At 63.1% G+C, this 55,057-nt stretch carries 60 protein-coding genes (2 of these 60 only partly in view); 22 read left to right on the top strand and 38 right to left on the bottom strand.

What is annotated here, in order from left to right; translation table 11 throughout:
- From fabI to ACZ89F_RS19895, 3 genes are all read right to left on the bottom strand, one after another.
- Positions 1-110 carry the 5' portion of an enoyl-ACP reductase FabI gene (gene fabI / locus ACZ89F_RS19885; RefSeq protein ID WP_128288839.1) on the bottom strand. It extends 709 nt beyond the left edge of the window, so the window shows 110 of its 819 coding nt (coding positions 1-110); it begins with the start codon at positions 108-110; the stop codon falls past the left edge of the window.
- Positions 111-216: 106 nt separating this feature from the next.
- Entirely contained in the window at positions 217-1,146 is a 930-nt protein-coding gene (locus ACZ89F_RS19890) for a DnaJ C-terminal domain-containing protein (protein ID WP_476093715.1), read from the bottom strand.
- A 193-nt stretch (positions 1,147-1,339) separates the two neighbouring features.
- Positions 1,340-1,801 (bottom strand): RT0821/Lpp0805 family surface protein, encoded by a 462-nt coding sequence (locus ACZ89F_RS19895; protein ID WP_476093716.1) that lies wholly within the window; start codon positions 1,799-1,801, stop codon positions 1,340-1,342.
- Positions 1,802-1,859: 58 nt separating this feature from the next.
- Between ACZ89F_RS19895 and pdxH the strand changes: the two genes are divergently transcribed.
- Positions 1,860-2,477 carry a pyridoxamine 5'-phosphate oxidase gene (gene pdxH, locus ACZ89F_RS19900; RefSeq protein WP_476093717.1) on the top strand — a complete coding sequence of 206 codons (618 nt, stop codon included), beginning with the start codon at positions 1,860-1,862 and terminating at the stop codon, positions 2,475-2,477.
- Between the two features lie 9 nt (positions 2,478-2,486).
- Here the strand turns inward: pdxH and ACZ89F_RS19905 are convergent, their stop codons facing one another.
- Together ACZ89F_RS19905 and ACZ89F_RS19910 are read right to left on the bottom strand one after the other, a co-directional pair.
- The gene (locus tag ACZ89F_RS19905; RefSeq protein ID WP_476093718.1) at positions 2,487-3,239 is read right to left on the bottom strand and encodes a crotonase/enoyl-CoA hydratase family protein; all 753 of its coding nucleotides are present in this window, start codon (positions 3,237-3,239) and stop codon (positions 2,487-2,489) included.
- 19 nt (positions 3,240-3,258) lie between these two features.
- Positions 3,259-5,028 carry an acyl-CoA dehydrogenase gene (locus ACZ89F_RS19910; RefSeq protein ID WP_476093719.1) on the bottom strand — a complete coding sequence of 590 codons (1,770 nt, stop codon included), beginning with the start codon at positions 5,026-5,028 and terminating at the stop codon, positions 3,259-3,261.
- 216 nt (positions 5,029-5,244) lie between these two features.
- Between ACZ89F_RS19910 and ACZ89F_RS19915 the strand changes: the two genes are divergently transcribed.
- Positions 5,245-5,463, top strand: coding sequence for a hypothetical protein (locus ACZ89F_RS19915; protein WP_476093720.1), 219 nt, complete (start codon positions 5,245-5,247; stop codon positions 5,461-5,463).
- A gap of 108 nt (positions 5,464-5,571) precedes the next feature.
- Complete coding sequence (locus ACZ89F_RS19920) at positions 5,572-6,729, top strand: glycoside hydrolase family 25 protein (protein ID WP_476093721.1); 1,158 nt, start codon at positions 5,572-5,574, stop codon at positions 6,727-6,729.
- Positions 6,730-6,753: 24 nt separating this feature from the next.
- Here the strand turns inward: ACZ89F_RS19920 and purD are convergent, their stop codons facing one another.
- Positions 6,754-8,031: a phosphoribosylamine--glycine ligase gene (gene purD / locus ACZ89F_RS19925; protein ID WP_476093722.1), complete on the bottom strand. Its 1,278-nt coding sequence runs from the start codon at positions 8,029-8,031 to the stop codon at positions 6,754-6,756.
- A gap of 154 nt (positions 8,032-8,185) precedes the next feature.
- On the bottom strand, positions 8,186-9,007 hold the full coding sequence (locus ACZ89F_RS19930) for a phytanoyl-CoA dioxygenase family protein (RefSeq protein ID WP_476093723.1): 822 nt from the start codon (positions 9,005-9,007) through the stop codon (positions 8,186-8,188).
- A gap of 89 nt (positions 9,008-9,096) precedes the next feature.
- Between ACZ89F_RS19930 and ACZ89F_RS19935 the strand changes: the two genes are divergently transcribed.
- Together ACZ89F_RS19935 and ubiA are read left to right on the top strand one after the other, a co-directional pair.
- A complete protein-coding gene (locus tag ACZ89F_RS19935; RefSeq protein WP_476093724.1) occupies positions 9,097-10,008 on the top strand; it encodes a LysR family transcriptional regulator in 912 nt (303 codons plus the stop codon).
- Between the two features lie 68 nt (positions 10,009-10,076).
- Positions 10,077-11,060, top strand: a complete 984-nt coding sequence (gene ubiA, locus ACZ89F_RS19940) for a 4-hydroxybenzoate octaprenyltransferase (RefSeq protein ID WP_476097317.1) — start codon at positions 10,077-10,079, stop codon at positions 11,058-11,060.
- Positions 11,061-11,081: 21 nt separating this feature from the next.
- Here ubiA and ACZ89F_RS19945 read toward each other — a convergent pair whose 3' ends face one another.
- The 3 genes from ACZ89F_RS19945 to ACZ89F_RS19955 form a co-directional block, all read right to left on the bottom strand.
- Positions 11,082-11,648, bottom strand: coding sequence for a DUF6101 family protein (locus ACZ89F_RS19945; protein ID WP_476093725.1), 567 nt, complete (start codon positions 11,646-11,648; stop codon positions 11,082-11,084).
- 186 nt (positions 11,649-11,834) lie between these two features.
- Positions 11,835-13,265: an FAD-binding oxidoreductase gene (locus tag ACZ89F_RS19950; protein WP_476093726.1), complete on the bottom strand. Its 1,431-nt coding sequence runs from the start codon at positions 13,263-13,265 to the stop codon at positions 11,835-11,837.
- 24 nt (positions 13,266-13,289) lie between these two features.
- On the bottom strand, positions 13,290-14,249 hold the full coding sequence (locus ACZ89F_RS19955) for an L-threonylcarbamoyladenylate synthase (protein WP_476093727.1): 960 nt from the start codon (positions 14,247-14,249) through the stop codon (positions 13,290-13,292).
- Between the two features lie 933 nt (positions 14,250-15,182).
- Here ACZ89F_RS19955 and ACZ89F_RS19960 point away from each other — a divergent pair.
- Positions 15,183-15,572, top strand: a complete 390-nt coding sequence (locus tag ACZ89F_RS19960) for a hypothetical protein (protein ID WP_476093728.1) — start codon at positions 15,183-15,185, stop codon at positions 15,570-15,572.
- A gap of 84 nt (positions 15,573-15,656) precedes the next feature.
- Here the strand turns inward: ACZ89F_RS19960 and ACZ89F_RS19965 are convergent, their stop codons facing one another.
- Positions 15,657-15,995: an ATPase gene (locus ACZ89F_RS19965; protein WP_476093729.1), complete on the bottom strand. Its 339-nt coding sequence runs from the start codon at positions 15,993-15,995 to the stop codon at positions 15,657-15,659.
- 218 nt (positions 15,996-16,213) lie between these two features.
- Positions 16,214-18,592 carry a glycine--tRNA ligase subunit beta gene (gene glyS, locus ACZ89F_RS19970; RefSeq protein ID WP_476093730.1) on the bottom strand — a complete coding sequence of 793 codons (2,379 nt, stop codon included), beginning with the start codon at positions 18,590-18,592 and terminating at the stop codon, positions 16,214-16,216.
- 344 nt (positions 18,593-18,936) lie between these two features.
- Here glyS and ACZ89F_RS19975 point away from each other — a divergent pair, with 344 nt between their 5' ends.
- Positions 18,937-19,113, top strand: a complete 177-nt coding sequence (locus tag ACZ89F_RS19975) for a hypothetical protein (RefSeq protein WP_476093731.1) — start codon at positions 18,937-18,939, stop codon at positions 19,111-19,113.
- Positions 19,114-19,116: 3 nt separating this feature from the next.
- Here the strand turns inward: ACZ89F_RS19975 and ACZ89F_RS19980 are convergent, their stop codons facing one another.
- Positions 19,117-20,037, bottom strand: coding sequence for a glycine--tRNA ligase subunit alpha (locus tag ACZ89F_RS19980; protein WP_056581147.1), 921 nt, complete (start codon positions 20,035-20,037; stop codon positions 19,117-19,119).
- Between the two features lie 223 nt (positions 20,038-20,260).
- Between ACZ89F_RS19980 and ACZ89F_RS19985 the strand changes: the two genes are divergently transcribed.
- On the top strand, positions 20,261-20,722 hold the full coding sequence (locus tag ACZ89F_RS19985) for an N-acetyltransferase family protein (RefSeq protein WP_476093732.1): 462 nt from the start codon (positions 20,261-20,263) through the stop codon (positions 20,720-20,722).
- Positions 20,723-20,797: 75 nt separating this feature from the next.
- Here ACZ89F_RS19985 and ACZ89F_RS19990 read toward each other — a convergent pair whose 3' ends face one another.
- The 5 genes from ACZ89F_RS19990 to ACZ89F_RS20010 form a co-directional block, all read right to left on the bottom strand.
- Positions 20,798-22,573 (bottom strand): tetratricopeptide repeat protein, encoded by a 1,776-nt coding sequence (locus tag ACZ89F_RS19990; protein ID WP_476093733.1) that lies wholly within the window; start codon positions 22,571-22,573, stop codon positions 20,798-20,800.
- 238 nt (positions 22,574-22,811) lie between these two features.
- Positions 22,812-23,255, bottom strand: a complete 444-nt coding sequence (locus ACZ89F_RS19995) for a DUF1284 domain-containing protein (RefSeq protein WP_476093734.1) — start codon at positions 23,253-23,255, stop codon at positions 22,812-22,814.
- Positions 23,256-23,265: 10 nt separating this feature from the next.
- Entirely contained in the window at positions 23,266-23,859 is a 594-nt protein-coding gene (locus tag ACZ89F_RS20000; protein WP_476093735.1) for a biotin transporter BioY, read from the bottom strand.
- Positions 23,860-23,967: 108 nt separating this feature from the next.
- Entirely contained in the window at positions 23,968-24,636 is a 669-nt protein-coding gene (locus tag ACZ89F_RS20005; RefSeq protein ID WP_476093736.1) for a GntR family transcriptional regulator, read from the bottom strand.
- 104 nt (positions 24,637-24,740) lie between these two features.
- The gene (locus tag ACZ89F_RS20010; protein ID WP_476093737.1) at positions 24,741-25,757 is read right to left on the bottom strand and encodes a polyprenyl synthetase family protein; all 1,017 of its coding nucleotides are present in this window, start codon (positions 25,755-25,757) and stop codon (positions 24,741-24,743) included.
- A gap of 206 nt (positions 25,758-25,963) precedes the next feature.
- Between ACZ89F_RS20010 and ACZ89F_RS20015 the strand changes: the two genes are divergently transcribed.
- The 6 genes from ACZ89F_RS20015 (at position 25,964) to moaB (ending at position 29,719) form a co-directional block, all read left to right on the top strand.
- Positions 25,964-26,188 (top strand): putative signal transducing protein, encoded by a 225-nt coding sequence (locus ACZ89F_RS20015; RefSeq protein ID WP_015318845.1) that lies wholly within the window; start codon positions 25,964-25,966, stop codon positions 26,186-26,188.
- The gene (locus ACZ89F_RS20020) at positions 26,188-26,988 is read left to right on the top strand and encodes a tRNA1(Val) (adenine(37)-N6)-methyltransferase (protein WP_476093738.1); all 801 of its coding nucleotides are present in this window, start codon (positions 26,188-26,190) and stop codon (positions 26,986-26,988) included. The genes ACZ89F_RS20015 and ACZ89F_RS20020 overlap by 1 nt, the downstream gene beginning before the upstream one ends.
- Positions 26,989-27,067: 79 nt before the next feature.
- On the top strand, positions 27,068-27,931 hold the full coding sequence (locus ACZ89F_RS20025; RefSeq protein ID WP_476093739.1) for a S49 family peptidase: 864 nt from the start codon (positions 27,068-27,070) through the stop codon (positions 27,929-27,931).
- A 141-nt stretch (positions 27,932-28,072) separates the two neighbouring features.
- Positions 28,073-28,258, top strand: a complete 186-nt coding sequence (locus ACZ89F_RS20030) for a hypothetical protein (RefSeq protein WP_056581167.1) — start codon at positions 28,073-28,075, stop codon at positions 28,256-28,258.
- A 20-nt stretch (positions 28,259-28,278) separates the two neighbouring features.
- Entirely contained in the window at positions 28,279-29,178 is a 900-nt protein-coding gene (locus tag ACZ89F_RS20035; RefSeq protein ID WP_476093740.1) for a 4-(cytidine 5'-diphospho)-2-C-methyl-D-erythritol kinase, read from the top strand.
- Positions 29,165-29,719 (top strand): molybdenum cofactor biosynthesis protein B, encoded by a 555-nt coding sequence (gene moaB, locus ACZ89F_RS20040; protein WP_476093741.1) that lies wholly within the window; start codon positions 29,165-29,167, stop codon positions 29,717-29,719. Before ACZ89F_RS20035 ends, moaB begins: the two co-directional genes overlap by 14 nt.
- A gap of 6 nt (positions 29,720-29,725) precedes the next feature.
- Here moaB and ACZ89F_RS20045 read toward each other — a convergent pair whose 3' ends face one another.
- Both ACZ89F_RS20045 and ACZ89F_RS20050 read right to left on the bottom strand, forming a co-directional pair.
- Entirely contained in the window at positions 29,726-30,700 is a 975-nt protein-coding gene (locus ACZ89F_RS20045) for a hypothetical protein (RefSeq protein WP_476093742.1), read from the bottom strand.
- Positions 30,701-30,845: 145 nt separating this feature from the next.
- Positions 30,846-31,370, bottom strand: a complete 525-nt coding sequence (locus tag ACZ89F_RS20050) for a glycosyltransferase (RefSeq protein ID WP_476097318.1) — start codon at positions 31,368-31,370, stop codon at positions 30,846-30,848.
- Positions 31,371-31,520: 150 nt separating this feature from the next.
- Here ACZ89F_RS20050 and ACZ89F_RS20055 point away from each other — a divergent pair, with 150 nt between their 5' ends.
- Together ACZ89F_RS20055 and ACZ89F_RS20060 are read left to right on the top strand one after the other, a co-directional pair.
- Positions 31,521-32,675 carry a PA0069 family radical SAM protein gene (locus tag ACZ89F_RS20055; RefSeq protein WP_136621603.1) on the top strand — a complete coding sequence of 385 codons (1,155 nt, stop codon included), beginning with the start codon at positions 31,521-31,523 and terminating at the stop codon, positions 32,673-32,675.
- Between the two features lie 154 nt (positions 32,676-32,829).
- Complete coding sequence (locus ACZ89F_RS20060; protein ID WP_476093743.1) at positions 32,830-33,525, top strand: ribonuclease HII; 696 nt, start codon at positions 32,830-32,832, stop codon at positions 33,523-33,525.
- Between the two features lie 238 nt (positions 33,526-33,763).
- On the opposite strand, the gene ACZ89F_RS20065 is transcribed toward ACZ89F_RS20060, so the two are convergent.
- From ACZ89F_RS20065 to ACZ89F_RS20095, 7 genes are all read right to left on the bottom strand, one after another.
- On the bottom strand, positions 33,764-34,255 hold the full coding sequence (locus ACZ89F_RS20065) for a F0F1 ATP synthase subunit B (RefSeq protein WP_126068361.1): 492 nt from the start codon (positions 34,253-34,255) through the stop codon (positions 33,764-33,766).
- Positions 34,256-34,265: 10 nt separating this feature from the next.
- Complete coding sequence (locus tag ACZ89F_RS20070; protein ID WP_476093744.1) at positions 34,266-34,865, bottom strand: F0F1 ATP synthase subunit B; 600 nt, start codon at positions 34,863-34,865, stop codon at positions 34,266-34,268.
- Between the two features lie 63 nt (positions 34,866-34,928).
- A complete protein-coding gene (locus ACZ89F_RS20075; RefSeq protein WP_006206606.1) occupies positions 34,929-35,153 on the bottom strand; it encodes a F0F1 ATP synthase subunit C in 225 nt (74 codons plus the stop codon).
- A gap of 84 nt (positions 35,154-35,237) precedes the next feature.
- Entirely contained in the window at positions 35,238-35,996 is a 759-nt protein-coding gene (locus ACZ89F_RS20080) for a F0F1 ATP synthase subunit A (RefSeq protein ID WP_183444605.1), read from the bottom strand.
- A gap of 59 nt (positions 35,997-36,055) precedes the next feature.
- Positions 36,056-36,463 (bottom strand): AtpZ/AtpI family protein, encoded by a 408-nt coding sequence (locus ACZ89F_RS20085; protein WP_476093745.1) that lies wholly within the window; start codon positions 36,461-36,463, stop codon positions 36,056-36,058.
- A gap of 254 nt (positions 36,464-36,717) precedes the next feature.
- A complete protein-coding gene (locus ACZ89F_RS20090; RefSeq protein WP_476093746.1) occupies positions 36,718-37,902 on the bottom strand; it encodes a cell wall hydrolase in 1,185 nt (394 codons plus the stop codon).
- A 149-nt stretch (positions 37,903-38,051) separates the two neighbouring features.
- Positions 38,052-39,344, bottom strand: a complete 1,293-nt coding sequence (locus ACZ89F_RS20095) for an MFS transporter (RefSeq protein WP_476093747.1) — start codon at positions 39,342-39,344, stop codon at positions 38,052-38,054.
- Positions 39,345-39,462: 118 nt separating this feature from the next.
- Here ACZ89F_RS20095 and ACZ89F_RS20100 point away from each other — a divergent pair, with 118 nt between their 5' ends.
- On the top strand, positions 39,463-40,383 hold the full coding sequence (locus tag ACZ89F_RS20100; protein WP_476093748.1) for a LysR substrate-binding domain-containing protein: 921 nt from the start codon (positions 39,463-39,465) through the stop codon (positions 40,381-40,383).
- Between the two features lie 230 nt (positions 40,384-40,613).
- Positions 40,614-41,380, top strand: a protein-coding gene (locus ACZ89F_RS20105; RefSeq protein ID WP_476093749.1) for an IS5 family transposase whose coding sequence is annotated in 2 segments (ribosomal slippage) — positions 40,614-40,938 and positions 40,938-41,380 — 768 coding nt in all. Because the reading frame shifts where the segments join, the coding sequence is not laid out codon by codon here.
- A gap of 75 nt (positions 41,381-41,455) precedes the next feature.
- On the opposite strand, the gene der is transcribed toward ACZ89F_RS20105, so the two are convergent.
- Positions 41,456-42,886, bottom strand: a complete 1,431-nt coding sequence (gene der / locus ACZ89F_RS20110; RefSeq protein ID WP_476093750.1) for a ribosome biogenesis GTPase Der — start codon at positions 42,884-42,886, stop codon at positions 41,456-41,458.
- Entirely contained in the window at positions 42,883-43,548 is a 666-nt protein-coding gene (locus tag ACZ89F_RS20115; protein WP_476093751.1) for a tetratricopeptide repeat protein, read from the bottom strand. Before ACZ89F_RS20115 ends, der begins: the two co-directional genes overlap by 4 nt.
- A gap of 214 nt (positions 43,549-43,762) precedes the next feature.
- Between ACZ89F_RS20115 and ACZ89F_RS20120 the strand changes: the two genes are divergently transcribed.
- Positions 43,763-44,770, top strand: a complete 1,008-nt coding sequence (locus ACZ89F_RS20120; protein WP_476097319.1) for a polysaccharide deacetylase family protein — start codon at positions 43,763-43,765, stop codon at positions 44,768-44,770.
- Between the two features lie 36 nt (positions 44,771-44,806).
- Here ACZ89F_RS20120 and sbmA read toward each other — a convergent pair whose 3' ends face one another.
- The 3 genes from sbmA to ACZ89F_RS20135 form a co-directional block, all read right to left on the bottom strand.
- On the bottom strand, positions 44,807-46,066 hold the full coding sequence (gene sbmA / locus ACZ89F_RS20125) for a peptide antibiotic transporter SbmA (protein WP_476093752.1): 1,260 nt from the start codon (positions 46,064-46,066) through the stop codon (positions 44,807-44,809).
- Between the two features lie 113 nt (positions 46,067-46,179).
- Positions 46,180-47,340: a YbfB/YjiJ family MFS transporter gene (locus ACZ89F_RS20130; protein WP_476093753.1), complete on the bottom strand. Its 1,161-nt coding sequence runs from the start codon at positions 47,338-47,340 to the stop codon at positions 46,180-46,182.
- A gap of 117 nt (positions 47,341-47,457) precedes the next feature.
- A complete protein-coding gene (locus tag ACZ89F_RS20135) occupies positions 47,458-47,682 on the bottom strand; it encodes a hypothetical protein (RefSeq protein ID WP_476093754.1) in 225 nt (74 codons plus the stop codon).
- Between the two features lie 95 nt (positions 47,683-47,777).
- On the opposite strand from ACZ89F_RS20135, the gene ACZ89F_RS20140 reads away from it, so the two are divergent.
- The 3 genes from ACZ89F_RS20140 to ACZ89F_RS20150 are packed head-to-tail and all read left to right on the top strand — an operon-like array spanning position 47,778 to position 50,404.
- Positions 47,778-48,770 carry a LysR substrate-binding domain-containing protein gene (locus ACZ89F_RS20140; protein ID WP_476093755.1) on the top strand — a complete coding sequence of 331 codons (993 nt, stop codon included), beginning with the start codon at positions 47,778-47,780 and terminating at the stop codon, positions 48,768-48,770.
- On the top strand, positions 48,767-50,023 hold the full coding sequence (locus ACZ89F_RS20145; RefSeq protein ID WP_476093756.1) for an aminopeptidase: 1,257 nt from the start codon (positions 48,767-48,769) through the stop codon (positions 50,021-50,023). Before ACZ89F_RS20140 ends, ACZ89F_RS20145 begins: the two co-directional genes overlap by 4 nt.
- An 18-nt stretch (positions 50,024-50,041) precedes the next feature.
- Positions 50,042-50,404 (top strand): DUF488 domain-containing protein, encoded by a 363-nt coding sequence (locus tag ACZ89F_RS20150; protein ID WP_476093757.1) that lies wholly within the window; start codon positions 50,042-50,044, stop codon positions 50,402-50,404.
- Between the two features lie 188 nt (positions 50,405-50,592).
- Here the strand turns inward: ACZ89F_RS20150 and ACZ89F_RS20155 are convergent, their stop codons facing one another.
- From ACZ89F_RS20155 to ACZ89F_RS20180, 6 genes are all read right to left on the bottom strand, one after another.
- Positions 50,593-50,946: an ArsC family reductase gene (locus tag ACZ89F_RS20155; protein ID WP_476093758.1), complete on the bottom strand. Its 354-nt coding sequence runs from the start codon at positions 50,944-50,946 to the stop codon at positions 50,593-50,595.
- A 182-nt stretch (positions 50,947-51,128) separates the two neighbouring features.
- Positions 51,129-51,482, bottom strand: coding sequence for a SnoaL-like domain-containing protein (locus ACZ89F_RS20160; protein ID WP_476093759.1), 354 nt, complete (start codon positions 51,480-51,482; stop codon positions 51,129-51,131).
- 135 nt (positions 51,483-51,617) lie between these two features.
- Positions 51,618-52,220, bottom strand: coding sequence for a 2'-5' RNA ligase family protein (locus ACZ89F_RS20165; protein WP_476093760.1), 603 nt, complete (start codon positions 52,218-52,220; stop codon positions 51,618-51,620).
- A gap of 178 nt (positions 52,221-52,398) precedes the next feature.
- Positions 52,399-53,484, bottom strand: a complete 1,086-nt coding sequence (locus ACZ89F_RS20170) for an ABC transporter ATP-binding protein (protein ID WP_476093761.1) — start codon at positions 53,482-53,484, stop codon at positions 52,399-52,401.
- Entirely contained in the window at positions 53,474-54,082 is a 609-nt protein-coding gene (locus ACZ89F_RS20175) for a cupin domain-containing protein (RefSeq protein ID WP_476093762.1), read from the bottom strand. Before ACZ89F_RS20175 ends, ACZ89F_RS20170 begins: the two co-directional genes overlap by 11 nt.
- A gap of 32 nt (positions 54,083-54,114) precedes the next feature.
- Positions 54,115-55,057, bottom strand: the 3' portion of a protein-coding gene (locus ACZ89F_RS20180; protein ID WP_476093763.1) for an ABC transporter substrate-binding protein. 128 nt of this gene lie beyond the right edge of the window; the window shows 943 of its 1,071 coding nt (coding positions 129-1,071); the start codon falls outside the window, past its right edge — the gene reads right to left on this strand; the stop codon is at positions 54,115-54,117.

The raw sequence follows: 55,057 nt of genomic DNA on the forward strand, positions 1-55,057 counted from the left end.
GCGCCATGGTCGACGCACGACTTGGCAATGCCATAGGCGATCGACCTGTTATTGGCGACGCCAAGAATAAGGCCGCGCTTGCCGGCCATTAGGCCCTGTCCACCCGCCATGTGAGCGCTCTCCGCAAGATTTCTGCTTTGTGGAGTGCCCTATCGCACAGGCACAGAGCCCCTTCAAGCGCTCAAACCGGACAGTTCGGGGGACAAAAGCCGTCGATCAGTCTTTTTGGCCGCGCAACAGCGCTTCGAGCGCGCTATCGCCGCCTTCCGGCAGCATGATCCGCACATGGGCGTAGAGATCGCCGTGGCCGCCGGCCTTTTCGGGCAGGCCCCTGCCCTTCAGCCGCAGGACCTTGTCCGAGCTCGACCAGGCTGGGATGTTGACCGCAAGCCTGCCGGTCGGCGTGTCGACCGGCACCTTGGCGCCGAGCACCGCATCCGCCAGCGTCACCGGCAGGTCGGCGTGCAGGTCGCGGCCCTCGATGCGGTAGCGCGGATGCCGGCGCAGATGGATCTTGACCAGCGCGTCGCCCGGCTGGCCCGGCCCCTGCTCGCCTTGCCCCTTCAGCCGAATGGTCTGGCCATCCTCGACATAGGCCGGCAGCTTCACCGCCACCTTGCGGCCGTCGGGGAACATCGCCGTCACCTTTTCGGCGGTGGCCGCTTCCTCAATGGTGACGTCGAGCGTCACGTTCAGGTCGGCAGCGGTCGCCGGCTGACGGCGATCGCCCGTGCCGGCACCGCGCGCGCCCGAAAAGGCGTCACCGAAAATCTGGCTGAAGATGTCGCTGTTGCCGTCGAACGGATCGCCGCCCGGGCGGCCGGAGCGGAATTCAAATCGGGAACCGCCAGGACCTTGCTGCCGGCGAAAACCGCCGAAGGGGTCGCCGCCACCGGCCGCGCCCTCAAAGCCCTGGAATCGCGGCTTGCCGTCGGCGTCGATCTCGCCGCGATCGAAAGCGGCACGATTCTTTTCGTCGCCGACGATCTCGTAGGCCTGGTTGGCCGCGGCAAAACGGTCCTTCGCCTTGGGATCATTCGGATTCTGATCCGGATGATGCTTCTTGGCGAGTTTCCGATACGCCGATTTTATGTCCTTGGCCGATGCGTTCTTGGCAACGCCCAGCACCTCATAGGGGTCGCGCATGCTTACTGCCCTGGAAAAGAGTTGAGTCTCTGGTTGCCCCCTATATGCGCTCGCATAGGAAGAAATTCCAGTGCTGGAGCCGCATATCAAAAGCGGAAAATCAGAGCCTGATCCGAAAGTCGGTGGCTGAGGATTGGTGAGGGATTTTTGTCGATCCGGAAGGAGCCGATCGCAGCCGACTTTCAAGTCAGGCTCAGAGCGCCTTGAAGTCCTGCATGCGCCAGCCGCCGGCGCTGGCCAAGCACAGCTCGCCTTCGAACATGGCAACGCCATCAAAGCTTTCGCGCGAGGCCTTGAAACGGCGGCATGTCTGGCCGTTGTCCTTCAATTCGGCCAGCCCGGTGATGGAACCGCGTGACCCGGTGCCGGCATTGGCCCACGGCACGGCCTGTCCGCCGAGCTGCTCGATGTCGGCCGAGGACACCGCATTGCCGATCGTCGTCTGGTCGGAGTCGCGATCCGAAACGGCCGAGGCGGCCGAGGTCGATGTGCTGCTGGTCAGGATCGAGCGGTCGACTTCGGCCTTTTCCAGGCTGAAACCACCGGCGCCACAGGCGGCAAGTGGCAAGGCGAATGCCACGATCGCGGCTTTCGTGCTGGCCGAAGCGATAACGCCCCATTGCCTGCTGTCAAAAGCTTGCGCGATACGCGACAATCGGCAACCTCCCCCTGCTTCGCAAGAATCTTGGCTTCGTGACAATTTGAGAAAAACTATGAGTGACACAGAGTTAACAAGCAGTGACTTTACCGAGGCTGCCGAGCCGTTTCGCCTCTTTGCCGCATGGCTGGACGACGCCACGAAAAGCGAGCCGAACGATCCCAATGGCGTGGCGCTGGCAACCGTCGATGCCGACGGCATGCCGGATGTGCGTATGGTGTTGCTCAAGGGGTTCGATGAAGGCGGGTTTGTCTTCTACACGAATTTCGAGAGCGCCAAGGGCCAGGAGATTTTTGGCAGCATGAAGGCGGCGATGTGCTTCCATTGGAAGTCGCTGCGCCGGCAAGTGCGCATTCGCGGACCGGTGGAGATCGTCAGCGACGCTGAAGCCGACGCCTACTATGCGACGCGGCCGCGCGGCAGCCGCATCGGCGCCTGGGCCTCGAAACAGTCGCGGCCGCTGGAAAGCCGATTCGCGCTGGAAAAGGCGGTGGCCGAATACACGGCGCGCCATGCGATCGGCGACATCCCGCGGCCAAAGCACTGGTCGGGCTTCCGCATCGTGCCGCAGACGATCGAATTCTGGCACGACAGGCCGTTCCGGCTGCATGACCGGGTCGTCTTTTCGCGCAACGCCAAAGGCGGTTGGGACAAGACGCGGCTTTATCCTTGAAAGAGCGGCTCAGGCCTTCTTTCTGGTCATGAACGCTGTCAGGGCAGCGCGCGCCTCATCGGATTTCAGCCGCTCGCGAAAATGCTCGCTTTCCTCGCCGATGCGAGCGACTAGGTCGTCGCGCGAGCCGCGCATCAGGTCGCGGGCGATCTTCAGCGCCTGCGGCGGCTTGGCCGCGATCTGTGCGGCGGCAGCCAGTACCGAGGCTTCAAGTGCAGCTTCCTCGACCACCTCGTAGATCAGGCCGGCGGCCTTCGCGCGCTCGGCCGAAAAGCCTTCGCCGAGGCCGAGCAATGCGAACGCAGCTTGCTGCCCCAGTATCCGCGGCGCCAGCAGGCTCGATCCGGCCTCGGGCACCAGGCCGAGATCGACGAACGGCGTCCTGAACACAGTGCGCGGCGTGGCGAAAGTCAGGTCGCAATGCAGATTGAGCGTCGTGCCGATGCCGACCGCGATGCCGTCAACGCCGGAGACGATGGGTTTTTCGACCCTGGCCAGCGCCATTAGGAAATCCCAGACCTCGGTGCCGCCATCGCCACCGGTGGCGACGACCATGAAATCGGCAAGGTCGTTGCCGGAAGAGAAGGCGCCGGGCACACCGAGGAACACGTGGACGCGGATCGCAGGATCGGCGTCACCCTCGGCAAGAGCAGTCGACATTTTCGCATACATGGCGCGCGTCAGCGCGTTCTTCTTGTCCGGCCGGTTCAGGCGGATGATCTGGGTGGCGCCCTGGCGCTCGACGAGGATGTGGTCTGTCACGGTTTTTTCCTTGTGAACGTCAGGCGAAAATCAGCGTTTTACCGGCAACGGCAAGACTCTCGGCGCCATCGACAACGCGCTGCTTCAAGGCACTGACCTCGCCAAGCAGGTTTTCGGCGAAGAAGCGGCAAAGCGCGATGCGGTTGTGATCGGCAAGAGCCCCCTGCGCCAGATAGGTGCCGCCGGCGGCAAGCGAGATCAGCCTGAGATAGGGCGTCGCCCCAGCCAGCGCCTCGTCCGGCCGGTCGTCGGCAGCCAGTTTTTGCAGGAAGCGGGTCGCTTGCGTCAGATCGTCAAGCGCTGTGTCGAGAGCATCGGCGGTGCGGCCGAAACCCTGCAGGTTCGAAGTTCGCACCGCTCCGGCCACCGCCGCCAACTCATCGATGTAGCCATGCACATGGTCGCCGCCGCCGAGTGGCAGCTTGCGTATTACCAGATCAATGGCCTGGATGCCGTTGGTGCCCTCGTAGATCGGGGCGATGCGCGCATCGCGATAGAGTGCGGCCGCACCCGTCTCCTCGATGAAGCCCATGCCGCCATGCACCTGGACGCCGAGCGAGGCAACCTCGACGCCGACATCCGTCGAAAAAGCCTTGGCCAGCGGCGTCAGCAGATTGGCACGGTCGCGCCAGTGCGCCGCCTCGTCGCCGTTAGAGACGCGTGCCAGGTCGATGGCGTGGGCACAGGAATAGCTGATCGCCCGCGCGATCTGTGTCAGCGCCTTCATGGTCAGGAGATTGCGCTGCACGTCGGGGTGATGGACGATCGGCGCCATGCCGGCGCCAGCGTAGCTTGCGGCCTTGCCCTGCCGGCGGTCGTTGGCATAGGCAATCGCCTTCTGCGTTGCGGCCTCGGCGACCGCGACCCCCTGCATGCCGACACAAAGCCGCGCATTGTTCATCATCGTGAACATGCAGGCGAGGCCCTTGTTCTCCTCGCCGATCAGCCAGCCGACGGCGCCCGGCTTGGCGCCCTGGAAACCATCGCCATAGATCATGGTGCAGGTCGGCGAGGCATGGATGCCGAGCTTGTGCTCGAGGCCGGAACAGAAGACGTCGTTGCGGGCGCCCAGCGAGCCATCGTCGCCGACCAGGAATTTCGGCACCAGGAACAGCGATATGCCGCGCGTTCCGGCGGGCGCATCGGGCAACCGCGCCAGAACCAGGTGGATGATGTTGTCGGTAAAATCGTGCTCGCCATAGGTGATGAAGATTTTCTGGCCGAAGATGCGGTAGCTGCCGTCACCGGCGGGCTCGGCGCGGGCGCGTAAGGCTGCGAGGTCCGAACCGGCCTGTGGCTCGGTCAGGTTCATCGTGCCCATCCACTCGCCCGAGACGAGCTTTTCGAGATATTTCGACTTGAGTTCCTGCGAGGCGTGTTTGTCGAGCGCTTCGACCGCGCCCATGGTCAGCGTCGGGCCGATGCCAAAGGCCATGGCGGCGGAGTTCCACATTTCGAGCGCTGCGACGCCGAGCATGGTCGGCAGCGCCTGGCCGCCATAGGCCTCAGGCCCGGAGAGCGCGTTCCAGCCGCCGTCGATCCAGCGGCGATAGAGTTGCTTCCAGCCGAGCGGTGTGGTGACGGCGGCGTCCTTCAGCACGGCACCTTGCTGATCGCCGATCTTGTAGAGCGGTGCGACCTCTTCGGTGGCGAAGCGACCGGCCTCACCCAGAACGGCATCGACCAGATCCTCGCCGAGATCGCCGAACCTGCCGGCATCAAGCGCCGATTTCATGCCGGCCACGTGCTTGAGCGTGAACGCGATATCCTCGACCGGTGCCCGATACATGCCGCTCACTCCTCCTGATGCATCGGCCCTGCTAACCTTAGAGTTAGTGCCGCTGCAAAACCATCCGCTCTTTGGCCGGCCTCCCATCTTCTTTTTACGTAAACGTCAAATTTTGTCACGCGGATTTTGCAATCGCGGCGGCGCGTATTAAATTCAATCGGCGCCGAACCAAATCAACCGGCGACAGATCAGAACCAGCCGACCGGAACCATCCCTATGCTCGCCAGACCCGACGCCTATCGCTGCATCGAATGTGGCCTACCCTATCGAGCGGAGGGGTTCTGCTACCATGAGGGCAAACTCGAACACGGCGCCGCCTACTGGTCTGATCGCGGCATATTGTGCTCGCCGCAGTGCTCCCTCGTCCACCACCGCAAACGCGCCGCCGAAGGCACGCTGCGGCAGGAGCCGGCGCCGGACCCGTTTGGATTCTAGCCACTGATACGACGCCAGCTTTTCTGACGCCGGCCCCGAAAGCAAATCCTTAACCATAGCGGTTCAGCATCTGCCTTTGATCAACGGGGATTCCCTGTTTTGAAAAGGATGACGCGGCTCCTTCGCCGCACAGCGCTTCTCGCCTTGACGGCGACGATGGCGCTGTCGACGGCGGCAAAGGCTTCGGATTTTTCCGAACCCTGGAAGAACGCTGATCGCGCCCTGGTCGTCGATGCCTACGAATACAATTCCATCGACTGGGCCCAACTCGCCACCGACAAGCGGGTCGTCGGCTTCATCAACAAGGCGTCCGACGGCATGCCGCCGCCCTATTTCTGTTTGGGCGGCGACACCGAGGTGAAGCTCTGCAAGTCGCTGTGGAAACGCCATGCGGTGACACGCGAGCTGTTCCAGACGCGCCGGGTGGTCGCCAAGGCACTCGGGCTTAAATGGGGTGCCTACCACCTCGCCCGCCCCGGCAATCCGGTCGAGCAGGCCAATAATTTCCTCGATTTCGCCGAGCCTGCACCGGACGATCTCATGGCTCTCGACATTGAGGGCAACGATCCTTCGCAATGGATGTCGCTCGACGATGCGGAGGAGTTCGCGCGCCAGGTGCATCGGCGCATCGGCCGTTTCCCGGTGCTCTACACCAACGGCAAGACCGCCCAGTACATTGCCGACAACAGCTACCGATACCGGCTCCTGTCGCGGCTGCCGCTCTGGTATGCCCGTTACAAGTCCGACATCGACGTGCATTTTCCGATGGGCAACTGGCAAGGCTACGCACTGTGGCAGTTTTCGGCGCAAGCCAATTGCGGCCGGTTCCGCTGTCCTTACAGGGTTGCCGGCACGCCCAACGACATCGACGTCAATGTCGCGCCGACGGACGCCGCCACGCTGCGCGCGCAATGGCCGTTTGGCGGACTCATCGACGTGCCGCCCGACTATCTCGCCTCGATACCCCTTCCGGTCTCACGCGAGGCCGGCCTCGCCGGCAATGTCACCATCACCTACGCCTCAGTGGCAGCGCCGCCGACTTTCGAAGAGATGGTCATGGCGTTGGGCACGCGCTGGACGAAATTTCGCGACGGTTTCCGCATGCCAGTCGTGAAGACGGTGCCGCGGCGGCCGGGCTTCGGCATCGTCCAATATGTCGCCTGGAAGCGGACCGAACAGCGTTCGCCCGCACAACTCGACGCTGCCTTTGCCGCCGCCGATCCGCTCAGCACCGCTTCGACCGAGATCGATCGCGGTTTGCGGTAGACTGCCGTCTCCCAATACAGAATTTCAGCCAGCCTGTTCGCGTGCCACGGCCTGCCAGCCGATGTCACGGCGGCAGAACCCGTCCGGCCAGTCGATGCGGTCGAGCGCGGCATAGGCACGTCTCTGCGCCTCACCGACCGTGCTTCCCGTCGCCGTGACGTTGAGGACGCGGCCGCCATTGGCAACCAGCGCGCCGCCATTGATGGCAGTCCCGGCGTGGAAGATCTGGACACCGTCGCTCGCCGCATCTTCGACGCCGCGGATGACCGAGCCTTTTTCCGGCGTGCCGGGATAGCCCCTGGCCGCCATCACCACGGTGAGCGCTGTCTCGTCGCGCCAGCGTACCGACATATGCGCCAGCTGGCCGTCGGTTGCCGCGTTGAGCAGGACCAGCAGATCGTCCTTCAGCCGCATCATCAGCACCTGGCATTCCGGATCGCCGAAACGGGTGTTGTATTCGATCAGCTTCGGGCCTTTGTCCGTGATCATCAGCCCGGCGAACAGCACGCCGGAGAACGGCGCGCCTGCTGCAGCCATGCCGCGCATGGTTGGCTCGATGATCTCGCGCATGGTGCGCTCGACCAGTTCCGGCGTCATCACCGGGGCCGGCGAATAGGCGCCCATGCCGCCGGTGTTGGGGCCGGTGTCGCCATCGCCGACGCGCTTGTGATCCTGTGCAGTACCGAAGGGCAGCGCGGTGGTGCCGTCGCAGAGGCAGAAGAAACTCGCCTCCTCGCCGGTCATGAACTCCTCGACCACAACTTCCGCGCCTGCAGCACCGAAAGAACCATCGAAACAGGCATCGAGTGCGGCCTGTGCTTCGCCGAGCGTCATGGCGACGGTGACGCCCTTGCCGGCAGCAAGCCCGTCGGCCTTGATGACGATCGGCGCGCCCGTCTTTTCGACATAGGCCTTGGCCGAGGCCAGATCACTGAAACGGCCATAGGCGGCGGTCGGGATGTTGTAGCGCGCACAGAGGTCCTTGGTGAAACCCTTCGAGCCTTCCAACTGTGCGGCGGCTTTGGAGGGCCCGAAGACGCGGATGTTTCCGGCGCGAAGATCGTCGGCAATGCCGGCGACCAGTGGCCCTTCCGGACCGACCACGACGAGGTCGATATCTTTCTCCCGGCAGAACGCGGCTACAGCGGCATGGTCGGCTATGTCCAGCTTCACCAGTTCGGCCTCACTGCCGATGCCCGGATTGCCGGGGGCGGCATAAAGCTTCGTCAGCAGCGGCGACGCGGCGATCTTCCAGGCGAGCGCATGTTCGCGGCCGCCGGAGCCGAGAAGAAGAACGTTCATGGCCACCTCTTGATACCGATCTCTCAGAGAACCCGCTATTGCTCTCTGCAGGACGGGTCAAGGCATCAGGGTGTTTTGATCGGAATTGCGCACGGGAACATTACCCCAGCCGAATATGGGCGCAGACTACCGGCGCCCATATTCTGGCTGCCGCTCAGCCTTGGTAGACCACCGGAAACCAGTCCTCGCGCAGTCTCTGCCCCGGCTGCATGCCATGGCCGTGATAGGGCGGCGAGGTGCGCCCCGGGCGCTCGACATAGCGGGCATCGTCACCGACCCAGCGCAGCGACAGCGCCCGGCGCCGCGCCGCAGTCATGTTGCCGCGCGCGCCATGCGCGGTCCTGAAGTCGAACAGGATGGCGTCGCCCGGCTCCATTTCCCACTCGAGCACTTTCAGCGACGGATCATTGTCGGGATTGGGCACCGGCAGATAGTCGCCCTCGCCGGCATAGAAATTGCTGTCGTCGAGCCAGCGCACCGGCAGGATCATCTTGTCCCATTTGTGAGAACCGGCGATCAGCCGCAGTGTCGCTTCCTTCACCGGGTCGATGGGTATCCAGAAGCTCACGGTCTGCTGGCCATCGACGAAGTAATAGGGGATGTCCTGATGCCAGGGCGTCGGCTTCTGCGTGCCGGGTTCCTTGACCAGCACATGATCGTGGAAGAACTGCGCGGTGCGCGACTGCATCACCGCCGCCGCCAGTTCGGCGGCGGGCGAGTCCCGCACCACGCTGACGAATTCGGGAATGCGTTCCCAGTTGCAATAGTCGTCGAAGAAACTGCCGCGGCCGTTGGCGATGTCGGACGCGGTGGCGCTGCGGTTCTGCATGTTGCGCTCGATGCCGGCGGCAATCGTGTCGACCCAGCCCTTGAAGGCGCCGCGAATGCACACCGCGCCGTCACGCTGATAGTCGGCGATCGTCTTTGCATTGATGGTCTGGGCGTCGATTGTCCGGGTGTCGGCTACGGAAGCCATGGCGTTCTCCTCTTGGAATGAACCGACTATCGCAAGCGGCATTCATTCAGTAAAATAATAACTTCCCATTTGATACATAGGACGACCCTATGAGCGTGACCCTCACCCAATTGCGTTATGTTGTCGCCGTCGCGCGTCACGGCAGCGTCACAGGGGCGGCGAAGGTGCTGAACGTTTCGCAGCCGTCGATCTCGGTGGCCATCGACGCCGTCGAAAAGAATTTCGGCCAGAAACTGTTCGTCCGCCAGCGGGGAAGCGGCGTGTTGCCGACATCGTTTGGCCGCGCCGTCGTGGCCAAGGCAAGACAGGTTCTCACCGAAACGGACGAACTCATCGGCCTGGGCTCAAGCAAATCGGCTGTCAGCGGGGAACTGGTGCTGGGATGCTTCGAGGACCTGGCACCGTTCTTCGCGCCGGCCCTGCTCCGCGCCTTCTCCGAACGCTATCCAGCCGTGAAGGTCGTCGTTCGCGACGAGACGTTCGAGACGCTTGGGCGGCGGCTCGGCGATGCGGCCATCGATCTCGGCCTCACCTATGACCTCAGCCTGCCGACGCATTTCGCCCGCATCCTGCTGCGCGAACTTCGTCCGCATGCACTGTTGCCGGCAGGCCATGCCCTGGCGGGCCGGCCAACGGTCAGCCTTGCCGATCTGGCCGCCTATCCGCTGATCACCACGGACCAGCCGCACAGCTGGCAGCATATGCTCGACCTGTTCCGCAGCCGCGGCCTTTCGCCAGTGGCCGACTCGACGACAAGCTCGTTCGAACTGCAGCGCTCCATGGTCGCCAACGGTTTCGGCGTTGCGGTCAGCTATACCCGCCCGCACGGCGACCGCAGCTATGACGGGCTGCCGCTCGTCTGCAAGCCGCTGTCGGATCCGCTGCCCATGCAGCGGATCCTGCTCACCTATGACACGCATCAGCATGTGTCGAATGCGGCGCTGTCCTTCATCGACGTGGCCAAGGGTTGGTTCGCCACCCGCGACATCTTTGCCTCGTGAAAGGCTGACCGGCGCCGCTCCTCCGCTTGCCGCTTGACGGTTTCCGCCGCTGCTGCCACTCCATGGAGATGGAAACTATCCAGTCGAAAGCGGCCCAGGGCCGTGTCGCCGATGCGCCGAACGGCCATTGGGTCTACCGCGTGCTGCCGCGCTCGATATGGCCCTATGCACAGCTTGCCCGATGGGACCGGCCGATCGGCTGGCAGCTGCTGCTGTGGCCTTGCTGGTGGTCGGCTGCCCTTGCGGCGAGCGCCTATCCGCGTCCTGGCGATCCGCTGCTCTCGCTGCTGCCGGCGCCCTGGTATCTCGTGCTGTTCCTGATCGGCGCCATCGCGATGCGCGGCGCCGGCTGCACCTACAACGACCTCGTCGACGAGGACATCGACAACCAGGTCGAGCGCACGCGTTCGCGGCCACTGCCGTCGGGCAAGGCGACGCGCCGGCGGGCATGGCTGTTTATTGCCCTGCAGGCCCTGGTCGGCCTCGTGGTGCTCATACAGTTCAACAGCTTCGCCATCCTGCTCGGCATCTGCTCGCTGGCGATCATCGCCATCTATCCGTTCATGAAGCGGATAACCAACTGGCCGCAACTTTTCCTTGGCCTTGCCTTTTCCTGGGGCGCGCTGATGGGATGGGCGGTCGAGTTCGGCGATCTCGATGGCCCCGCAATCATGCTCTATATCGGCTCCATCCTGTGGGTGATCGGCTACGACACGATCTACGCGCATCAAGACAAGGAAGATGACGCCATCGTCGGCGTGCGCTCGACGGCACGCCTGTTCGGCGACAACACCAAATCATGGCTGGCAGGGCTCTATGGCGGCGCGCTGATCTGCTTTGCCATTGCCTTCGCGTCGGCGCAGGCGCCGGTGGTGGCGCTGGCCGGACTGATCGCCGCCGGCGCCCATATGGCGCGGCAGATCGCCGTGTTGGATATCGACAATCCGGACCAATGCCTGCGCCTGTTCAGGTCGAACAACCAGATCGGCTGGCTGATCTTCCTGGGCCTGATCGGCGGGGCGCTATGGGTGGCGCTGAAGCCGCTGGTCTAGCGGCTTCGCTTTTCTTGATGCTCACTCGCGCGAAATAATCTCCTGACCGTCGATGACCAGCCTGAGACCGAGGTCGCCGGCCCTGCGGCGAGCGAGGAAGCGCGGGCGGCGCATGTTGGAAATGCGGCCCTTGCGGCGATCCTGCGGCGGCAGCGTCTTGATGGCGGCGCCGAGCGATTCTTCCAGGGTGCGGGCGACGCCGTCCGATTCGATCAGCAGCATCGGCAGACGGTAGGCGTCGGCCCAGGCGCGCCAGTCGGCGGCGACATCGTCAAGATCGTCGGCGACCAGCAGCGGCACCGACAGCATCGGATCGTTGTGCAGGAGTTCCAGGGTCACCGTGACATTGCCGTCCGGGTCCTCCATGGCGCGGGCGGCAACGCCGCGAAAAGCATTGGCGGGCAGAGCGATGATCGCCGGCACGCCGCTCATCTCGAGCAGGCGGCGGATCACGGCGCCGCGCTGGTCGATGGTGAAGGTCACATCGCCGTAGTCGTCGCGTGTCGCGTAGCTCACCACTTGCGGCAGGCGAAATGGGTCGAGGCGCATGTTGCGTCCCGCCCAGACTGGCTTCAGTCCGGTGTTCATAGAGTGGCCTTCCTGTCTGTCTCCTGAGAGCCGGTGTCCGGTTCTCTCCGGGCCGGTTTTTCCAGCCTCGTTTGTATGGAGACAGTAGCGCGGGCTCCTTACCGCCCCGCTTAAGAAAGTCGGTTAAATTTTGCTGATCTCAGGGATGGTTATCGGAATCCCACCAGCCACAAGATGTCGAAAGGATCAGATAACCTTACCCGGATTCATGATGCCGGCCGGGTCGAAGGCAGCCTTCACCCTTCGCATCAGATCGATCGCCATCGGCGGCGCGGTGGCAATGAGTTCGTCCCGCTTCAACTGGCCGATACCATGCTCGGCCGAGATCGAACCGTGCAGGCTGCGCACGACATCGTGCACCGCCTTGTTCATGGTGTGATAGAGAGCGAGAAACGCCTCGTCGTCGCCATCCACGGGCCGCGAGATGTTATAGTGCAGATTGCCATCGCCCATGTGGCCGAAGCAAACCACGCGGGCGCCGGCGCTCACCGACGCCACGGCGCCGGCGGCCTCCGCGATGAAACGCGGGATCATTGCCACAGGCACCGAAATGTCGTGCTTGATCGAGGCACCCTCCGGCTTTTGCGCCTCGGGCAGCAGTTCGCGGAAATTCCAGAAGGCGTCCCCTTGCCCGAGACTTGCGGCGATGACGGCGTCGCCGACGAATTCCTGTTCGAGGCCTGCCGAAAGCACATCTTCGATCAACGCTCGCGAATCCTCCGACGAACGGCCTGATGAAATCTGCATCAGCACGTACCACGGCCAGTCGTCGACCAGGGGCCGCACCACGCCCTGGGCATGCGCCAGTGTGAAATCGTATGGCCGCTTGCCGATCAGTTCGAAGGCGGTGAGTGCTGCCCCGGCGCGGTCCATGGCCAGGCTGAACAGGGAAAGTGCGGCTTCAGGCGACGATAGGCCGACAAACGCGACCTCGCGACCCCTCGGCTTCGGAAACAGCTTGAGCACGGCGGCGGTGATGACGCCGAGCGTGCCCTCGGCGCCGACGAAGAGGTTCTTCAGATCGTAACCGGTGTTGTCCTTCTTCAGCTTGCGCAGATCGTCGAACACCTCGCCGGTCGGCAGCACCACCTCGACACCGAGACAGAGTTCGCGCGCATTGCCATAGGCAAGCACCCCGGTGCCGCCGGCATTGGACGACAAATTGCCGCCGATCTGGCAGGAGCCTTGCGCGGCCAGCGACAGGGGAAACAGCCGGTCGGCGGCGTCCGCTGCCTCCTGCAGCGTCTGCAGGATGACGCCGGCTTCGACCGTCACCGTGTTGGACAGGACATCGATCTCGCGAATGCGGTTGAGCCGGGACAGCGACAGGATGATCTCGCGGCCGGATTTGTCCGGCACCTGGGCGCCGACCAGGCCGGTATTGCCGCTTTGCGGCACGATTGGCGTTCCCGTCTCGGTCGCCAGCCGCATGATCCGGCTGACCTCTGAGACGCTGCCCGGCCGCAGCACCAGCGATGTCGCGCCGTGCCAGAGCCCACGCCGCTCAATGAGGTAAGGCGCGATATCCTGCTCATCGCGCAGCGCATATTTGTCGCCGACGATCGCGGCGAAGCGATCGATGAGAGCAGTGTCGAGTGTCTCTGAAATTTCGGTCATGGGGGAAAACTATGTTGCGGGCTGTTAGATGTCACGAGGGGCGGCGGCACGCGAGAGGCGATCATTGATCGCCTCTCCGAGACCGTCGAGGGGAACCGGCTCGACGGCGATGGTCCGCGCGCCGCTGCGGTCGAGCTCCTGCATATAGGCAAACAGATTGCTGGCCGCTTCGCGTAGGTCGCCTGTCTCGGATAAATTGAGGAAAGCGACGGCGCGGCACCAGCCGTCCGCCCGCTGGCCGCCAAAGCCAAGCAGGGCTTCGCCCTCCCCGACCGTGCCGGCATTGAGCCGCATTGCGGCACCCGGCGCGTAGTGCGAGGCAAGCATGCCGGGCGCCTCGACGCCGGCGGCACCGCCGCGCAACAATTCCATGCCGATGGCCGCTTCGATCTCCCCGGCGGCAATGCCACCGGGCCTCAGCAGCCGCATTCTGTCCCCCTCCGCCTTGACGATGGTCGATTCCAGCCCGACCGGTGTCGCGCCGCCATCGACTACCAGCTTTATCCGTGCGCCGAGATCGGCCGCCACCGCTTGCGCGGTCGTCGCGCTGATCTTGCCGGATGAATTGGCGCTGGGTGCTGCAAGCGGACGACCGAGCCTGGCGATCAGGTCGCTGCCAAAACCCCTCGGCATGCGCAAGGCGATCGTATCGAGCCCGGCCGTGACCAGCGGATGGATGCCGTTGCCGGGCCGTTGCGGCAGCACCAGCGTCAGCGGGCCTGGCCAGAATGCCAGCGCCAGTTTCTTCGACAGCGGATCGAACAGTGCGAGGCGCTCGGCCATCGCCATGTCGGCGACATGGGCGATCAGCGGGTTGAAGCGCGGCCGCCCCTTGGCTTCGAAGATGCGCGCCACGCCGATGCCGTTGGTGGCGTCGCCGGCAAGCCCGTAGACGGTTTCCGTGGGGATGGCGACGACATCGCCGCCCCGGAGCAGCGTCAGCGCCCGTTCCATTGCCTCGCCGACGGCAAGTATTTCAGCCACGCTCGTCACCTCACAGATGCCGGGTGCGTAGTACGATGGCGGCCGTTGAGCAAGTCGGTGTTGGGCAAGGCAACTGTTGGCCAAACGGGGCATTGGCGATTTATCAATTCCTAAAATGCTACGTTTCCGCGAAAGCCCGCATCAATCGCGGCCTGCTATTGAGCAGCTTCTGGGCAAAAGGGAGCTATATCAGTGTCTGTGCGTATACTGATGGGGATCGTTCTGGCCGTGGTGACCGGTGGGGCTCAGGCCTCGTCGCTGGTTTTTCCCGGTGCGCCGTCCTCGACACCGTCGATCGTCAGGGTCGGTGCCCCCAACCAGCCCAGAACCGCCGAAGCTGCCAACACCAAGGATGCGCCGTCGGTGCTGGCACTTGGCGCAGCAGAGCCCGACGTCACCTATGAAAAGGTGGCGGCGATCCCGGACAAGCCCGAGGCCAGGCATGGCCCGACGTCACCTATGAAAAGGTGGCGGCGATCCCGGACAAGCCCGAGGCCAGGCATGGCTTCCAGCCAGGTCCGATGGTCATTCGTGGCGGCGTTACCGGTCCCGACTTCCCAGCACCGGCGCCAACCGCTGCATCAGCGGCAGGCACCGCGCCAGCCACAGGCACCGCGCCGGCGGCAGGCACTGCGCCGGCAACGGCCACAGCCTCCGCAGCCCCCTCGGGGAACGCCGAGAACCAACCAGCCCCGCCAAGCGCCCCGGCGCAGGCGGCAGGTCAGCGCATGCCTCCCAACGGCTATACCAACTAGCCCCGGCTCAAAGACAGCCTGACGTTCTTGGCGTGACTTGACGGCGGTCTGGCGCCCGGCGCACCATTGCCAGGCAAACGCTGTTTCGGCTTATGTCCGCTGCGGGACGCCATCGCCTGAATTCGGCAAGCGGCCCTGGCAGACGGGATTTCATCGGTAGGGGTAAAGGGGGGTGATCATGAGAACATCTGGATTCGTAACCGCGGCAGGCCTTCTGCTGGCGTCACTGCTTGGCGTCGGCGCGGCTCATGCCGACGACATGCTGGGATCCTATGTCGCGCGCATTTCCGATCGCGATCATCAGGCGAGTGACGGCTATGCGCTGGACAATGCCGCCCAGATGGTGCGGCAGGACCGCGCCAACTGGCACAAATTCCATCGCCGCGACAGCGACGACGAGGGCGATGGCTGGTTCAGGACCAACGACCAGCGCGCCGACCTGCAACGCATGCTGGAGCGCGGCGGCGCGATGAGTTCCTCGACCAAGCGCGCCATCGTCAACGGCGAACCGCTGATCCAGGTCGACGTCTACGAAAACAGCGTGCGCGTCAGCATCCTTGAGAACTGACCGGGCCATCGCCCGGGACGACTGAAAGAAAAGGGCGGCGCGTCAGCGCCGCCCTGCCATCGATAGAATCGGCAGCTGAAAAAATCAGGCCGCTTCTTCCTTGTCGTCGTCTTCTTCGGACTCGCCGTCTTCAGCTTCTTCTTCGGACTTTTCGTTGTCGCCTTCAGCCTTCACGCTGTCCTCGGCGTCGTCGTCCTCATCTTCGTCTTCTTCATCTTCGTCGTCATCCGAGAGCGTGGCAGCTTCGGCGCCGTCGGACTCTTCGCCTTCTTCATCATCGCCGTCTTCGTCGTCATCCGACAGGTCAGCGGCTTCGACCGCAGCGGCGGCAGCATGATCGAGGATGGTTTCGGAAGCGGATTCAAGCGCCTCGGCGGGAGCAGGGGTTTCTTCTGTCACTTCGATGTCGTGATCGGAATTCATGGAAGCCTCCGTGGGGTTGGGGAACATGTCCCTTTTGCCACGGAGAGATCATCGTCATATGACTGTAAGCCGGCTCGAACGGCCGGCTTACAGATATTTTTTCAGGCCTGCGGCCAGTTTTATTTGAGCATGATCTCTGGACAAACGGAAACCGTTTGTCCGAGAAAACCGGTGCCCACTTTTCGCTAACGCGGACCTTCGGTTCGGGATCATGCTTCTCAGCCGGCGATCCTGGAGAAATCCGCGACCTGACCGGTCGCCGCGCGGATGCGGGCGAGCAGCGCCAGGCGGTTGGCGCGCACGGACAGGTCCTCGTCATTTACGAGGACATGCTCAAAGAATGAATCAACCGGTTCACGCAAAACGCTAAGCGCCAACAGAGCGCCGGAAAAGTCATCGTTTTGAATCGCTTCGCCGGCTTGCTTCTCAGCCTGATTCACCGCTGCAAACAACGATTTCTCGCTATCCTCACGAAACAGCGCCGGCTCAACGGTTTCGGCGACCGCGGTTTTCTTCTTCTCCTCGGCGGCCAGGATGTTGGCCGCACGCTTGGTGCCGGCGAGTAGGTTTTTTCCATCCTCTGTGTCGAGGAAGGAGCCCAGCGCCTCGACCCTGCGCACGATCTGCAGCAGGTCGTCGGACTGCGGCGTGATGACGGCGTCGATCAGATCGTGGCGTGCACCCTGCTCGCGGAGATAGACCTTCAGGCGGTCGTGGAAGAAGGCGATAAGGTCGGCGATGAATGGCGACAGCGATGCCTGCAATTCCATCATACGCTGGCCGTCGAAAAACTCTCGTTCCTGATCGGCCGAACCAAAGGTCTCCGAATTTGCGTTGGCCAGTCCGCCTTTCAACAATCTGGAGATCAAGCCCGCTTCCGACAACAGCTGGCTTGCCCCCTTGTACTCGCGAATGCGGGAATCGAGCATCGTAACCACACCACGGCTCTCAGCCCCCTCGCCGAAGCGATCATAGGCGGCGAGCGCCGAGGCCACCGTCGCTGCAATGGCCACACCCAGGGAAAGCCTGATCCTGTTTTCCAGTATGATCCTCACCACACCCAGCGCCGCTCTACGCAGGGCATAGGGGTCCTTCGATCCAGTCGGCTTTTCGTCGATGGCCCAGAAGCCGGCCAGCGTGTCGAGCTTGTCGGCGAGCGCCACAGTGATTGAAACCGGATCGCTCGGTACGCGGTCGGATGGGCCTTGTGGCTTGTAGTGTTCCTCAATGGCTGCCGCGACCGAAGCATGCTCGCCCTGCAGCAACGCATATTTGCGCCCTATTGCGCCTTGCAGCTCGGGGAACTCGCCGACGACTTCAGTGGTGAGATCGGCCTTGGCTAAGACAGCCGCACGGCGCGCCAGTGTGGGATCGGCGCCGACGATCGGCGCCAGTTCCTCGGCAAGCTGAGCAATCCGCTCCACTCGCTCGCCCTGCGTGCCCAGCTTGGCGTGAAAGGTGACGGCGAGATGGTCGAGGCGGGCCATGCGCTGGTCGAGCGGCTTCTTCAGATCAAGTCCGAACTTTTCCGCCGATGCCTCGAGCTGGTCGAGATCAGGCAAATCGCCCTGGTCGGTCGTCCAGAAATAAAGCGCGTCGGACAGGCGGGCGCGCACCACCTTGCCGTTGCCGTGGGCGATCTCCTTGCCACCGTCCTTGGCCTCGATGTTGGCGGTGAGGATGAAGCGATTGGAAAGCGCATCGTCGACACCCTGCGGCCGCGTGACAAAGCACTTCTGGTTGGCGCGGATGGTCAGCCGGATCACCTCGGCCGGAATGGCCAGGAAGGCCTCTTCAAACTCGCCCATCAGCACGACCGGCCATTCGACCAGCCCGGACACCTCTTCCAGCAGCCCGTCGTCCTCGACCAGGTCGAGCCCGTTGGCGAAGGCGAGATTGCGGGCGTCGGCAAGGATGATCTCCTTGCGGCGGTCAGCATCGAGCACGACCTTCGCCGCTTCCAGCTTGGAAACATAGTCATCGAAGCGGCGCACCGTAATGGCATCAGGCGCATGGAAGCGGTGGCCATAGGTGATGTTGCCGGAGCGGATGCCGTCGATCTCGAAATCGACCACCACCGGCTCCTCGGTCTCCGGGCCGAAGGTGCACAGGATCGATTGCAGCGGGCGCACCCAGCGCAGCGAGCCTGGCTTGGCCGAGGCCGGCCCCCAGCGCATCGATTTCGGCCACGGGAAGTTGCGGATGATGCCCGGCACCAGTTCGGCGATGATCTCTTCCGCCGCCCTGCCCGGCTTCGAAATATGGGCGACATAGAAGTCGCCCTTCTTCGGGTCGGAATGGACATGCGCCTCGGCGATCGAAGCAAGCCCGGCCTTGCGCAGGAAACCCTGGACCGCCTGTTCAGGCGCTGATGTCGAAGGTCCTTTGATCTCTTCGCGAATATCCTTCGAGCGCGCGGTCAGGCCTCTGATATCGAGGGTCAGCCGGCGTGGCGTCCAGTACTCGCGCGCCGCCTCATAGGTCAGTCCCGCCTCGACCAGACCGTCGGTCAGCATCTTCCTGAGATCGCCCGCCGCCTTGCGCTGCATGCGGGCTGGGATTTCCTCGGAGCGAAGTTCGAGCAACAAATCCGGCATCAGAGTGTCTCCGCCCACATGCCATTTTCCTGTTTGCGCGTCCTCGCGCCTCCGGCGCTGCGGTCGCGCGGCTGGGCGGGAATCTCTTCCGAGCGGAGTTCTAGAAGCAGGTCAGGCATGGATGGGGCTCGCGCGGCAAAATGGTCCGGGCGGGGCATAGCAACTCGGCTGGCCGCTGTCACCCTTTCCGCGTTGCGATCGCCGATTTGCGCCCGTTTCCAGAAATTTTGGCCACCCTGTCGGGGCGAGACGGCCCCACACGTCCTTGGATCAAAGATTTCCATGAACCGAACGCAGCGCTGAAGCGACCCACGCTCAGGCAGGGAACATTTGGCTCAACGACCATGAAAACGGCATCCAGACTTCTGCAGATCCTCGCACTCAGCGCCTGCTTCACCGCGCAGGCCCACGGCGCCTTCTCGATGCCGGGTGTGCGGCAGGCATTGCGCACGATCGACGGCACCGGCACCCAGAACATGCTGCCGATCCACGCTTCCTTCGAGATGATGAAACGGGCCTGAAACTCAGGCCGCCAGCCCGCCCGCCTGCGTCTTCAAAAATGCTTCGCCGCAGGCTTTCGCCAGATTGCGCACCCGCAGGATGTAGCTCTGCCGTTCGGTGACCGAAATCACGCCGCGTGCGTCGAGCAGGTTGAAGACATGGCTGGCCTTGATGCACTGATCATAGGCCGGGAAAACCATGCGATGCATCGGCAGATTGTCGTTCGACGCCGGCGCGCCGGCATCGAGCAGCGCCTTGCACTCGGCCTCGGCGTCCTCGAAGTGGCGCAGCAGCATCGCCGTGTTGGCGTATTCGAAATTGTGACGCGAATATTCCTGCTCGGCCTGCAGGAAGACATCGCCATAGGTGACCTTGTCGGCGCCTTCGCGGCCGTTGAAGTTGAGGTCGTAGACATTGTCGACGCCCTGCACATACATGGCCAGCCGCTCCAGCCCGTAGGTGAGCTCGCCAGCCACTGGTGCACATTCGATGCCGCAGACCTGCTGGAAATAGGTGAACTGCGACACCTCCATGCCGTCGCACCAGCATTCCCAGCCGAGGCCCCAGGCGCCCAGCGTCGGGCTTTCCCAATCGTCCTCGACAAAGCGGATGTCATGCAGCAGCGGATCTACTCCGATCGCCGCCAGCGAGCCGAGATAGAGCTCCTGCAGGTTGGGCGGGTTCGGCTTCAGGATCACCTGATACTGGTAATAGTGCTGCAGCCGGTTCGGGTTCTCGCCATAGCGGCCATCCTTGGGACGACGCGAAGGCTGGACATAGGCGGCGTTCCAGCGTTTTGGCCCGAGCGCGCGCAGCGTCGTTGCCGGGTGAAAGGTGCCGGCGCCGACCTCCATGTCGTAGGGCTGCAAGATGACGCAGCCATAGGCCGCCCAATAGTTGTGCAAGGTCAGGATCAGCCCCTGGAACGAGCGGCTGGGATGCATATGGGCGGGGATTTCAATCGTCACGGTGGCCTCGACAGCACAGGCTAGCTTGCCGGCACGTCCTAGAGACCCGGCGTCGAAGCGTCAAGCAAGGCGCACCAGTGCGGATCGCCGGGAGCGTGCGGGACGATGTTGAAAGCATTGCGAGGGCTGGCCCATTGCCGACCACGGGAGCCTGCAGTCTGTTCGATGCTTGTTTCGTGTCAATGACAACAGGTCAACCATGCCCAATCCGATCATCATCCGCCCCATTGCGCGCCAGGATTTCGAGCAGTGGCTGCCGCTTTGGGACGGCTACAACGCGTTTTACGGCCGGTCGGGCGAAACGGCCCTGGCAAGCGATATCACCCAGATGACATGGTCCCGTTTCTTCGACGCCTATGAGCCGGTCCACGCGCTGGTGGCCGAAAGCGAGGGACAGCTTCTCGGCCTCGTGCACTATCTCTTTCATCGAAGCACCACGGCGATCGCACCGAATTGCTACCTGCAAGACCTTTTCACCACACAGGCCTCGCGAGGAAAAGGCATCGGCAGGGCGCTGATCGAGGGCGTCTATGAGCGGGCCCAGGCCGCCGGCTCAGGTCGGGTGTACTGGCTGACGCATGAAACCAATCACACGGCGATGAAGCTCTATGACAAGGTCGGCGAACGCTCCGGGTTCGTCGTCTATCGGAAGCTGTTCTAGAATCTGCCGAGATTCTGGGCCGGAAACGAAAACGGGGCTCTGAAAAGAGCCCCGTTCGTATTCCAATAGCTCACTTCACCCCTTCGGGGCGGGCACCGGCTCTGGCTTGACCTTCGGGGTTTCCTGCGCCGTGTTGGATTCGATCGGCGGCAGGCCCTTCATCAGCTTCTGCTGCAAGGTGGCCAGCACATCGGGATCTGGCTTCAGGTCACGGGCCTGGTTCCACTGGAAAGTGGCTTCCAGCTTGCGGCCGACGCGCCAGTAGGCATCGCCGAGGTGATCGTTCAGAACCGGATCTTCCGGCTTCAGCGACACGGCGCGTTCCATTTCGCGCACGGCGTCATCGAACCTGCCGAGGCGGAAATAGGCCCAACCCAGCGAATCAACGATGTAACCGTCGCTCGGCCTGAGGTCGACGGCCTTCTGGATCATCGCCAGGCCTTCCTTGAGGTTGGTGTTCATGTCGACCCAGGAATAGCCGAGATAGTTCAGCACCTGCGGCTGGTCGGGGAACAGTTCCAGCGCCTTGCGGAAATTCGGCTCGGCCTTGGGCCATTCCTTCAAGCGCTCATAGGCGATGCCGCGCTGGTAGAAGATGTTCCAGTTGGCCGCGGTCGGCGTCTTCAGCACATCGACAGCCTTGTCGTAGAGATTGGCGGCCGAGCGGAAATCATCCTTCGAGGAATAGACGCCGCCCAGCGCCAGATAGGCGCGCATGTCGTCGGGATGGGCGTCGACGAAGGCCTTCAGGTGGGTGATCGCCTCCTCGTGACGGTCGAGATCGGCAAGGTTGAGGCCGAGCTGCAGGTCCGAAAGTTCCTTCAGCGGCGAAGTGGCGGGGATCCGCCGATAGAGCGCAATGGCGCCCTCGCCGTCCTTCAATTGCTCGGACACGGCAGCGAGCTGCACGAGGGCGGCGTCGCTGTCAGGCTTCAGGGCAAGCGCATATTGCAGATAGAGGCGGACAAACGGCTCGCCGCCGCCACGGTTGAGCGCGGTGGCAAGGTCGAGCAAAATCTCGGAGGCGCCATCCGACGGGCTGGCAGCGAAGGGCGCAATCTTGTCGCCCTTGGCGATCATGCCGCGCAAGGCGACAATTTCCAGCTTGCCCGGCGAAAACGCCTCGGCCTGGTCGAGCACGGACAGCGCCTTGGCCTTGTCGCCCTTGCGGGCCAGGAACGACGCGTAGGCCTGGGCATTGCGCATCCAGGTTTCGGGAGCGGCGCCGCCAGCGGCGGTGTCCTGCATGGTCGCGGCGTAGATCGCTTCGGCCTTCTCGGGCATACCGGACGCATCGGCGATCAGTGCGCGATGGAACGACTTGAACAGGCCGAACCAATCCGGCCCCTGCAGCTTGTCGATGGAGGTCATCGCGTCGGAGGCTTCGCCGGCGCCCTGTTGGGCCCAGCCGGACATCACCCCGGAGATCAGCCGGTCGAGATCGGATTCCAGCGACAGCTTGAGCCAGTACTGCGCCTTGGTGAAATCCTTCTTGTGGAAGGAATCGACGGCGAGTGCCAGGCGCGAGAAGCGCTCGACATCTGGAACTTCCTTGAGCTTGTCGGCATAGACGAGGGATTCGTCGAAGCGGCCTTGCGCGATCAGCGACAGCATCAGGCTCTGCTGCAGGCTGGTGTCGCTCGGGTCGAAGGCCAATGCCTGCTTGTAGTAGGCGATGGCGCTGTCGAGGTCGTTGTCGCCTTCGGCGATCCGGGCTGCCAGATAGGCGCCCGAGAATGACGTGATCTTGACCGGTTCGGTGGTTTGCTTGGCATAGGCCGGCAAAGCCGAGATCGCCATGCCTGTCACAATTGCCAGCCTTGTCAGCCAGCGCGCACGTCCTTGCTGCATCGTATCCCTTTCAGCCAGGCGCCATCTCCGCGTCAGCGGGATCGGCGTAGACTCGATCTTTCCAGGCAAAGCATGGCCTTTTTGGGGTCACGCTTCAATCCGCCTCGAATTCACAATCCGGGCACCCGATTAACAAACCATGGCGACAGGCACCATTTTTCCGATCTTGAATTTCGGCCATGGCCCTGCGCAGCGCCGACTATATCACAGATTCGACCGCTGAGGCTCGGCGCTAACATCAACGCTCATCTGGCGAGGCAGACCGCTGCACCAGCGTGTCGCTATATCCGCCGGCCGCAATCGTGCTGCACAGCTCATTCCATTCACAGCCGCCGCATGCCCTGCGTACAAGGCCAGCCGAAAACGCCTGCCGCATCCGGGCCAGCATCGCCGCATCGAGATCAAGACGGGCGCCGACGTGGATTGGCCGCGCCAGCAAATCCTCCACGTCCTGTGCAGCGAGCCGGTCCCGCTCGACGACGCTCTCGTTGAGACAATGCGGTTCCGGCTCGTCGAGCAAGGGAGCGCAGACATCGTCGGGGCCGGAAACGAGGAGGACGTCCTCGCCCCGGCTCAAGCGCTCCGCGACGCGATCGTAATTGGCGGTGAAGGCGGGACTGTATCCCTTGCCCACATAGGTGAGCAGGCAAAGGAAGTGATGCGCGCGCAGCCTGATCGTCACGGCCTGATCGTCACGGATTGGCCGGTTTCGCCTTGCCGCCGGGAAGAGCCATAAGCGTCGCGGCACCGAGCGCCGACTTGAGCAGTCCGCCGACGATGAACGGCAGGAAGCCGAAGGTGATGGCCTTCTCAGCGCCGATCATGGCCGCGAGCCACACGGTGCCGAGCACCAGACAGGCAAGATTGCCGAGCAGCATGGCAATGAAGGCGAGCACGACCCTGTTGCCGTTCCAGCCGCGTTCGGCCAACCATCCGACAAGCGCGCCGACAACCGGGAAAGCGAAGAGATAACCACCCGTTGGCCCGACGAAATGCACTAGGCCGGCTGCCCCGCCGGCCAGAACTGGAAAGCCGACCGCGCCTTCGACCAGCCAGGCGGCGATGGTGATGGCGCCGAGCCGCCAGCCATAGAGCGCGCCGATCAATGTCACGGCGAAGGTCTGCATGGTCACCGGAACCGGCACCATCGGCACTTCGATATAGGACGACAGCGCCAGGAACAGCGTGCCGAGCACGACGGCGCCAACCTGCCAGGCAAGAGAACGATCCTGAAGCCGGAGCGGGCTGAACGACGGCTTGCTGGACGAGAATGCGACGTCTGTCATTGGGATTCCTTCGATCGATTGCAAATTATAGATAATTTCCGATTTCGATCTATTATCGAATCCACAAATCCGGTGAGATAGCAAGCCCTGGCTGTGCAAAGGGGCGCCTTAGCCCACGATGGCAAAGGCTTCGCGCGTCGTCCCGGAGGCCGTCCTGACCGGCTTGCGGCCAATCCATTGGACATGCCGACCCAATGTCATTGCCGCCGACTCGGTGTTTCCCTGCCGCAAGGCGGCGAGTATTGCGCGGTGATCCTGATCGGTGCGGGTCTCCCACTCCGAGCGCCATGCCGCGAACAGGAAACGAGCACTTGCCGCATGCAGATCGTCGATGGTGGCGAGCAGGCGCGGCATGCCGCATGGCGCCAGGATCAAGCGGTGGAAGGCGCGATTGGCTTCTTCCCACGACCTGACATCGCGGGACTTGTCGCCGGCCTTGGTCGCTTCCTCGGCGAGATCGAGAATGGCAGACGTCAGGTGCGGCGCGGCATGGCGTAGCGCCAGCACTTCGAGTGCGGCGCGCATTTCGGCGACCTCCTTGACCTCGCCCAAATCGAAGGACGCAACACGCACGCCACGGCGCGGCTCACCGATGGCCAGCCCTTGCGCCTCGAGGCGGCGAAAGGCCTCGCGCACGGGAACATGACTGGTGTGGAATTCCTCGGCGATATGATCCTGCCGAAGCCTGGCCCCCGGCTCGATCGCGCCGGAGATGATGCGGTCCGCCAGCACCTTGCTGATGCGCACCGCGATGGTGTCGTCTGTGCCCTTTGCCATGTTTTATAGATAATTTGCGGCGGGCGGCTTGTCGAGACGGCGGGACCGAATTCGCAAACTTCCTCCCCAGCACAGGCCAGAGGGCGTGTCGCGAAAGCCAGCCTTCAGTTCACCCGGCTGATGCAGAAATCGATGACGTCGATCAGCGCCGATTTCTGCGGCGTCGCTTCCAGCGGCGCCAGCGCGTCGCGGGCGATCTCGCCGAAATGGCGGGCGCGCCCGATCGTGTCTGCAATGGCGCCGTGGCGGGTCATCAGGCCGGTCGCCTTTTCCAGGCCGGCGTCATCGGTGACATTGTCCTCGATGGCACGCTTCCAGAAAGTGCGCTCGGCCTTGGTGCCACGCCGATAGGCGAGGATGACCGGCAAGGTCACCTTGCCCTCGCGGAAATCGTCACCGACATTCTTGCCCAGATCCTTGCTGGTGCCGCCATAGTCCAGCGCATCGTCGATCAGCTGGAAGGCAAGGCCGAGATTCATGCCGTAGGAGCGCAGCGCGGCGCGATCATTGCGCGTCGCCTGGGCGATGACGGGGCCGACCTCGGCAGCAGCCGAAAACAGCGCTGCGGTCTTGGCCTTGATCACCGCGAAATGCTCGTCTTCGGTGGTTTCGAGATTCTTGGCGGCTGCAAGCTGCATCACCTCGCCCTCGGCAATGATCGAGGCCGCACTCGACAGGATGTCGAGCGCTTCGAGCGAGCCGACATCGACCATCATGCGGAAGGCCTGGCCGAGCAGGAAGTCGCCAACCAGCACGCTTGCCTGGTTACCCCAGATCATGCGGGCGGTCTTCTTGCCACGGCGCATGCCGCTCTCGTCGACGACGTCGTCGTGCAGCAGCGTCGCCGTGTGCATGAATTCGACGGAAGTGGCCAGCTTGACGTGGCCCTCGCCAGCATAGCCGAACATCTGGGCGGCGGCGAGCGTCAGCATCGGCCGCAGCCGTTTGCCACCGGACGAGATCAGATGATTGGCAATCTCGGGGATCATCTCGACGTCGGAGCCGGCCTTGGACAGGATCAATTCATTGACTCGCCCCATGTCGGCCGCCGTCAGATCGATCAGATCCTTGATGGAGGCGGGCTCCCGCTTCCCGTTTTCGATGTTGAGAACGACACCCACAACAATCACTCCCGTCTTGGTATAACGCGTGCGACGGCACCCTTGGTCCCTGCATGGACTCTAGGGCGGCGGACACGGCCACGGCAAGTGGCGAATTGGCGCGGCGGCGATGACGGAATGTCAACCGACGCCGAAGGGAGTTCTGTTTTGCCACGGAAATCCGCCTGCCCGTTTACATCAGCGCTGCAAACTGAGAGTTTCGCCCGATGATAGAGCTCATTCGCACCAACGACGCCGTCATCATCTCCTTTGTCGAATCGCTGATGCGCGATGCCGGCATCGGCTGCTTCGTCGCCGACCAGAACATGAGCGTGCTCGACGGCTCGCTCGGCATCCTGCCGCGGCGCGTCATGGTCGACGCCGACCAGGCCGACGCGGCACGGCGCATCCTGACGGATGCCGGCATCGCCAACGAGATTCGCGGAAAATAATGTCCGCCGCGCCGGCCACCCTCGTCCCGGACACGCCGGCCCATACGGTCGATGCTTTCCATCGCGGCCGGTTCTGGCTCGTGCAGCCCAAGCATGGAGGCCATCGCGCCGGCATGGATGCGATGATGCTGGCGGCATCCGTGCCTTCGTTCTTTGCAGGACGTCTCGCCGATTTCGGTGCCGGCGCCGGGGCCGCCGGACTGGCGGTGCTGTCGCGCTGCCCGGCGGCGGAGGCGGTGCTTGTCGAACGCGCGCCGGAAATGGTGGCCTTCGCAGCGGCCACCCTTGCCCATCCCGGCAATGCACATCTCAGCGATCGTGCATCCGTGCTCGTCGCTGACGTCACCGTATCGGGTCGGGCGCGGGCGGCCGCCGGCCTCGCCGATAACGACTTCGACTTCGTCATCATGAACCCGCCTTTCAACGCCGCTCGGGATCGAGCCACCCCCGATCGGCTTAGAAAGGAAGCCCATGTCATGGAAGACGGGCTGTTCGAGAGCTGGATCCGCAGTGCAGCAGCAGTGGTCAGGCCGCGCGGCGGGCTTGCCGTGATCGCTCGCCCCGAACAGCTCGGCGCCATTCTCGATGCGATCGCAGGGCGCTTCGGCGATGCCGAGATGCTTGCCGTCCACCCTCGCCCAGACGCGGCGGCGATCCGCATTGTCGTCAGGGCAGCGCTCGGGGCGCGAGGCAAGCTTGCCATCCGCCCTCCTTTGATGCTGCACACGCGGTCCGGCAACGGCCCCGACGAGCGCAGCGAAATGATCACCAACGGCCTCGCCTCGCTGTTCGGAGATTGAGCTATTCTGCCCGGCCACATTGCCGTTGGCCGGGAAATCCCTACATGCCTGCAACCCATCGACCGGAGACCGCGCCCTCGTGAAACGACTTATCAACCGCCTGCTGCCGAAATCCTGGCGCTCCACCGTCGTCACCATTCCGGTCATCCGGCTGCACGGCACCATCATGGCCGGCGGTGGCCAGTTCCGACCGAGCCTGTCGCTGGCCTCCACCGCCGGCCTCATCGAGAAGGCGTTCTCCTACGACGCGCCGGCGGTCGCCATCTCGATCAATTCGCCCGGCGGCTCGCCGGTGCAGTCACGGCTGATCTTCAAGCGCATCCGTGACCTGGCAACGGAAAAGAACAAAAAAGTGCTGGTCTTCGTCGAGGACGTCGCGGCATCGGGCGGCTACATGATCGCGGTCGCCGGTGACGAGATTTTCGCCGATCCGTCCTCCATCGTCGGTTCGATCGGCGTGGTCTCGGCCTCGTTCGGCTTCCCGGAACTGATGAAGAAGATCGGTGTCGAGCGCCGTGTCCACACCGCCGGCCAGAACAAGGCGGTGCTCGATCCGTTCAAGCCCGAGAAGAAGGAAGACGTCGAACGCCTGAAGGCGCTGCAGCTCGAGGTGCACGGAACCTTCATCGACCTCGTCAAGGAGCGGCGCGGCACGAAACTGAAAGACGATCCGGACCTGTTCACCGGCCTGTTCTGGACCGGCATCAAGGGTCTCGAACTCGGCCTGGTCGATGCGCTCGGCGACATGCGCACGGTGCTCAAGACCCGTTTCGGGGCGAAAACCCAGCTCAGGCTGATCACGGCGCCGCGCGGTTTCCTCAGCCGCTTCGGCCTGTTCGGTTCAAGCAAGGGCTTCTCAATGCCCGATATCGCAGCCGCTGCCGCCAGCGGCGTGATCGATGCGGCGGAAGAGCGCGCGTTGTGGGCACGCTTCGGACTTTGAAAAATCGGCGAAACCGTCTAGCATGAGAGCTTGAAGTTTCGTGCATGTCGTTTTCCCAAAAACCGGACCCACTTTTGGGCGACATGCATCAACCGACCCGACCGGCCGCTTTCGCCGGCCCAGCGTGGGAGGAGTTTTGGTATGCCGCAGATCATTTTCTTCACCGTCGTTGGCGTCGCCGCCTATTTCGGCTACCGCACCTTCATCCGCGAAGCCGAGCGCGTGACCGCCAAGGTGCGGCGCACCGAAAAGCAGGCGGCCAACGGCGCGATCGGAACGCTGGTCAAGGATCCCAAGACCGGCGAATACCGGCTGGCTAAGGACTGAGCATCATCCCGCAGACCATAGTGGACACCGACATCGGGTCGCGTAGCTGGCACGCGCACGCCAAGATCAATCTTGCGCTGCATGTCACCGGCAGGCGCCCTGACGGCTACCACCTGATCGAGAGCCTGGCGGTGTTCACGCGGTTTGGCGACAGGGTCGAAATCGCGCTCGCCGACAGCGATGAGTTTACCGTGTCCGGCCGTTACGCCCCGGCCGTTCCTCTCGATGCAAGCAATCTGGTGCTCAAAGCACGCGATGCCCTGCGACAGGCGGTCGGGCACGAGAGAACACCGCCGGTCGCCATCCGGCTCGAAAAGAACCTGCCGGTCGCCTCCGGCGTCGGCGGCGGGTCGAGCGACGCGGCAGCCGTGCTGCGCGGGCTGGCGCAGATTTGGACCCTGGACATCGAAGGCACAGAGCTGGCGCGGATCGGCCTCTCGCTTGGCGCCGATGTGCCGATGTGCCTGGCGGCAAAGCCGCTGGTCGCGCGCGGCATTGGGGACGAGCTGTCGATGGTGCCGGACTTTTCGGCGCTTGGATTGGTGCTGGTCAATCCCGGTACCCCAGTCTCAACGGCGGATGTCTTCGCAGCACTTTCCCGGCGCGACAATGAGGCCTTGCCGCCGCTGCCGCGCAGCATCGATTTTCACAGCCTGCGCAACTGGCTGGAGATCACCCGCAACGATCTCGAGCCTGCAGCGCTGGCCATGCAGCCCGCCATCGGCAGGGCGCTTTCCTGGCTGAACAAGGCTGGATCGGGTTTTTCACGAATGTCCGGGTCCGGCGCGACCTGCTTCGGCCTGTTCGAGACCGGCAATGTCGCCAAGCGCGCGGCCGCCGAGATCCGCGGCCGCCAGCCCGACTGGTTCGTCGCCGCGACGCGCAGCATCGCATCGGAGGGCGCTGATGGCCAGAATTGACGAGAGCCGTTCCTTCGTTCCCGTGCGCATAGCGGTGCTGACCGTTTCGGACACACGCAGCCTCGCCGACGACAAATCCGGCCAGACGCTGGCCGACCGCATCACCGAGGCCGGCCACATCCTGGCCGCCCGCGATATCGTCACCGACGATCGCGAGAAAATCCGCGACACGGTTCTGGCGTGGTCACGGGACAAGGATATCGATGTCGTCATCACCACCGGCGGTACTGGCTTCACCGGCCGTGACGTGACACCGGACGCGCTGGAGCCGATCTTCGAAAAGCGCATGGACGGCTTTTCGGAAGTGTTCCACCGCATCTCCTACGATAAGATCGGCACCTCGACGATCCAGAGCCGGGCGACCGGCGGCGTCGTCAACGCCACCTTCGTCTTCGTGCTGCCGGGCTCACCCGGCGCCTGCAAGGACGCGTGGGACGGCATCCTGAAGGCGCAACTCGACTACCGGCACATGCCGTGCAACTTCGTCGAGATCATGCCGCGCCTGGACGAGCATTTGCGGCGCGGCACCAAGGCTGGATAAACAGGCTCAGCGAATGACCGGCTCGCCATGGAATCGCCGGCGCGACGGCGGCGATACGCCGAAGCCGACTTCCATCATCAGCCGCGGCGTGCGTGCCGGCACGGTGCCCATGTGGAAGCCGAAGGGGTCCTCGACGAAGCCAAGCCCGGCCTCGCCCGTCAGCGTCACAGGGCTCTGCTCGCCATAGACATCCAGAACCTCTTGCGCGGGATGGCCGACCAGCAGGGTGAGCTGATGCTTGAGGCTGCGGCGCTTGTGGCTGCCCCGGACATAGACATGCGGGCCTGTGTCGGCATCGACCGGCCGGAGATAGAAGAAGAATTTCAGCATGCGCCAGTCGTCGAGGTCGAAATGATACTTGCCGAGCGAGGCAAGGTTCTTGTCGGCATCCGAAGCGGCACCCGTCGGAAAACTCCACCAGACCCGTGTCGTGATCAGTTTTGCCTGGCCGCCGAGATAGTGCGCGGCAACATCCAGAAGCAGCGGATCGCGCTGGATGGCGAGTGCCGCCTGGCAGTCGAGGATGCGCTCGAAAAAATGCCCGCTGAGCAGCGAGCGGCCAAAGTGCTTCTCGGCCTCGGCATGTTCACCCGGCATGAATTCGAGGCGGCGGTCGAAATTACCGAAGCAAGGCGTGCGTCCGGCGAAGTCAGCAATCTCCTCATGGATATCAGGCGGCAGGACCAGGCCTGAAAACAGTCCGTCGGAGCGCAGCGCTTCGACCACGGCTTCCCGTTCGACGCCGGCAAACATCGTATCCACCGCATTGCCGACCGTCTGAGCGCGTTTTGCGCCCAGCCAATGCATGCGGCGTCCAGGCATTGTGCGCGCCAGCACGAACATCGGCAGCCAGGCAGGGTTTTCGCGCAGATCCTTGAGATAGGTCGGAATGCGCACCGCGATGCGTCGCAACAGGCTGCCGTTGCGCGCAATGGCCTCGAGACTGGCCGTGCCGGATTTGTCTGATGTTGAAAGGTTCATTGGGTCCTCGGCTACGGGAGCACCACCGATGCCGCATCGGTGCTCGCCACTCGGCATGACCCAAACCCAATTCACCGCCTGGACGGGAAGCTAACCCCGCGTCGGATTTTGTGCAATGCACAATGGACAGAGCAGGTGCAAAAAATCATTTCGGGGAGCGATGCTTCTGCTTGACCGGCGCTACCCAGATCTCGGCGTCGAGCCGCTTCGTCGCGAGGCCGCGGGCGATAGCCTCGGCGCTGCCGGCACTCTTGGCCGAGGCCGCGGCCTGACGCTTGCTGATCAGCAATCCGTCGGCCAAGGCGCGGTTTCCCGAAAAGACGCGCGCCAGGAACGGCGTGCGGCTGCCGCGCGCCCGCGAAAACCGTGCCGCCATGGTTTGCCTGGCTGTGTGGTCGACGACCGCGTCGATCCACCCCTCCACCAGCCGCGCGCCCGGCTCCAGCAGCAGCAGCCAGTCCCCCTTGGCCTGGCGGATGCCGGCAGTGACGCCACCAGTCACATACTGACAGCCGGCATGTTCGGCCACACGATGTGTCTGGTCGGTGGAGCCCGTGTCACAGACGATGACTTCACGCACGACGCCCTCGACCGCGCCGCCAATCAGCGAGGCGAGCGTACGGGTAAGGCCTTCCTCGTCATTGCGGGTTTCGATGAGAACACTGAGCATCATTAGCCGAATAGCGGAAAGCGCGGCACAGCGCCAGTTATTGCAGCGCACCATAAAAAGTTCTTGCTTTGTTCTCATCGACAAAATAGGAATAATTTCATGAACAGAGCGATTCGACACAACATGGACAGTCCCTGGGAGCGGGCGAAGATGGAACAGATCGTGCGCGCCGACATTGCAGCTTTCGGAGCAGGAAGAGCCGAGATGGCCAATGCGATGATCGAGCAGAGTGGCGTGCGCGTCCGACCGGACCGCAACCGCGGCAGGTCGGCGGGCATCAATCCGTCCGGCCGGTTCGAGCCGGTCAGCCGGCATGTGTTCGACGATGGCTGGAATTCACTGGAAGAACTGCCGCCCTTCAAGACCGAAGTGCAGGTCGAGAAGCCGCGCACCATCATCACCCGCAACGAATCGCCCGACATCTCCTTCGACCGTTCGATCAACCCCTATCGCGGCTGCGAACATGGCTGCGTCTATTGCTTTGCCCGGCCGACGCACTCGTTCATGGGCCTGTCGCCGGGTCTCGATTTCGAATCGAAGCTGTTCGCCAAGCCGGACGCGGCGCGATTGCTCGACAAGGAGTTGTCGAAGGACGGATACCAGCCGCGCACCATCGCCATCGGCACCAACACCGACCCCTACCAGCCGATCGAGAAGCAATACCGGATCATGCGGGAGATCCTCGAAGTGCTGGAAGCGCGCGGCCATCCGGTCGGCATCGTGACAAAATCCGCTCTGGTGACGCGCGACATCGATATCCTGTCGCGGATGGCGGAGCGCGGGCTCGCCAAGGTGGCGCTGTCGGTGACGACGCTCGATCGCATGCTGGCACGCACCATGGAGCCCCGCGCGTCGACGCCGACCAAGCGGCTGGAGGCGATCCGGCAGCTTTCGGATGCCGGCATTCCGGCTTCGGTCATGGTGGCGCCGATCATCCCCGGCCTGACCGACCAGGAGATGGAACGCATCCTCGATTCGGCACGTGCCGCCGGCGCCCGTGAGGCAGGCTATGTCGTGCTGCGCCTGCCGCTGGAAGTCAGCCCGATCTTCAAGGACTGGCTGCTGCGTCATTATCCTGATCGCTACCGCCATGTGATGTCGCTGATCCGCTCGATGCGCGACGGCAAGGACTACGATTCGGAATGGGGCAAGCGCATGAAGGGCGCCGGTCCCTATGCCTGGCAGATCGGCCGGCGCTTCGAGATCACCGCCAAGCGGCTCGGCCTCAATGCCGAACGGCGCACGCTGCGGACCGACCAGTTCGTTGCCGCCGCCAAGGATCAGTTGCAGCTGACGCTGCTTTGAGACTGCAAATCACCGCGGCGGTTTGATCTGTCGCAGAGCCCAAGAATCCCGTCCGGCCTGCCCCGGCCTGCAGACGGTGCCCTCCCGGTCCGGCGCCCCACCCGACCCGGAGGGACTTGCGGAGAATCGGAGCCGATGCGAACCTCGCCGCAACATGGCTCGCGCGCGTTCCGATTCTCCGCTTCTCTTTGAGATCATCGAGAAACCCGACTTCTCCTTCGAGACGAAGGCGATGGCGGACGGCCTGTGGCCAGTCGCCGGGATGGACGAGGCCGGCCGCGGCCCCTTGGCCGGCCCGGTGGTCGCCGCGGCGGTGGTGCTCGACCCCGCCAACATTCCGGACGGGCTCGACGATTCCAAGCGGCTCAGCCATTTGCAAAGGGAAGCGCTGTTCCTGCGCATTCTCGGCTCCGCGCAGGCGGTTTCCATGGCCTCCATCAGCGCCGAGGGTATCGACGGCAGCAACATCCTCAAGGCCAGCCTGGAGGCGATGCGCCGTGCCCTGGTTGGGCTGTCGGTTCAACCGAAGCTTGCCCTCGCTGATGGACGCGACGTGCCGCCGGGGCTGCCTTGTGAAGGGCGCGCGCTGATCAAGGGCGACCAGCGTTCGCAGTCGATCGCCGCCGCCTCGATCGTCGCCAAGGTGATGCGCGACCGCATGATGTGCGGCTGCGGCAACCATCACAACCGCTACGGCTTCGAAGTCCATATGGGCTACGCCACGGTCCGCCATCGCACGGCGATCGAAGCGCACGGCCCGGTCGCGCGGCTGCACCGCGTGTCGTTTGCGCCGTTCAGATTGGGCGGCGTTGAGGTGGCGGAAGAAGAGAGCCTCGTCGGATTGGATTGAGCTGAGCGGCTGCGACAGCAGTCTCCCCCCTCGAGGGGGAGATGGCCGGCAGGCCAGAGAGGGTCGCCGCGCGTGAAGCGCCGACCTTTTCTTCGCTACAAGATGGCGTCGCGCCCAGTCGAGCCGACCCCCTCTGTCGCCTTCGGCGACATCTCCCCCTCGAGGGGGGAGATTATCCGCGCAGCAAAAAGCCGCCAGGTTTCCCGGGCGGCTTCGTTTCTTCTTCAGTGCAGGAGGCTCAGTTCAGCTTCGACTTCACATCCGCGAGCGAAGCCTTGAACAGGTCGGCGCCGGCCTTGGCGTCGATCTTGCCGGCGAGCAGCGTGCGTGCTGCTTCGACGGCGATATCGACGGCGCTGGCACGGACTTCGCTGATGGCATCACGCTCGGCCTGGCCGATCTTCTGTTCGGCAAGCGCGGTGCGCCGGACGACGTAGTCCTCGGTTTTCTTGTGCGCGTCCGCCGCAAGCATGTCGGCTTCGCGCTTGGCGGCAGCGACGATGTCGGCGGCCTCCTGCTCGGCTTCCTTGCGCTTGCGCTGGTACTGGCCGAGCAGTTGCTGGGCCTCCTCACGCAGCCGGCGCGCTTCATCCAGCTCATTGCTGATCCTGGCGGCACGGGCGTCGAGCGCCTTGGCGATCATGCCAGGCACCTTGATATAGACGGCAACGCCCAGGAAAATGATGAGGGCTATCGTGGCCCAGAGCGTCGCGAGAGATGTGTAATCCATGATGCGCTCCTCACCGGGCCACGGATTTGACCGCGGCCGCGATCTCGGCCTTGCTGGCCTTGCCACCGACCAGGGCCTCGACGATCGCCGAAGCGGTGTCCTCGGCGATGCTGCCGACTTCCTTCATGGCATTGGCCTTGATGGAAGAAATGCGGGCTTCGGCCTCGCCAAGCTTCGCATCGAGCGCGGCCTCGACCTTCTTGCGCGCGGTCTCGGCTTCCACCTTGGCCGCATCGTTGGCCTGCTGGCCGATCGCGTTGGCCTTGGTCTTGGCTTCCGCCAGTTCCTGCTCGTAGGCAGCAACGGCGGCATCGGCCTCGCCTTTCAACTTGGCTGCCTGGTCGAGATCCTTGCTGATGCGATCGTTGCGGACATCGATGATGCCCCCGACGCGCGGCATCACAACCCGCTTCAGGAAGAGGTAGAACAGCCCGAAGGTGATCGCCAGCCACAGAAGCTGCGACGGGAACGTCGCCGGATCGAATGGCGGAAACGTGCCATGCGCTTCAGCAGGCACGCTGGTGCCGGAATGCGTGTCGCCTTCCGTCGCAGCATGGCTGGTATCGGCTGATGGCGCGGACTCTTGCGCAAAGGCAGATGTCACGAACATGGACTATCCCCGAAATTCAGGCCCGCCGCTTGCGCGGCCGGCCTGTCCAATCTTCCCGAGTGCTCAGCCGAACAGGGCCAGAAGCGCGATGAGAAGCGAGAAGATGCCCAGAGCTTCGGTCACGGCGAAGCCGAAAATCAGGCGGCCGAACTGGCCATCAGCAGCCGACGGGTTGCGCAGAGCGCCCGCCAGGTAGCTGCCGAAGATGTTGCCGAGGCCAATGCCTGCGCCACCCATGCCCAGGCAAGCGATGCCGGCGCCGATGTACTTTGCTGCTTCTGCGTCCATTTGTTCAACTCCTTTGGATCTAAAATTCCGTTGCGATTCCATCCGGCGCCAATGTTGGAAAACTCTTGGGCCGGAAACTCTTGATCAGTGCCCGGGGTGCAGGGCGTCGTTGAGATACATGCAGGTCAACACGGCAAAGACGTAGGCCTGCAGGAAGGCGACCAGCAGTTCCAGTGCCGTCAGCGCCACCGCCATTGCCAGCGGCAGGATCGAGCCGGCGACGCCGACCGCGCCGAGCGCGCTCAGGCTGACGACGAAGCCGGAGAACACCTTCAGCGTGATGTGGCCGGCGAGCATGTTGGCGAACAGACGAACCGAGAGGCTGACCGGGCGCGACACGAAGGAGATCACCTCGATCAGCACCACCAGCGGCAGCAGGAAGACCGGCACGCCATGCGGGACGAACAGCTTCAGGAAACCGAAACCATGCTTCATGAAGCCGTAGATGACCACGGTTGCGATGACCAGCACGGCAAGGCCGAAGGTGACGATGATGTGGCTGGTGACGGTGAAGAAATACGGGAACAGGCCGAGCAGGTTGGCGACGAGCACGAACATGAACAGCGAGAATACAAGCGGGAAAAACTTCATGCCTTGCGTGCCGGCGGCGTCGCGCAACATGTTGCCGACGAACTCGTAGGCCATCTCGGAGACCGACTGAAGCCGGCCAGGAACCAGGCTGCGGCTCGAGGTCGTGAGAAACAGAAACGCCGCCGCGACAACCACGGTTGCGACCATGAACAACGCCGAATTGGTGAAGGACAGGTCATAGCCGCCGATGTCGATCGGAATCAGCTTGTTGATATGGAACTGGTGGATCGGATCGACCTTGTCAGCTGCCACGTTCAAACCCCGTCAATGCCGCGTACGGCCTCGTTACCATTACCGCACATGGTGCGCGGTCATTTCTTGTCGTCTTGGTCACGGCGCGATTTATCGCCCTGTCCGAATTCTGCCACAACGCCGGCGGAACGCATCACATTGAGCACTCCGGCGCCAAAGCCAAGCAGCAAAAACACGATCAGACCCCATGGCGATGTCCCCGCCAGACGGTCGATGATCCAGCCGATGCCGGCACCCACTACGACCCCGGCGATAAACTCGCTGGAGAGTTTGAGCGCCTGGCCATATCCGGCCACACTGCCCGCTTTCGCGTCGTCTTTCCCCTCGAGCCGGTCCGGCCGCCTTGTCGCAAGCGAAGCTTCAAGGTCACGCCGGCGGCGCTCAAGATCGTCATCGCGGATGTCGGGCTCATGCTGCTTGCCGCGGCCGGTTTCTCCGGTTCCGTCTGGCCCATTCTTGTCGGCCATCGCAACCCCCCTGCCCGGTCAGACCGTCACCGTCCGTCCGCTTCTAAAGTCGCCGGCAACATAGTTAGAGGGTTTGCGCCCGTCAAGCCACGGGCGGAAGTTCATTGCCATGTATTTTAGGCAACAAAATCAAATAGTTATAAAGGTGCGACATCGTGCCCGCCGCGATGATGGCGATGCATGGCGCGAATCCCCCGGGCAATGGCTCTTCGATCGACTGCGCGCCGCGCCAAAGATCAGCAGTTGTTACGCGCTCAGCTCCAGCCGCCGCCATAGGTACGATAGAAGATATGCAGGCCGATCTTGGTCATCTTCTGCATCGTGCGCGCCCAGACGGGATGGACATATTGGGCGTAGTAGTGGGTCGACGATCCGACCTCCGGGATGAAGATCTTGCCGGCGGTGACGGCCATGGCGATATCCTGGGCGGTCTTGTAGGCGACAGGACTATCGACGCGCTTCTTCCTGCCGTCGCAGGCGAAGGAGAACTGGCAACGGTTGAACCAGCTGTCATTCTGGTAGACGACGCCGCAGATCGAATTCGGATAGGTCGGGTTGCGGACGCGATTGAGGATGACCTGGGCGACGGCGGCCTGGCCGCGCACGGATTCGCTCCTCGCCTCGAAATAGATGCCGTTGGCAAGGCATGCCTGCTCCTTCTTGGAGAAGACACTGGCGGGCAGCGGGTTCTGGATCCACGAATGATCGCCCTTGGCCATCGGCGGAATGAAGCGGCCGTCATTGGGCTGCTCGTCCTGAAGCAGGGCTTCAAAGGGCGATGCCTTGGCATAGTCGGGCTCGGACTGCGCATAGGCGGTCGCCAGCACATCCGGATGGTCGTTGTTGACCAACGAAGCGAGCATGGCCGGCACGCCGGGATCCGGCTTCTTGTCCTCGCGTGCATGGAACGCGGCTGCGATCTGGATTTCCTTGCCTTTGATCTGCGGCTTGGCGAAGGCCATCTTCAGGCCGCTGTCCATGCTGGGCCGCAGCAAGGAAGAGGTGCGCTCGAAGATCGAGCCGGCATTGAAGTTCTTCGGCGGCGCCACGGGAGACATCTGGACGATGCGCCCTTTCTTCTCGGCGCGCACGACGCGATCCTCGTCAGGCGTGCCGCTGACCTTGCCGCCCTTGCCGCGAAACGACACGTTGCCGACACCGGCCAGATGGACGCCCGACCCGGAGATGGAGCCGGTGACGTCGGAATCGATGAAGGGCATCTCGGCCGCATGGGTCGAGCCAGCAATGGATTTCTCGACATAGGAATTCCAGCGCGTGCTCGATGCTTCGAGGCCGGAAACGAGGCTCGTCATGTCCTGGTAGGCAGCGACGGTCGGAAAGCCGATCCAGATGCCGAGACCGATGACGAATGGCGCCAGAAAGCCACGTTTTCTCTCACCGGCGGCGGCAACCAGCCGCTTCAACACACGTCGATGCACGGAACTCTCTCCAGGAACGCTACAGACCCCACTGGAGAGCAAAATGATGCATTAACCTTGATGGGACGTTAACGGGTTCGATCGGGTTTTCCCGGTCGGCTGGAGGTGGTGGTTCCGAAGTCGGGCGGTTTTGCGGCCGGCATGCGAACTCAGGCCGGGCGCAGGAAGATCGGCCAGGCGAGCAGCGCGCAGATGGCGGCCGCCAGCCAGACGCCGGACCATGACCAGAGGTGCAAGAGCCCCGGAATGGCCACCGGCACCAGGAAGAAGCCGACGAAAACGAAGCTGTTGGCAAGGCTGAGCGCGGTTCCGACATGGCCGGCACCGGCAAGCGTGGCAAGCTCGGTATAGGCGACGCCGTGCCATGCGGAGACCGAGATGCCCGCGACAATCAGCACGACGGGAAGGACAGCCATCAGGAAGACCTGTCCGCCCGGTATGGCGGGACTGACCAGAACCAGCAACCAAAGCACCAAGAAGGCAAGCGCGCTGAGCGCACTGCACAAGCGAAGGAACTCGCGGCGGTTGCCGTGGCGGTCGGTGAAGCGGCCGCTCCAGATACGCATGACCATGGCGCCGATCTGCACGGCGGCGAGGCTCGCGCTGATCGCGGCCGTTCCCAGTCCGACAAAATCATGCAGGAACACGGAGGCGAAGGTGAGCACCGCCACTTGCGGAAAGCAGAGCAGGCCGATGGCGGTCGCGATACGCCAGACGTCGCGATTGCGAAGCGGCGCCGGCCCGGCCACAGTTGACGAAGCGAGGTGGCCCTCGCCCGCCGTCGGCGGCTCGTGCAGCCAGCGCCACGCGAACAGGGCCGAGAGCGCGGATGCACCCGCCAGAACCCCGAACACCGCGCCAAAGCCGAAAGCCAGGGCAAGCGCAGGCAGCACGAGCGCACCAAGGCCGCCGCCAAGCGGCACCGCCGTCTGCCTGATGCTCATGGCAAAGCCGCGCTCGTTTTCCCGGAACCAGCCCATAATGGCGCGGCCGCTCGAACCGTTGACGCTGCCGCCGAGCAGTCCGGTGATGAGCAGGCTCGCGGAGAGAAGCGTGACGCCGGGAATACCGGTCCTTGTCGGCACGACCAGCATCGCCATGACCAGGAGCCACGCCGCCGTCGCGCCGAGCCCGATCAAAAGCACGCGGCGATCGCCCCAGCGGTCGGTGAGCAGGCCCCAGGGCAGTTCGCTGAGCGCGACCCCCAGCCCGAGAAGGCCGAGTGCCAGGCCGAGTTCCGCATTGCCCAGATGATAGCCCTGGCGAAGCACGACTGCCGTTGCCGGTATGCCGGAGAAAGTGGCGGAGAAGCTGGCATTGGCGGCAACGCCGATGCCCAGGACCTTCCAGCGATGGCCGGGCTTGAATGCCCTCCCGGCGGAACCGGTATCTTCCAGAAGTTCCGGCTTCTGTCGGTCAGTGCAATTGACAATGGCGGACATGATTTCATTCCCGTGCTGGCCAGTGGTCTGGCCTTGACGGTCTGTTTCTAGCGCCGTAGTTTCATCCTTAAAATCAGGAATTTTTAAACTTACCATCCTGAAAAGCAGGACTAACAATATGCGACGCGTGACATTCGACCTCGACGTCCTGCGCAGTTTCGTCACCGGCATGGAGCTGGGCAGCTTTGCCAAGGCGGCCGACCGGCTTGGCCGGTCGACATCGGCGGTCAGTGCGCAATTGAAGAAACTGGAAGAACAGGCGGCGACGCCGATCTTTCGCAAATCGGGACGCGGCCTTGGCTTGACCGAGGCGGGCGAAACCATGCTCGGCTATGCACGCCGGCTGATCGAACTGAATGACGAGGCGGCATCCGCCATCCATGACGTCGAGCTCGAGGGCTGGGTAAGGCTCGGCCTGCAGGAGGATTTCGGCGAGGCGGTGCTGCCTGACGTGCTCGGCCGCTTCGCCCGGGCGCACCCCAAGGTCAAGATCGAAGCCAGGATCGCGCGCAGCCATGAGCTCGCCGAACGGGTCATGTCAGGCAGCCTCGACATCGCGCTCGCCTGGCATAGTGGCGAGACACTGCCCTACAGCCAGCATGTCGCCGATGTGCAGATGCGCTGGATCGGCCCGGCAAAGCGCATCGAGACCAGCCTGCGCCATAGTGAGCCACTGCCGCTGGTGGCGCTCGAGGCGCCATGCCTGTTGCGCACGGTGGCAACCGAAACGCTCGACAGGGCGGGGCTGTCGTGGCGGATGGCCTTTTCCAGCCAGAGCCTTGGCGGCATCTGGGCAGCGGTTGCGGCAGGGCTGGGGCTGACGATCCGAACCGACATCGGCCTGCCGGCCAGCGTCAGCGCGATGACGCCTGAGATCGCCGGATTGCCGGCGCTGCCCAAGATGGCGTTGTTCCTGTATCGCAAGGACGCCGAGGCCGAGCCCGTGGCGGCCCGCCTCGCCGACATCCTGCTGGACGCCGCGCGGCAAGCACTGCCTGAAAATGCGCGGACGGATGAGAGGTTGAGAGAAGTCGCTTAGGTTCTTGGCCGAAACGACCATAGTTTCGTCATCCTGGGGCGAAGCAAGGAGCGAAGCGACGCAGCGCAGACCCCGGGATCCATGCCGCGACTTCAAAGCGCTGCAGCGGTGCAGAAATTCTGCTCCGCTGCATTCCTCGGCAAAGGTAACGGCATGGATCCTAGGGCGCGTACTCAACCCTTGCATGGCCTTTGAAGCAGTGATTCAACGCCTTTGATTAGGAGGCGATGATGGCACGCTACGATCTAAGCGAAGCAGAATGGCAAATCGTGGAACCGCTTTTGCCGCCACATGGCTTGGGCAAGAAGCGGGTCGACGATCGGCGGGTGGTCAATGGCATATTTTATGTTCTGAGGACCGGATCGCCTTGGCGCGATCTGCCCGAGCGGTATGGCCCCTACACCACGGTCTACAACCGCTTCAACCGTTGGGCCAAAAGAGGTGTCTGGTTGGCGATGTTTGAAGCGCTGGCGGCTAAGTCACCACAGTCTTTGCACCTGATCGACAGTTCGATAATCCGCGCCCACCAGCATGCGGCGGGAGGTAAAAAGGGGGTCCGGATAACGCCATTGGCCGTTCTCATGGCGGACTGAGCACCAAGGTCCACGCGCTCGTCGATCAAGACGGCCTGCCGATCCGTCTCCTCATCTCGGAGGGAAAGGCATCCGACAAGACATTCGCCCCGCAATTGATCGAAGGGCTGGCGCCAGCAAAGGCGCTTGTCGCCGACAAAGGCTATGACAGTTGGCCGTTCGTCGCCCTTGTTGCCGAGACTGGCGGGTGCGCTCACATCCCGACCCGTCGGCACGTAAAGGCAAAGAGATTTGTCGCGCCAGACCTCTATCGCGAGCGAAACCGCATCGAGCGCTTCTTCTGCAAACTCAAGCAGTTCCGCAGGGCCGCTACCCGCTTCGACAAACTTGGTCGAAACTTCCTCGCAACTCTTACCCTCGCCTCCCTAAGGATTTGGCTGCGACACGTTGAGTCCACGCCCTAGGGTCTCCGCGACGGAGCTTCGCTCCTGCTCCGCCCTAGGATGACGAAGCCGAGGGGCGTCGGCCAGCCGCGCCGTTCATTTGCGCTTGTTCGACCTGCCGGCGAACGGATTGTCCGACGTGCGCAACGCAATGCGGATCGGCACGCCGGGCATGTCGAAGGCTTCGCGCAGGCTGTTGGAGAGATAGCGGACATAGGATTGCGGCATCGCATCGGGCCGCGAGCACTGGACGACGAAACCCGGTGGCCGGGTCTTGGCCTGGGTGACGTATTTGACCTTCAGCCGGCGCCCGGCCACGGCAGGTGGCGGATGGTGCGCCAGGATGCCTTCCAGCCAGCGGTTGAGCTTGCCGGTCGAGACGCGGCTGTTCCACACCTTATGGGTCCTGATGACGGCATCCATCAGCTTGTCGAGGCCACGCCCGGTCTCGCCGGAGACGGGTACGGCCTGAAGGCCGCGCGCCTGGGGAAGAAGCCGTTCCGTCTTCTCGCGCAATTCGGCCAGAAGCTCCTGGGGATGGTCGATCAGATCCCATTTGTTGAAGGCGATCACCGGCGCCCGGCCTTCCCTGATGATCAGGTCTGCGATCTGCAGATCCTGCTTCTCGAAAGGAATGGTGGCGTCGAGCACGATGATGACGATCTCGGCGAAGCGGATGGCGCGCAGGCCATCCTGCACCGACATCACTTCCAGCTTTTCGTGGATCCTGGCCTTGCGGCGCATGCCGGCCGTATCGAACAGTTTTAGGCGGCGGCCATGCCAATCCCAGTCGACCGAGATCGAATCACGGGTGATGCCGGCTTCCGGTCCCGTGAGCAGCCGTTCTTCGCCGATCAGCGCGTTGATCAGCGTCGACTTGCCGGCATTGGGACGGCCGACGACAGCGATGCGCATCGGCTTGGTGTCGTCATAGGTGTGCTCGGCATCCGGATCGGCGATATCCTCGCCGATCAGAACCTCGCCGGCAGCGACGTCTTCGTCTTCGCCATCTTCTTCGCCGAAAGCACGTGCTTCGCCGAGCGCGCCGATCACGGCATCGCGCAGGTCGGGCATGCCCTGGCCATGTTCGGCCGAAACCGGGATCGGTTCGCCAAGGCCGAGTTCCCAGGCCTCCAGCATGCCGCCCTGGGCGCCCTTCGCCTCGGCCTTGTTGGCGACCAGCACCACCGGCTTGCCGGACTTGCGCACGATCTCGGCAAAGGTCCTGTCGTCAGGCAACAGCCCCGACTTGGCATCGATGGTGAAGAAGATCAGGTCGGCCTCGCGGATGGCGATCTCGGTCTGCGCACGCATGCGGCCGGGCAAGGTCGAAGCGCCCGCGTCCTCGAAGCCGGCGGTGTCGATGACATCGAAATGCAGGTCGTAAAGCTTGGCGGCATGGACGCGACGGTCGCGGGTAACCCCCGGCGTGTCGTCGACAAGCGCCAGCTTCCTTCCCACCAGCCGATTGAAAAGAGTCGATTTGCCGACGTTAGGTCTGCCGATGATGGCGACTTTGAAGGTCACGACGCACTGCCCGACCCGCGGATCAGCTCGGACATCAACGTTGCGCGCTCGCGGGTGTTGCGCGGGGCGCCGTCATCGGCGGCGATCTGGTCGAACAATTTCAGCGCATCCTGGGTCTTACCTTCCTTCCAGGCGGAAAGGCCGAGCGCCTCGCGCGCCGTATGGCGCAGCGTGTTGGTGTCGGATGTGAGCGCCTCGACACGGCTGGAGACATCGGCAAAGGAGCCATGGTCGACAAGCAGGAGTGCTGCCCGCAGCCGCGCCATGTGGCGAATGCCCTGGGGAATAGCCGTGTCGGCGGCGACTTCGTCGAAATCCTTGACGGCGGCGTCGATGTCGCCCTTGTTGGCCTTGACTGTCGCGCCGCGCATGCGGGCGAGCAACGGATAGGCGCCGTAGCCGTCCTTCTCCAATTGATCGAGCGCGGTCAGCGCTTCATCGTTCTTGCCGTCATTGGCCAGCTTCAGCGCCTGCGAGAACGCATCGCCGGAGCGGTTGGCGCGCGTCTCGTCCCAATAGCGATAGCCGACGAAGGCGGCGGTGCCGAGCACCACGAGGATCGCAACGACAATCAGGGCGGGGCCAAAACGGTCCCACAGCGCCTGCGCCTGTTCGCGACGAATCTCGTCGTTGACTTCACGGATAAAACTATCGTCGGACATCAATCAAACCATTCCTGCCCGGTCGGGCCCTTGTCAGCCCGCGTTTTAGCGAAATTTTGCCGGCATGGAAGGGGTTCAACCGGAAAATCGCCTATTCCCCAGGGCAAACGGATGTTTGCCCTGGGCAAGCAGCCGAAAAGGCCAATCGCATCCACGCCACATTTAGGCGATAGCCGGCTTCGAGACGTCCCCTAGAGTGCAGATCAGATTGCCGATGTATCGTCCGTTCCGCGTTATTGCGTTTTCCCTCGCCGCGCTCGCCACTGCCGGCGCGGCTTTGGCCGATCCGCCCGCGCCACCAGCGCCAGCAAAGCCCAAGCAGGTCGTCATCATCTCGTTCGACAGCGCCCGCGACATTTCGCAGTGGAAACGCAGCCGGGCACTGGCTGAGCTCACCGGCGCGCATTTCACCTATTTTCTGTCCTGCGTCTTCCTGCTGTCGCCGGAAACACGCAAGGAATACACCGCACCCGGCAAAAGCGCCGGCAAATCCAACATCGGCTTTGCTGCCTCGAAGCAGGAAGTCACCGAGCGGCTCGAGCAGATCGGCCTTGCCGCGCATGAAGGCCACGACATCGCCAGCCATGGCTGCGGCCATTTCGACGGCAAGGACTGGAGCAAGGCCGACTGGCTGAAAGAGTTCAGTTCGTTCGAGCATATTCTCGAGAACGCCTATGCGATCAACGGCATTGCACCCGAGCCTGAGGGCTGGCGAGATTTCGCGCGCCATGCGGTGGTCGGTTTCCGAGCGCCGTATCTGTCGACCAGCAAGGCGCTCTACGAGGCGCTCCCGGCGGCCGGCTATCAGTTCGACGCGAGCGGCGTCTCGCAGGGCCCTGCCCGACCGACGGCCGGCAACGGCATCATCCACTTTTCGCTGCCGCAGATTCCGGAGGGACCCAAATCAAGGCCGGTGATCGCCATGGACTACAATCTCTATGTCCGCCATTCCGGCGGCTTCGAGCGGCCAAGCAAGGCGGACGAGTTCGCCAACCGGACCTTTGACGCCTTCCGCACCGCCTTCGACATACAGTATGGCGGCAAGCGCATTCCGCTGGAACTCGGCTTCCACTTCGCGCTGATGAATGACGGCGCCTACTGGAACGCGCTGGAGCGCTTTGCCGGCGAGGTCTGCGTCAAGGCAGATGTCGAGTGCATCAGTTTTCGCGATTATGTTTCGCGACAGGATGCTGCCCAGAAGCAGGCTTCGGTCGGCGGCTGACCCGCCCAACCGGTTCGATTTCCAAAAGCTCGGTCTCTAGGCCGGATCCTCGGCGCCCTGTCTTGCCAGATAGCGCTGGTCGATATCGGGCAACGGCTCGCCTTGCAGCGTCGCCTCGAAGGCGCGCAGGCGTTTGTGGACCGATTGCAGCTCGACGATGGTCGACCAGGAGGTGAGCAGAAACTGCAGCGATCCCGTCACCTTGCCGAATGCGTTCGATATCTGGTTCAGCGCGCCGAACGTTATCTTGTGCGCCACCAGCGAGGGCCCCAGGATCAGCAGCGAGAAAATGTTGTCAGCCTGCAGGTAGGTGTAACGGACGACGTTGAAATAGATGTAGTGGAAATAGAGCCTGAAATAATTGTGGCGAACATTCTCGAACAGCTCGGCAGTGGTGGCTGGCTGGGCCCGGTCCGCATGATCCTCGCCGTAGACGAGTTCCTTGCGGTAGGCGGCTTCGACACGCTGGTTGCGGAACTGCAGTCCTGGAAGTTTCAGGCCGGCAACCATGACCGAGATCGTTCCGAACAGACACCAGGCAAGGGCTGCGACCACCAATGGCTGCGGGATCGCGCCGATAATCGGCAACTCGGTGATATGGGCCTGCAACTGGATCATCACCGGCAGGAATGCGATCAAGGTCATGATCGACTGGACAAAGCTGGAGCCTAGATCTTCCATGATCTGCGAGAACCGCATCGTATCTTCCTGGATACGCTGCGAGGCACCCTCGATATGGCGTAGCCTGCCCCAGTTCTCGACGAAGTAGTTGTTCATCGCCGTGCGCCAGCGAAAGATCCAGTGGCTGACGATGAAGGCATTGACCACCTGCACATTCATGCCGACCAGTGCTAGCCACGAAAAATCGGCCAATCCGATGTAAAATTCGCCGTTGGTCGACTTTCCAGTCCCCGACATCAGTCCCTGCACATAGTCGAAGAAAGGCCCGTACCAGGCGTTGACGGCGACGCTGACCTGCACGTTGAAATAGATGAAGAACAGGATGACCGCGGTCATCAGGATCGACCAGCGCTGCCACGGATGCGGCGAATACCAGCTCCAGAAAGCGTAGAAGACGAGCACGCAGAACGCGAAATAGAGATAGAACCAGAGGAACGGCTTCGATACGAGGATGGCGATGCCGATGATGGGCGGCGCGCCGGCCACGGCGGGCGGCAGCCCGAAAACCGCGCCCAACTGCTCGCCGCCGAAAAACCAGAAGAGGATCGCCGCAAGGCTCCAGACGGCGGCCGAAGTGAAAAACAGCTTCGGCTGCGGGAAAAAGGATACGAACACTGTGGCGAATTCCTCAATCTAGGCGCAAATCAGCTGACTACGGCGGGCATAAAGTCACACATTAGTGGGAAAGAAAATGCCCATGCCCGATGCCCGGCACAGCAAGCCCACAATCATGGCGATTTTGGCGCAGCCGACCATGTGATGACGCCGGAAACGACAAGAGCGCCGGCCGCGACAATCGAGGCGAGGAAGAAATCACCTGACGCCTGCGCCAGAAACCCAGCGGCAACCGGACCGATGATCTGGCCAAGTCCGAATGAGGCCGTCATCACGGCAAAGATCCGGCGTGGCGCCATTGGCGCCAGCTGCCGTGCGGCCTGCAGACCAAGCGCGGTGATGGCAATGAAGGTGACGCCGAGCAGCAGGCCGCCAAGCAGCGGCCCGGTGCGTCCGCCGATGGCGACGCTTGCCGTGACGCCGACAACTTCGATGAAACATGCCAGCGCATAGGCGACATAGAGTCCGATCCGTGCGGCGATCTTCTGCCAGAGCCAGGTCGAGGGAAATCCAGCAAGGCCGGCGACCATCCACACCATGGCCTCGAAGACGCGGCTACCGCCGCCTTGCCGGACGATGGCGACCAGGAATGTCGCCGTCACCACATAGCCAAACCCAAACAGGCCGTAGGCAATGATGATCTTCAGCAGCGACCGGTCTTTCGGCAATGCCGGCTCAGGGCCAGTTTCGCCATTGGCGAGCGGACCCTCGTCCACCAGCAGCGCCACGACCACGAAACCGCAAGCCGAAATTGCCGCCGACCACAGCCAACCTGCTGCCCAGCCGGCATGTTCGGTGACCAGGACAGCCATCATCGCCGCGGACACCGCGATGCCTAGGCCAACGCCGCCGAAGTGCCAGGCCTGCAAGTCACCTCGACCGACAGCGGCGATATGGCTGAAAACGATGCTGGCCATGAACACCATGACAAAGGCACTGGCCAGACCGGCAAGAAAGCGAATGATGAGAAAGGCGACCATCGCGTCAGTCAGGCCCATCAGTGCGGCCAGGACAGTGCTGGCACCGAGACCCGACAGCATCAGCAGGCGCTCGCGCCCATGCGCCCAGCCGCCCGCCGCCGCCAGCGCGCCGACGAGATAGCCGAGATAGTTGGCAGAGGCGATCCAGCCGGCATCAGCTGGCGACAGGTGGAGCTCTTCCATCATGCCAGGCAGGATCGGAGTATAGACGAAGCGGCCGATTCCCATGGCAACGGCCAGGGCAATCATGCCGGCGAAAGCGGAGCGCAGCGCTGTCGAGGTGGGCGATATCATTGCAGCGCACAATAAGTGCGCGAGCCGGTGAAACAATCCGCCTTTTGTTGGGCCAGGGCAGCCGCAAGGCGACGCGATCGCCTCGACTTCTGTTTAAGCCGGGCCCTTGGCGTCCGCTCAGCAGCGTCCACCGGAACCGGCGCGCAATGGAGCCGTTTCGTACACGGTCCGCAGCGCCGTCAGCCTGAACGGCACATCACCAAGTTCGCGCTCCGACATGGTGTTCAGCACGGGGTGCGAAAGCGGATCGATCAGCCATCCCTGCGTCTCGCTTTCACGGCACGGCTCATACGGCGTATTCGCGACGAACAAGACCTTCAGCGACGACAACATCCTCAGCATTTCCGGCTCCGTGGGCCTGTCTCCCGTCGATAAAGTCTGCCGTTTCGATATCTCCTTCAATTGAGATTTCAGCCGGATCGGTTTAGAAAAACTCAATGGCTATGCTCAACCGCGTCCATCTGAACGGCCTTCGCGCCGTCGAAACCGTCGCCCGGCTCGGATCGCTGGCGGCCGCCGCCGGAGAGCTCAGCGTTTCCGTCAGCGCCGTCAGCCAGCAGATCAGCCGCACCGAAAAGCAGCTCGGCCAGGCACTGTTCGAGCGAACGGGGAGCGGTCTCGCGCTGACCGAGTTCGGCGCCGTCTTCGCGGCCCGCCTTGGTGCTGGATTTCGCGAGCTTGCCCAGGCCGTGGCGTTGGCCGACGAGGCGACGCAGTGCACATTGGTGGTTTCGGTGGCGCCGGCCTTTGCCTCGAAATGGCTGCTGCCGCGACTGTCGCGTCACTTCGCCCGGCATCCCAACGTGCTGCTGCGCATCGACGCGTCGGTGCGGCTGGCCGATCTCGATCACTCCGACATCGACATCGCCATCCGGCTTGGCGACGGCAAATGGCCTGGCGGGCGGGCGGAACTGCTTTTGGCGCAGGAAGTCTTCCCCGTTTGCGCACCGGTGATAGCCAGGAAACTGAAATCGATCGAGGACCTTGCCCAGACCTGCGCGATCACCGACGAGCGGGCGATGATCAACTGGGAAAGCTGGTTCGAGGCGGCTGGTGTTCCACCGGTCACCTTCCTGAAGGGGGCGCGTTTCACCGACCCGATGCTTTGCCTGGAATCGGCGATTGCCGGCCATGGCGTGATGCTGGGCTGGCAATTGCTCGCCGCGGATGCGCTGGCCGACGGGCGGCTGGTGGCGCCTTTCGGAATCCGCGCGCAGAGCGGCCTCGGCTACTGGCTGGTGACCTCCGCTGCCAAGGCCGAAAGCCGCAAGGTCCGGGATTTCAAGGCCTGGATCAGGGAAGAGATCGAGGCGACCATGGCGCAGTTCGGGGCCGCGAACACAGGAGCCGCTGGCGCGATCGAGGTGGAAAGCACCGTGGCGCCGCTCTATGGTGAGTCGGACATCAAACTACGGCAGGCAGGATCATGACCACACATTCGCGCGGCGTTTCCGCATCGATCGACCCGGTGAAGCTCGACAGGCTGGCGGAAGTCGCCATCAAGGTCGGGCTGCAATTGCAGCCGGGCCAGGATCTGGTGCTGACGTCCTCCATCGCGGCACTGCCGCTGACCCGACGGATTGTCGAACACGCCTACAAGGCCGGCGCCGGGCTGGTGACGCCGATCTTCAACGATGACGAGATGACGCTGGCACGCTACCGCTTCGGTGCCGATGCGAGCTTCGACCGCGCCGCCGGCTGGCTTTATGAAGGCATGGCGAAAGCCTTTTCCAACAATGCGGCAAGGCTGGCCGTGCGCGGCGAGGATCCGTCGCTGTTGTCGGCACAGGATCCGGCGAAGGTGGCGCGTGCCAACAAAGCGAACTCGATGGCTTACCAGCCGGCGTTGGAAAAGATCACCGGCTTCGACATCAACTGGAACATCGTCGCCTATCCGGACCTCGCCTGGGCCAAACAGGTCTTTCCCGGCGATGCCGACGATGTTGCGGTGGTGAAGCTCGCCGACGCCATCTTCGCTGCCTCGCGCGTGGATGTTGAGGATCCGATCGGCAACTGGAAAGCGCACAACGCAGCGCTGCGCAGCCGCACCGAATGGCTCAACGGCCATAATTTCCATGCGCTGCACTTCACCGGACCAGGCACCGACCTGACGGTTGGGCTGGCTGACGGCCATGAATGGATGGGCGGCGCCTCAACCGCCAAGAACGGCATCACCTGCAATCCCAACATCCCGACCGAAGAGGTCTTCACCACGCCGCATGCAAGGCGCGTCGAAGGCCATGTCTCCTCGACCAAGCCGCTCTCCTACCAGGGCACGCTGATCGACGAGATCTCGGTTCGTTTCGAAGAGGGCAGAATCGTCGAGGCCAAGGCTTCGAAGGGCGAGGACGTGCTGAAGAAGGTGCTCGACACCGACGAGGGTTCGCGCCGCCTCGGCGAGGTGGCGCTGGTGCCGCATTCCTCGCCGATCTCGGCGAGCGGCCTGTTGTTCTTCAACACGCTGTTCGACGAGAATGCCGCCTGCCACATCGCGCTCGGCCAGTGCTATTCGAAGTGCTTCGTCGACGGAGCCTCGCTCAGCCAGGACGAGATCGCGGCGCGCGGCGGCAACAAGAGCTTCATCCACATCGACTGGATGATCGGTTCGGACAAGATCGACATTGACGGCGTTCACAAGGACGGCCGCAAGGTGCCAGTGATGCGCAAGGGCGAGTGGGCCTGACCACTTGCGGAGGGGCCGATGACCTTCGACCTGGCGGTCAAGCGTATCTACGAACCACCTGCCCCCGATGACGGGCAGCGGGTTCTGGTCGACCGCATCTGGCCGCGCGGTGTCAGCAAGGAACACGCCGCGCTGGCACTGTGGCTGAAGGACATCGCGCCGAGCGACGAGTTGCGCAAATGGTTCGGACATGAGACCGAGCGCTGGGCGGAGTTTCAGAAGCGGTATCGTTCTGAGCTGGATGGGAATAGCGGGGCGGTGAGTGAATTGCGTGGCCTGCTCCGCCACGGCAAGGTGACGCTGCTTTATGGCGCGCATGACGAAGCGCATAACAATGCGGTGGCGCTGGCGGGGTATCTCAGCGCAGGCGCTCACAATTAGCCATCGCTAGCAACAGCATCGTCATCCTCGGCTTGACCCGAGGATCCATGCCGTGACCTCGGCCGTGGGACGCCACGGAGCAGAACCTGCACCGTTGCAACGCTCATAGGTCACGGCATGGATCCTATGGTCTGCGCCGCGTCGCTTCGCTCCTTGCTCCGCCATAGGATGACGAAGTGAGGGGCGCTCTACCTCCCACCCACTGCCTGCTCATAAACATCCGGCTTGAAGCCGACGAGGACGCTGTCGCCCAGTTCCAGCACGGGCCGCTTGATCATCGTCGGCTTGGCCAGCATCAGCGCCTTGGCCTTCTTTTCGTCGAGGCCCTGCTTGTCCTTGTCCGCCAGTTCGCGGAACGTCGTACTCGCCTTGTTGAGCAGCTTTTCCCAGCCAACCTTGCCCGCCCAGCCATCGAGCCGCTTGGCGTCCAGCCCCTCCGCCCTGAAATCGTGAAACCGGTAGGCCACGTCATGGCCCTCCAGCCAGACGCGCGCCTTCCTGACCGTGTCGCAGGTGGTGATGCCGTACATGGTGATCGTCAAAATGTGCTTCCCTTGGGTGACAGCCGAATCCGTCTCACAGACTAAAACCACCCTTCCCGCTTTGCCAGAGCCGTCGCCGTATCTCCATCTCACATGACGGCCAGGACATTGTCCTGGCCGTCATGTCTGTTTTCGACCCTACAGCGGCGAGAGCAAGATCCCGCAAGCCCGGGGGTTCGGCCTCAATAGTAGAAGCGCTCTTCGGTGATCTTGCCATTCTTGACCGTGTACAGGCCAACTTCATCCATGGTGACACGCTCGCCGGTAGCCTTTGGCGTTATGTCGAACTTGAAGCGCACCGCGAACTGGTCGCCGTTGACATAGGGTCCCTCGACCGACCCGCCATGCACTTCGTTGTTCTCCTGCCACCACTGGCCCTTCTGCCTCAGAGCCTCCTTGCCACGGGCGATCGCCATCGGCCCCTCCATGGCTTCGAGGCTGACGATATCATCGGCATTGTACTTCTCGGCCGCACCGGCATGATCACCCTGCTGGAGCAGTTCGGTGAAATCCTTGGCAATTTCCGCGATGGTCATTTGTGTTCCTCCTGTTCAGACGCACTGCAAATAGGGAACCGCCTGCGGCTTGCCATCGTCAATCCGCGCCGTAGCTGACAAGCCATGTCAGGATGATAGATATCGCACGGATTATATGACGACGATGTGAGCACATCACATCACGCTCAGCGGCCAACATTCCGGGAAAACGTACTTCTTCAGTCCGCGCAAGCTGTGCACAAGAGCGAACTCCCGTGCAACAAAGCTGATTGGATCGATAGGCTGTTGCGGGATAAGTTTCTGGTCATAGGCAAGTGTCAAATGTGGAACGAAACCGTCTGATGTGAGGCCTTCGCGCAGCATTTCGACGCCGAGCTTCCTGCTCAACTCACAAACCGGTCCGTCGTCGGCGAGAAGCACGAACGGATGCTTGGCCGGGCTACCCCTTGTCGCCGGGCGGCCGGGAAAGCTCCTGAAATGACGAAAGGTGACCTCGAACTCAGGCATCGCGATGCGCCGCCCCGATCGGGCGGCTGCAAAGACGGTTTTCGTTCGCAACCTCTTGTAATCACCGACGTGCTGCAGGCTGACATGAAACCGATGGTACAGCAGACGGGAGCCGGTTATCCCGCATTGGCTGCATAACCCGTTTTGACAATCGGCAAACCGAGAATAGTCCTTCGGCTGCAAGAACAAGCCGTAGAATACGCGATCCGGCCGTTTAGGCCGCCATGGCGGCTCTGGAATTCCGAAATCGAATTCGCCTTGCAGATACATACGCATACGCCGACAAGGAACGCTCCCGTTTTGGTCCACAACTAGAACAAAACAGGAACATACGTTTGAGTCAAGCGTGTATTGACCCGAAGTCTACGCCCCATAGCCGATGATGCCCTTTGAACCCAAGGAGGTCGTGGATCGCCCAATCGGCTCCGGTTTTTGGATATCGGTGGGACTAGCTTGGCAGGATGGGGCAATTGGCGCCACGGCGCAGGCTGATATGCGCCACGTCGCCGGCGCTGAATTGAAAACCTTCGGCCTGGCGCGGAGCATCGATGACAACAGGTGCACCCTCCCCCAGTTCGGCATGCAGGCGCAGCGTGCGGCCGTGAAAGACGATGCTGTTGACGCGCGCCGGCGCCGTGCCGGGCGCGGCCTCGGTCATCGCCAGCAAATCCTCCGGGCGCACGCCAATGGTCCGCACCTCGCCTTGCCCGGGTGACTGGCCGGTTTCAGAAATGGCCTCCAGCGGCAGGGTGCCGGCGGCGAAGCGCAGGCGATCGCCATCGCGGCCGATAAAGCGTGATTGCAGGAGATTCATGGTGCCGATGAAGCTCGCCACAAACTTCGTGGCAGGCTGGTCGTAAAGGGTGGCTGGCGGTGCGATCTGTTCGATGCGGCCTTTGTTCATGACGACGATGCGGTCGGAGATCGACAGCGCTTCGGTCTGGTCGTGGGTGACCATGACGAAGGTGGTGCCGAGCCGCGACTGCAGCCGTTTCAGCTCGACCTGCATCTGTTCGCGCAGATGCGCATCGAGCGCCGACAGCGGTTCGTCGAGCAGCAGCACGCGCGGCTCGCAGACGATGGCACGCGCCAGTGCGACGCGCTGGCGCTGGCCGCCAGACAGTTCGGAGACGCGGGCGCGAAGCTTGTCGGCAAGACCGACCATATCGAGGGCTTCGCCGGTGCGCTTTGCCTGCTCGGCTCTAGAAAGCTTGCGCAGCGAGAGGCCGAAGCCGACATTTTCGGCGACGTTCATGTGCGGAAACAGCGCGTAGTCCTGGAATACGGTGTTGACCGGCCGGTCGAAGGGCCGAAGTGCGGTGATGTCGCGGCCGTCGAGCAACACCTTGCCGCTCGACGGGCTTTCGAAGCCGGCAATGACCCGCAGGCTGGTGGTCTTGCCGCAACCCGAGGGTCCGAGCAGCGTAATGAACTCGCCGCTGATAATGTCGAGCTCGACAGCGTCGAGCCCGACGATGCCGCCGGGAAATATCTTTGAGACCGACTGCAGCCGGACGAGTGGATCAGGCGCCATCGCGAACCTCGGATGGCTTCGTGGTGTTGACCCAGAGGATCTGGCAACGCTCGGCGCCCGGATTGCGGAAGGCATGCAAAAGCGTGCTCTTGAAGGCGAAACTGTCGCCGGTCTTCAGCACATATTTTGTCGAATCCACCACCAGTTCGACCTCGCCGGCCAGCACGAAGCCGAACTCATGGCCGGCGTGTGCATAGGCCTCGGCGGTGCCACCAGCGGCTTCCACCGTTACCAGCATGCCGGTCAGCGTCGCGCCCGGCGGCGACAGCAGCGCCTTGGCGATGCCTTCCGACTTGACCGGGATTTGCCGCCGCTTGTCGGCACGCACGCAATAGAGATCGTTGACGGCATCGTTGCCATCGGCGATCAGCGCCGACGGCTCGATGTCGAGGGCGGCGGCGAGCGGCCAGATCACCTTGACGCGCAACGAGGACATGCCGCGCTCGATCTGGCTGAGCGCCCCGATCGAGACGCCGGCTTTTGCCGCAAGATCGGCCAGCGACAGCTTACGCTCCAGCCGGAGCGCCCGCACGCGCCGGCCGACGCGAATGTCGGCGTCGTCCTTTGGCTTTTCAGCCGCTTCGTCCAGCATGTCCATCAATTCGTCCTCGCCGCGCGGTGCTCCAGGGTTCACCCGCCTGCCTTGACCTTCTCAAACATCTTGGCGAGGTCGTCATTCTGTTTCATCGGTCCGGTGAAGATGGTGGTCTTCAGCATCACCTCCGGATCGGACGGCAGTTGCAATTTCTCCAGCTCCTCCTTCGGAACCGTGGCAAAGGCGGAACTCAGCGAGCTGCCATAACCATAGGCCTCGATCAGGTATTTGCCGGAGTCGGCGTCCAGCCGGCTGTTGATGAAGTCATAGGCGAGATCGACATTCTTGGCGTCCTTGAGCATGACGAAGCCGCAGGCCCAGGTCAGCATGCCTTCCTTCGGCTTCATGAACTCGACCGGCACGCCCTGCTTCTTCAGCGAGGTAGCCGACGCGTTCCAGGTCATGGCGGCGACCAATTGGCCGCTGGCCAGCGCCTGTTCGACCGAGGTCATGTCGGTGGTGTAGTTGGAGAGCAGCGGGCGCTGCTCGCGCAGCTTCTCGGCCACCTTGTCTATCTCGGCAGGGGTCATGTCGAACGGATTGACGCCGGCCAGAAGTGCGGCAACGATCGGCGTGTCATGCACGGCGTCGATGGTCGCCATGCGGCCGGCATACTGCTTGTCCCACAGAAGGTTCCAGCTCGCTTCCGGGTTCTTCACCAGATCGGTGCGGTAGAGGATCGAGGTGTTGCCCCAGTCCCACGGCACCATCCAGACCTTGCCGTCGCCTGCCTGCAGGTCGGGCAGGTTCTTGAACACCGGGAAGATCGAATCCCAGTTCTTGATGCGCTTGGTGTCGATCGGCTGCAGCAGGCCTTCCTTGTTCCAGCGCGCCACCTTGTCATAGCAGGGATGCGCAATGTCGGGGCGGAAGCCGGCCTTGACCTTGGTGAAGGCGTCATCGTCGTCGCCGAAGATCGAGGCCTCGACGCCATCGGGGTGCGCGGCGAGGAAGCTCTTGTTGAAATCGGGCAGTTCA

The organism is Mesorhizobium sp. USDA 3734 (assembly GCF_056279665.1).

Bases quoted from the DNA above. Each gene is read 5' to 3' on its own strand.
- ACZ89F_RS19945 (WP_476093725.1), bottom strand. From the start codon at position 11,648: ATGAACACCGGACTGAAGCCAGTCTGGGCGGGACGCAACATGCGCCTC.
- ACZ89F_RS20100 (WP_476093748.1), top strand. From the start codon at position 39,463: ATGCGACGCGTGACATTCGACCTCGACGTCCTGCGCAGTTTCGTCACC.
- ACZ89F_RS20075 (WP_006206606.1), bottom strand. From the start codon at position 35,153: ATGGACGCAGAAGCAGCAAAGTACATCGGCGCCGGCATCGCTTGCCTG.
- ACZ89F_RS20005 (WP_476093736.1), bottom strand. From the start codon at position 24,636: ATGGCAAAGGGCACAGACGACACCATCGCGGTGCGCATCAGCAAGGTG.
- ubiA (WP_476097317.1), top strand. From the start codon at position 10,077: ATGGAAACTATCCAGTCGAAAGCGGCCCAGGGCCGTGTCGCCGATGCG.
- ACZ89F_RS20135 (WP_476093754.1), bottom strand. From the start codon at position 47,682: ATGCTGAGGATGTTGTCGTCGCTGAAGGTCTTGTTCGTCGCGAATACG.
- ACZ89F_RS19975 (WP_476093731.1), top strand. From the start codon at position 18,937: ATGAAAACGGCATCCAGACTTCTGCAGATCCTCGCACTCAGCGCCTGC.
- ACZ89F_RS19910 (WP_476093719.1), bottom strand. From the start codon at position 5,028: ATGTATCGGGCACCGGTCGAGGATATCGCGTTCACGCTCAAGCACGTG.
- purD (WP_476093722.1), bottom strand. From the start codon at position 8,031: ATGAACGTTCTTCTTCTCGGCTCCGGCGGCCGCGAACATGCGCTCGCC.
- ACZ89F_RS20055 (WP_136621603.1), top strand. From the start codon at position 31,521: ATGGAACAGATCGTGCGCGCCGACATTGCAGCTTTCGGAGCAGGAAGA.
- ACZ89F_RS20030 (WP_056581167.1), top strand. From the start codon at position 28,073: ATGCCGCAGATCATTTTCTTCACCGTCGTTGGCGTCGCCGCCTATTTC.
- ACZ89F_RS20085 (WP_476093745.1), bottom strand. From the start codon at position 36,463: ATGGCCGACAAGAATGGGCCAGACGGAACCGGAGAAACCGGCCGCGGC.
- ACZ89F_RS20160 (WP_476093759.1), bottom strand. From the start codon at position 51,482: ATGACCATCGCGGAAATTGCCAAGGATTTCACCGAACTGCTCCAGCAG.
- ACZ89F_RS19980 (WP_056581147.1), bottom strand. From the start codon at position 20,037: ATGCATCCCAGCCGCTCGTTCCAGGGGCTGATCCTGACCTTGCACAAC.
- ACZ89F_RS20170 (WP_476093761.1), bottom strand. From the start codon at position 53,484: ATGGCGCCTGATCCACTCGTCCGGCTGCAGTCGGTCTCAAAGATATTT.
- ACZ89F_RS20150 (WP_476093757.1), top strand. From the start codon at position 50,042: ATGACCTTCGACCTGGCGGTCAAGCGTATCTACGAACCACCTGCCCCC.
- ACZ89F_RS20130 (WP_476093753.1), bottom strand. From the start codon at position 47,340: ATGATATCGCCCACCTCGACAGCGCTGCGCTCCGCTTTCGCCGGCATG.
- ACZ89F_RS20000 (WP_476093735.1), bottom strand. From the start codon at position 23,859: ATGACAGACGTCGCATTCTCGTCCAGCAAGCCGTCGTTCAGCCCGCTC.
- ACZ89F_RS20050 (WP_476097318.1), bottom strand. From the start codon at position 31,370: ATGCTCAGTGTTCTCATCGAAACCCGCAATGACGAGGAAGGCCTTACC.
- ACZ89F_RS19950 (WP_476093726.1), bottom strand. From the start codon at position 13,265: ATGACCGAAATTTCAGAGACACTCGACACTGCTCTCATCGATCGCTTC.
- ACZ89F_RS19985 (WP_476093732.1), top strand. From the start codon at position 20,261: ATGCCCAATCCGATCATCATCCGCCCCATTGCGCGCCAGGATTTCGAG.
- ACZ89F_RS19915 (WP_476093720.1), top strand. From the start codon at position 5,245: ATGCTCGCCAGACCCGACGCCTATCGCTGCATCGAATGTGGCCTACCC.
- ACZ89F_RS20145 (WP_476093756.1), top strand. From the start codon at position 48,767: ATGACCACACATTCGCGCGGCGTTTCCGCATCGATCGACCCGGTGAAG.
- ACZ89F_RS20065 (WP_126068361.1), bottom strand. From the start codon at position 34,255: ATGGATTACACATCTCTCGCGACGCTCTGGGCCACGATAGCCCTCATC.
- ACZ89F_RS20165 (WP_476093760.1), bottom strand. From the start codon at position 52,220: ATGTATCTGCAAGGCGAATTCGATTTCGGAATTCCAGAGCCGCCATGG.
- ACZ89F_RS20020 (WP_476093738.1), top strand. From the start codon at position 26,188: ATGTCCGCCGCGCCGGCCACCCTCGTCCCGGACACGCCGGCCCATACG.
- ACZ89F_RS19930 (WP_476093723.1), bottom strand. From the start codon at position 9,007: ATGGCTTCCGTAGCCGACACCCGGACAATCGACGCCCAGACCATCAAT.
- ACZ89F_RS20095 (WP_476093747.1), bottom strand. From the start codon at position 39,344: ATGTCCGCCATTGTCAATTGCACTGACCGACAGAAGCCGGAACTTCTG.
- pdxH (WP_476093717.1), top strand. From the start codon at position 1,860: ATGAGTGACACAGAGTTAACAAGCAGTGACTTTACCGAGGCTGCCGAG.
- ACZ89F_RS20115 (WP_476093751.1), bottom strand. From the start codon at position 43,548: ATGTCCGACGATAGTTTTATCCGTGAAGTCAACGACGAGATTCGTCGC.
- ACZ89F_RS20070 (WP_476093744.1), bottom strand. From the start codon at position 34,865: ATGTTCGTGACATCTGCCTTTGCGCAAGAGTCCGCGCCATCAGCCGAT.
- ACZ89F_RS19960 (WP_476093728.1), top strand. From the start codon at position 15,183: ATGAGAACATCTGGATTCGTAACCGCGGCAGGCCTTCTGCTGGCGTCA.
- ACZ89F_RS20015 (WP_015318845.1), top strand. From the start codon at position 25,964: ATGATAGAGCTCATTCGCACCAACGACGCCGTCATCATCTCCTTTGTC.
- ACZ89F_RS19965 (WP_476093729.1), bottom strand. From the start codon at position 15,995: ATGAATTCCGATCACGACATCGAAGTGACAGAAGAAACCCCTGCTCCC.
- ACZ89F_RS19890 (WP_476093715.1), bottom strand. From the start codon at position 1,146: ATGCGCGACCCCTATGAGGTGCTGGGCGTTGCCAAGAACGCATCGGCC.
- ACZ89F_RS19990 (WP_476093733.1), bottom strand. From the start codon at position 22,573: ATGCAGCAAGGACGTGCGCGCTGGCTGACAAGGCTGGCAATTGTGACA.
- ACZ89F_RS20045 (WP_476093742.1), bottom strand. From the start codon at position 30,700: ATGAACCTTTCAACATCAGACAAATCCGGCACGGCCAGTCTCGAGGCC.
- ACZ89F_RS20140 (WP_476093755.1), top strand. From the start codon at position 47,778: ATGGCTATGCTCAACCGCGTCCATCTGAACGGCCTTCGCGCCGTCGAA.
- ACZ89F_RS19920 (WP_476093721.1), top strand. From the start codon at position 5,572: ATGACGCGGCTCCTTCGCCGCACAGCGCTTCTCGCCTTGACGGCGACG.
- ACZ89F_RS20060 (WP_476093743.1), top strand. From the start codon at position 32,830: ATGGCTCGCGCGCGTTCCGATTCTCCGCTTCTCTTTGAGATCATCGAG.
- ACZ89F_RS20175 (WP_476093762.1), bottom strand. From the start codon at position 54,082: ATGGACATGCTGGACGAAGCGGCTGAAAAGCCAAAGGACGACGCCGAC.
- ACZ89F_RS20120 (WP_476097319.1), top strand. From the start codon at position 43,763: ATGTATCGTCCGTTCCGCGTTATTGCGTTTTCCCTCGCCGCGCTCGCC.
- moaB (WP_476093741.1), top strand. From the start codon at position 29,165: ATGGCCAGAATTGACGAGAGCCGTTCCTTCGTTCCCGTGCGCATAGCG.
- glyS (WP_476093730.1), bottom strand. From the start codon at position 18,592: ATGCCGGATTTGTTGCTCGAACTTCGCTCCGAGGAAATCCCAGCCCGC.
- ACZ89F_RS19935 (WP_476093724.1), top strand. From the start codon at position 9,097: ATGAGCGTGACCCTCACCCAATTGCGTTATGTTGTCGCCGTCGCGCGT.